Source organism: Streptomyces racemochromogenes (genome assembly GCF_044129415.1).
Taxonomy (GTDB): Bacteria; Actinomycetota; Actinomycetes; order Streptomycetales; family Streptomycetaceae; genus Streptomyces; species Streptomyces racemochromogenes_A.
The window spans coordinates 1-46,843 of sequence record NZ_JBBDHD010000054.1 but is presented as its reverse complement, the minus strand read 5'-3'; the positions used below and the strand labels follow the sequence as shown (position 1 = coordinate 46,843).

General features: G+C 72.5%; 47 protein-coding genes. 34 read left to right on the top strand and 13 right to left on the bottom strand.

Annotation, left to right across the window (positions count from 1 at the left end; genetic code table 11):
- Nucleotides 1-2,087: 2,087 nt before the first annotated feature.
- Both WDV06_RS20780 and WDV06_RS20775 read left to right on the top strand, forming a co-directional pair.
- Nucleotides 2,088-2,804, top strand: coding sequence for a hypothetical protein (locus WDV06_RS20780; RefSeq protein WP_042811490.1), 717 nt, complete (start codon nucleotides 2,088-2,090; stop codon nucleotides 2,802-2,804).
- A complete protein-coding gene (locus WDV06_RS20775) occupies nucleotides 2,801-3,274 on the top strand; it encodes a helix-turn-helix domain-containing protein (protein ID WP_042811489.1) in 474 nt (157 codons plus the stop codon). The genes WDV06_RS20780 and WDV06_RS20775 overlap by 4 nt, the downstream gene beginning before the upstream one ends.
- A 133-nt stretch (nucleotides 3,275-3,407) precedes the next feature.
- Here WDV06_RS20775 and WDV06_RS20770 read toward each other — a convergent pair whose 3' ends face one another.
- From WDV06_RS20770 to WDV06_RS20735, 8 genes are all read right to left on the bottom strand, one after another.
- Nucleotides 3,408-3,845, bottom strand: coding sequence for a MarR family transcriptional regulator (locus WDV06_RS20770; protein ID WP_395511255.1), 438 nt, complete (start codon nucleotides 3,843-3,845; stop codon nucleotides 3,408-3,410).
- On the bottom strand, nucleotides 3,842-4,342 hold the full coding sequence (locus tag WDV06_RS20765) for a MarR family winged helix-turn-helix transcriptional regulator (RefSeq protein WP_395511254.1): 501 nt from the start codon (nucleotides 4,340-4,342) through the stop codon (nucleotides 3,842-3,844). Before WDV06_RS20765 ends, WDV06_RS20770 begins: the two co-directional genes overlap by 4 nt.
- 79 nt (nucleotides 4,343-4,421) lie before the next feature.
- Nucleotides 4,422-4,976, bottom strand: coding sequence for a telomere-protecting terminal protein Tpg (tpg, locus tag WDV06_RS20760; RefSeq protein WP_395511253.1), 555 nt, complete (start codon nucleotides 4,974-4,976; stop codon nucleotides 4,422-4,424).
- Nucleotides 4,977-4,979: 3 nt separating this feature from the next.
- Nucleotides 4,980-7,142, bottom strand: a complete 2,163-nt coding sequence (gene tap / locus WDV06_RS20755) for a telomere-associated protein Tap (protein WP_395511252.1) — start codon at nucleotides 7,140-7,142, stop codon at nucleotides 4,980-4,982.
- A 109-nt stretch (nucleotides 7,143-7,251) separates the two neighbouring features.
- Nucleotides 7,252-8,169: a ParB/RepB/Spo0J family partition protein gene (locus WDV06_RS20750; protein WP_395511251.1), complete on the bottom strand. Its 918-nt coding sequence runs from the start codon at nucleotides 8,167-8,169 to the stop codon at nucleotides 7,252-7,254.
- The gene (locus WDV06_RS20745; protein WP_395511250.1) at nucleotides 8,166-9,425 is read right to left on the bottom strand and encodes an AAA family ATPase; all 1,260 of its coding nucleotides are present in this window, start codon (nucleotides 9,423-9,425) and stop codon (nucleotides 8,166-8,168) included. The genes WDV06_RS20750 and WDV06_RS20745 overlap by 4 nt, the downstream gene beginning before the upstream one ends.
- A gap of 135 nt (nucleotides 9,426-9,560) precedes the next feature.
- Nucleotides 9,561-10,229 carry a ScbR family autoregulator-binding transcription factor gene (locus WDV06_RS20740; protein WP_395511249.1) on the bottom strand — a complete coding sequence of 223 codons (669 nt, stop codon included), beginning with the start codon at nucleotides 10,227-10,229 and terminating at the stop codon, nucleotides 9,561-9,563.
- Between the two features lie 244 nt (nucleotides 10,230-10,473).
- Nucleotides 10,474-11,208, bottom strand: a complete 735-nt coding sequence (locus WDV06_RS20735; RefSeq protein WP_395511248.1) for an SDR family oxidoreductase — start codon at nucleotides 11,206-11,208, stop codon at nucleotides 10,474-10,476.
- 199 nt (nucleotides 11,209-11,407) lie between these two features.
- Here WDV06_RS20735 and WDV06_RS20730 point away from each other — a divergent pair, with 199 nt between their 5' ends.
- From WDV06_RS20730 to WDV06_RS20695, 8 genes are all read left to right on the top strand, one after another.
- On the top strand, nucleotides 11,408-12,376 hold the full coding sequence (locus WDV06_RS20730; protein ID WP_395511247.1) for an NAD-dependent epimerase/dehydratase family protein: 969 nt from the start codon (nucleotides 11,408-11,410) through the stop codon (nucleotides 12,374-12,376).
- A gap of 81 nt (nucleotides 12,377-12,457) precedes the next feature.
- A complete protein-coding gene (locus tag WDV06_RS20725) occupies nucleotides 12,458-13,237 on the top strand; it encodes a TetR/AcrR family transcriptional regulator (RefSeq protein ID WP_395511246.1) in 780 nt (259 codons plus the stop codon).
- 776 nt (nucleotides 13,238-14,013) lie between these two features.
- Nucleotides 14,014-14,610: a TetR family transcriptional regulator gene (locus tag WDV06_RS20720; protein WP_395511245.1), complete on the top strand. Its 597-nt coding sequence runs from the start codon at nucleotides 14,014-14,016 to the stop codon at nucleotides 14,608-14,610.
- Between the two features lie 238 nt (nucleotides 14,611-14,848).
- Nucleotides 14,849-15,700: an AfsR/SARP family transcriptional regulator gene (locus WDV06_RS20715; RefSeq protein WP_395511244.1), complete on the top strand. Its 852-nt coding sequence runs from the start codon at nucleotides 14,849-14,851 to the stop codon at nucleotides 15,698-15,700.
- 85 nt (nucleotides 15,701-15,785) lie between these two features.
- Nucleotides 15,786-16,511 (top strand): ScbR family autoregulator-binding transcription factor, encoded by a 726-nt coding sequence (locus tag WDV06_RS20710; protein ID WP_395511243.1) that lies wholly within the window; start codon nucleotides 15,786-15,788, stop codon nucleotides 16,509-16,511.
- A gap of 88 nt (nucleotides 16,512-16,599) precedes the next feature.
- Complete coding sequence (locus tag WDV06_RS20705) at nucleotides 16,600-17,421, top strand: AfsR/SARP family transcriptional regulator (protein WP_395511242.1); 822 nt, start codon at nucleotides 16,600-16,602, stop codon at nucleotides 17,419-17,421.
- Between the two features lie 92 nt (nucleotides 17,422-17,513).
- A complete protein-coding gene (locus WDV06_RS20700; RefSeq protein ID WP_395511241.1) occupies nucleotides 17,514-18,434 on the top strand; it encodes an NAD-dependent epimerase/dehydratase family protein in 921 nt (306 codons plus the stop codon).
- 78 nt (nucleotides 18,435-18,512) lie between these two features.
- Nucleotides 18,513-19,019: a DinB family protein gene (locus tag WDV06_RS20695; protein WP_395511240.1), complete on the top strand. Its 507-nt coding sequence runs from the start codon at nucleotides 18,513-18,515 to the stop codon at nucleotides 19,017-19,019.
- A 67-nt stretch (nucleotides 19,020-19,086) separates the two neighbouring features.
- On the opposite strand, the gene WDV06_RS20690 is transcribed toward WDV06_RS20695, so the two are convergent.
- From WDV06_RS20690 to WDV06_RS20675, 4 genes are all read right to left on the bottom strand, one after another.
- Nucleotides 19,087-19,635: a flavoprotein gene (locus WDV06_RS20690; protein ID WP_395511239.1), complete on the bottom strand. Its 549-nt coding sequence runs from the start codon at nucleotides 19,633-19,635 to the stop codon at nucleotides 19,087-19,089.
- 84 nt (nucleotides 19,636-19,719) lie between these two features.
- Entirely contained in the window at nucleotides 19,720-20,199 is a 480-nt protein-coding gene (locus WDV06_RS20685; RefSeq protein ID WP_395511238.1) for a GNAT family N-acetyltransferase, read from the bottom strand.
- A 301-nt stretch (nucleotides 20,200-20,500) separates the two neighbouring features.
- Entirely contained in the window at nucleotides 20,501-21,166 is a 666-nt protein-coding gene (locus tag WDV06_RS20680) for a ScbR family autoregulator-binding transcription factor (RefSeq protein WP_395511237.1), read from the bottom strand.
- 193 nt (nucleotides 21,167-21,359) lie between these two features.
- Nucleotides 21,360-22,232 (bottom strand): ScbA/BarX family gamma-butyrolactone biosynthesis protein, encoded by an 873-nt coding sequence (locus WDV06_RS20675; RefSeq protein ID WP_395511236.1) that lies wholly within the window; start codon nucleotides 22,230-22,232, stop codon nucleotides 21,360-21,362.
- 1,297 nt (nucleotides 22,233-23,529) lie between these two features.
- Between WDV06_RS20675 and WDV06_RS20670 the strand changes: the two genes are divergently transcribed.
- The 4 genes from WDV06_RS20670 to WDV06_RS20655 all read left to right on the top strand — a co-directional run bounded on the left by WDV06_RS20670 (nucleotide 23,530) and on the right by WDV06_RS20655 (nucleotide 26,951).
- The gene (locus tag WDV06_RS20670) at nucleotides 23,530-24,351 is read left to right on the top strand and encodes an AfsR/SARP family transcriptional regulator (RefSeq protein ID WP_395511235.1); all 822 of its coding nucleotides are present in this window, start codon (nucleotides 23,530-23,532) and stop codon (nucleotides 24,349-24,351) included.
- A 327-nt stretch (nucleotides 24,352-24,678) separates the two neighbouring features.
- A complete protein-coding gene (locus WDV06_RS20665) occupies nucleotides 24,679-25,500 on the top strand; it encodes an AfsR/SARP family transcriptional regulator (RefSeq protein WP_042811903.1) in 822 nt (273 codons plus the stop codon).
- 153 nt (nucleotides 25,501-25,653) lie between these two features.
- Nucleotides 25,654-25,917, top strand: a complete 264-nt coding sequence (locus tag WDV06_RS20660) for a phosphopantetheine-binding protein (RefSeq protein ID WP_395511234.1) — start codon at nucleotides 25,654-25,656, stop codon at nucleotides 25,915-25,917.
- Nucleotides 25,918-25,991: 74 nt separating this feature from the next.
- On the top strand, nucleotides 25,992-26,951 hold the full coding sequence (locus WDV06_RS20655; RefSeq protein WP_395511233.1) for an SRPBCC family protein: 960 nt from the start codon (nucleotides 25,992-25,994) through the stop codon (nucleotides 26,949-26,951).
- An 83-nt stretch (nucleotides 26,952-27,034) separates the two neighbouring features.
- Here the strand turns inward: WDV06_RS20655 and WDV06_RS20650 are convergent, their stop codons facing one another.
- Nucleotides 27,035-27,649, bottom strand: a complete 615-nt coding sequence (locus WDV06_RS20650) for a ScbR family autoregulator-binding transcription factor (RefSeq protein WP_395511232.1) — start codon at nucleotides 27,647-27,649, stop codon at nucleotides 27,035-27,037.
- 231 nt (nucleotides 27,650-27,880) lie between these two features.
- On the opposite strand from WDV06_RS20650, the gene WDV06_RS20645 reads away from it, so the two are divergent.
- The 20 genes from WDV06_RS20645 to WDV06_RS20550 all read left to right on the top strand — a co-directional run bounded on the left by WDV06_RS20645 (nucleotide 27,881) and on the right by WDV06_RS20550 (nucleotide 46,707).
- Nucleotides 27,881-28,651 carry a response regulator transcription factor gene (locus WDV06_RS20645; protein ID WP_395511231.1) on the top strand — a complete coding sequence of 257 codons (771 nt, stop codon included), beginning with the start codon at nucleotides 27,881-27,883 and terminating at the stop codon, nucleotides 28,649-28,651.
- Between the two features lie 38 nt (nucleotides 28,652-28,689).
- Complete coding sequence (locus WDV06_RS20640; RefSeq protein ID WP_395511230.1) at nucleotides 28,690-29,535, top strand: hypothetical protein; 846 nt, start codon at nucleotides 28,690-28,692, stop codon at nucleotides 29,533-29,535.
- Between the two features lie 237 nt (nucleotides 29,536-29,772).
- Entirely contained in the window at nucleotides 29,773-31,236 is a 1,464-nt protein-coding gene (locus WDV06_RS20635) for an FAD-dependent monooxygenase (protein ID WP_395511229.1), read from the top strand.
- Between the two features lie 80 nt (nucleotides 31,237-31,316).
- Nucleotides 31,317-32,006: a TetR/AcrR family transcriptional regulator C-terminal domain-containing protein gene (locus tag WDV06_RS20630; protein WP_395511228.1), complete on the top strand. Its 690-nt coding sequence runs from the start codon at nucleotides 31,317-31,319 to the stop codon at nucleotides 32,004-32,006.
- Between the two features lie 38 nt (nucleotides 32,007-32,044).
- Nucleotides 32,045-32,374, top strand: coding sequence for a TcmI family type II polyketide cyclase (locus WDV06_RS20625; RefSeq protein ID WP_362054654.1), 330 nt, complete (start codon nucleotides 32,045-32,047; stop codon nucleotides 32,372-32,374).
- Nucleotides 32,375-32,411: 37 nt separating this feature from the next.
- Entirely contained in the window at nucleotides 32,412-33,680 is a 1,269-nt protein-coding gene (locus tag WDV06_RS20620; RefSeq protein WP_395511227.1) for a beta-ketoacyl-[acyl-carrier-protein] synthase family protein, read from the top strand.
- The gene (locus tag WDV06_RS20615; protein ID WP_395511226.1) at nucleotides 33,677-34,894 is read left to right on the top strand and encodes a ketosynthase chain-length factor; all 1,218 of its coding nucleotides are present in this window, start codon (nucleotides 33,677-33,679) and stop codon (nucleotides 34,892-34,894) included. Before WDV06_RS20620 ends, WDV06_RS20615 begins: the two co-directional genes overlap by 4 nt.
- Nucleotides 34,895-35,036: 142 nt before the next feature.
- Entirely contained in the window at nucleotides 35,037-35,306 is a 270-nt protein-coding gene (locus WDV06_RS20610) for an acyl carrier protein (protein ID WP_395511225.1), read from the top strand.
- A gap of 139 nt (nucleotides 35,307-35,445) precedes the next feature.
- Nucleotides 35,446-37,809: an SDR family oxidoreductase gene (locus WDV06_RS20605; protein WP_395511224.1), complete on the top strand. Its 2,364-nt coding sequence runs from the start codon at nucleotides 35,446-35,448 to the stop codon at nucleotides 37,807-37,809.
- 174 nt (nucleotides 37,810-37,983) lie between these two features.
- Nucleotides 37,984-39,327: an MFS transporter gene (locus WDV06_RS20600; RefSeq protein WP_395511223.1), complete on the top strand. Its 1,344-nt coding sequence runs from the start codon at nucleotides 37,984-37,986 to the stop codon at nucleotides 39,325-39,327.
- A gap of 69 nt (nucleotides 39,328-39,396) precedes the next feature.
- The gene (locus WDV06_RS20595; protein WP_395511222.1) at nucleotides 39,397-39,759 is read left to right on the top strand and encodes an acyl carrier protein; all 363 of its coding nucleotides are present in this window, start codon (nucleotides 39,397-39,399) and stop codon (nucleotides 39,757-39,759) included.
- Nucleotides 39,756-40,583 (top strand): 4'-phosphopantetheinyl transferase family protein, encoded by an 828-nt coding sequence (locus tag WDV06_RS20590; RefSeq protein ID WP_395511221.1) that lies wholly within the window; start codon nucleotides 39,756-39,758, stop codon nucleotides 40,581-40,583. Before WDV06_RS20595 ends, WDV06_RS20590 begins: the two co-directional genes overlap by 4 nt.
- A 23-nt stretch (nucleotides 40,584-40,606) precedes the next feature.
- Nucleotides 40,607-41,557, top strand: a complete 951-nt coding sequence (locus WDV06_RS20585; RefSeq protein WP_395511220.1) for an ACP S-malonyltransferase — start codon at nucleotides 40,607-40,609, stop codon at nucleotides 41,555-41,557.
- Nucleotides 41,558-41,620: 63 nt separating this feature from the next.
- Complete coding sequence (locus WDV06_RS20580) at nucleotides 41,621-41,860, top strand: acyl-CoA carboxylase subunit epsilon (protein ID WP_395511219.1); 240 nt, start codon at nucleotides 41,621-41,623, stop codon at nucleotides 41,858-41,860.
- 83 nt (nucleotides 41,861-41,943) lie between these two features.
- Nucleotides 41,944-43,248: a lipopolysaccharide biosynthesis protein RfbH gene (gene rfbH / locus WDV06_RS20575; protein ID WP_395511218.1), complete on the top strand. Its 1,305-nt coding sequence runs from the start codon at nucleotides 41,944-41,946 to the stop codon at nucleotides 43,246-43,248.
- Between the two features lie 35 nt (nucleotides 43,249-43,283).
- Nucleotides 43,284-43,781, top strand: coding sequence for a nuclear transport factor 2 family protein (locus WDV06_RS20570; RefSeq protein ID WP_395511217.1), 498 nt, complete (start codon nucleotides 43,284-43,286; stop codon nucleotides 43,779-43,781).
- Nucleotides 43,778-43,906 (top strand): hypothetical protein, encoded by a 129-nt coding sequence (locus tag WDV06_RS20565; protein WP_395511216.1) that lies wholly within the window; start codon nucleotides 43,778-43,780, stop codon nucleotides 43,904-43,906. Before WDV06_RS20570 ends, WDV06_RS20565 begins: the two co-directional genes overlap by 4 nt.
- A gap of 48 nt (nucleotides 43,907-43,954) precedes the next feature.
- Entirely contained in the window at nucleotides 43,955-44,869 is a 915-nt protein-coding gene (locus tag WDV06_RS20560) for an alpha/beta hydrolase (protein WP_395511215.1), read from the top strand.
- A gap of 243 nt (nucleotides 44,870-45,112) precedes the next feature.
- Complete coding sequence (gene upp / locus WDV06_RS20555) at nucleotides 45,113-45,778, top strand: uracil phosphoribosyltransferase (protein ID WP_395511214.1); 666 nt, start codon at nucleotides 45,113-45,115, stop codon at nucleotides 45,776-45,778.
- Nucleotides 45,778-46,707, top strand: a complete 930-nt coding sequence (locus WDV06_RS20550) for an EamA family transporter (RefSeq protein ID WP_395511213.1) — start codon at nucleotides 45,778-45,780, stop codon at nucleotides 46,705-46,707. The genes upp and WDV06_RS20550 overlap by 1 nt, the downstream gene beginning before the upstream one ends.
- Nucleotides 46,708-46,843: the final 136 nt, after the last annotated feature.

Sequence of the window (46,843 nt, the reverse complement as noted above, 5' to 3'; positions counted from 1 at the left end):
AAACCACAAAGCCTTAAACGGTTGTGGGGGGCTGTTTTTTTTTAAAAACACAAACCGTGCGCGGGGCGCGAAATGGAAGGCCGGCCTCGCTGCGCTCGGGGGGGGCTCGGCTTCGCCGAGCCCAGAGCCGGCCCTTCGGGCCGGGGTCCTCCGCTTTGCTTCGGACCCCTGGGTTTCGCTTCGCTTCACCCAGGGGTCCCTGAGCGCTGCGGGCTCAGGAGGGAGCGCCCTCGCTGCGCTCGGCTGGGCCCCTTCGGGGCCTGCCTCTCCGCTTCGCTCCGAGGGACTGAGGGCTGCGTCCTCAGGAGAGGCCGGCCTCGCTGCGCTCGGCCGGGGCGCCTTCGGCGCCTTGGCCCTTCCGCTTCGCTTCAGGGCAGTGAAGCGCCTTGCTCCGCTCCGCGGAGCCTTGACCAAGGCCGGTCCCACAGCGCTGTGCGCTGTACCAGCGAACGCCTCGCTCCGCTCGGAGGGCTCGGCTTCGCCGAGCCAGTGTCGAGCCCTTCGGGCACGGAGGTCCTCTGTTTTGGCTTCGAACTGCCTGCGCTTCGCGCGGGGGTGACCTCGTGCTCTCCGCCGCACTGCGGCGGAGAGCACGGTCCCGCTTCGCGGGAACTAGAGCTGCTTCGCAGCCCACCCTTCGGAGCACTGAATCCCCGGCGCTGCGTGCTGGGGAAAGAGAGCCCTCGCTGCGCTCGGGGGCGAGGCTCGCTTCGCGAGCCAAGTTCGGTCCTTTGGGCCGATAGCCCTCCGCTTCGCTTCGGGCTGAAGTAGAGATCACGCCTCGCTACGGGCTCCTGGGCGCTGCGCGCTCAGGAGGGAACAGCCTCGCTGCGCTCGGCTGAGATACCTTCGGAGGCTGCTCCTCGCTTCGGAGTAGTGAAGTGCTTCGCTTTGCTCAGCGAAGCAGGGCGCTTTGCGCCCTGCCGGACTCCAGGCGCTGCGCGCCTGGGAAGGTGACCGCCTTGCTGCGCTCGGAGGGCTTTCCTTTGTGAAGGCTGAGTAGGCCCTTCCTTCCTTCGCTTCGCTACGGGTGGGAGCGACCGTCCTCCTCTGCTTCGCTCAGGAGGCTTTTCCGGCTTAGCCTTCAGGGCCACGTTGTTCGGCTGGTAGGTATGTCGGCTTTGCCCTTGCTTCGGACAAGGTGCTGCCTCGTTGCAGCCAGTGGTGCCGCGCTATGCGTACCCGGGTCGGGCCTTTGGCGTGGGGGGCCTTGGTTTTCGCTCTGGGGTTTGGCGAGGACGCACAGTCCAGCTTCGGAGGAGCCTCGACTCCGTCAGTGAGCGTGGTAACGGTGCCTGTTTTTGAGTGAGGTGGGTTCCGGTTCGTGCGTCGCTGAGGTGGTTGCCGTCTTACTGCGTGTCTACTCGGACGGAGTGTGAGACGTGGTTTTTGTGGCGGTGGGTGTGGTGAGTGGCCAGGCCGGGGCATGCGGTCGTGTGGTGGTGAGGTGAGGTGCCGACTTGAAGGGTGGGGGCCGGAGTGCTTGGAGTCTGGTGGAGGGTTGCTCGTTATGTGGGGTGAGGTGTTAACGGCGTTAATGGTTGGTTGGGGTGGTGATTCAAAGTGATGTGGGGATAGAGATGGGAATCAGTCAGATTCTGCGTGGTTAAGGACAGGCTGTCCGGTCCGCGACGGTGGGTGGCTGGACTGGTTCGGCGTCAGGAAGGGCGCTCGGGCTTGCGGTTCGCGACGGCATTTCGTGCGCGCAGCGCGGCAGGAGACGGCCTATAGAGGGTACGGATATGCGTTGCCGCAGGTCAGGCGGGGTGCAGGGGGAAAGTTATGTCCCCTCAGAAGGGACATAACTCGGGCGATGTGTCGCTGGTAGGGGGACACAACGGCTGCAAAACGTCAGCGAGACTGACGCTTTTTGGGCTAAAACGTCGGGGGGGCTGACGTTTTTCGGGAGTTACGTCATTGAACTGCGCCAGGGCGGGGTGGCGTTGGGTGAGGGGGGTCCCGGAGGGTCTTGCGGAGCGCTGTGGCCGAGATGTGTCCCCCCAGGGGGGACACAAGACACGCCGAACGTCAACGAGCGTGACATTAGTGTCACCCTTGTTGACATACTCTCTCTGCAGATCAACGAAGTGGAGAGCATCCTCGTGTCATCAGAAGCACAGCGCCGCCGGCAGAGTCCGTCGCGCGCGCCGCGTCCTGATCTGCCCGTTGATGACGCGATCTCGGCGTGGAGTCAGCCGCTGGCTCCGGTCAAGGACCTGGACAGTCTCGCGAAGCGGTACCCCAGCCGGAAGCTCACGCTGGACGGTGAGCGCAAGCCGCTGGAGTTCTACGGGACCCAGAGTCAGCCAAACGCGTTCTCGATGGACAGCCTGGAGTTCTTCCTGGTGATCGCCCAGTACTTCAGGGAAGCCTTGCCCCTGAGGCTGATCCTGCTGCTGATCGCGTGCCAGCGGGCGGGAGGGCGGATTCCACTTACACAGGAAGAGATGGCTACGATCCTGGACGTCAGCCGGACAAAGACGTCGGAGGCGCTGCACACCGTCATGTCTCATGGGATCGTCTTCAAGGTGCGGCGGGGTGTGTACCAGTTCAACCCGCCCTACAGTTACCGGGTGGCCGAGTTCATCCCGGGTACCGAGACGGCGGGTGAGTTCGTGAAGGTGGAGCAGCACAGCACCATCTCGCAGATTCGCAGCGACACGAGTTTGCCCGACCTGGTGCGGTTCCCGTCGCTGGACCACATGCGGCAGGCAATCGAGGAACTGCGGGCCGAACGGTCCAAAGAGCGCGCTGCGCGCCGGCTGAGCCGGGCCCAGCGCAAGGAAGAAGGGACAGCTCAGTGAGCACCTTGCGATTCGCTGCGGTCAACGCCGACGGGCTTCTCTCCGACCTCGACCTCCCGCCTGCCGCGTACCGTGTGCTGCTGAAGCTGCGTTCGCTCAGCGAGCCCGGTGGGCGGATCCTGATCGACCAGGCCACCATCGGGGGGCTGCTGGAGCTGAGCAGGCCGAGCGTCAACGCGGCTCTGCGCAGCCTGGAGCTGGCCAAGCTCGTGCGGAAGGTCAGGAACGGGGTGTACCAGATCAACCCGATGCTGGCCGGGTACAACTCCTTCGAGGACGCCGTCGCGGCCGTGAACGAGATGGCCCCCGACGAGCGGCTGGACGCGCGCGGGTACGTCGCCAGTTACCACCAGGCGGTGGCGGAGTACCAGGACCAGCTCGCCGAGCAGCGGAAGAAGCGTGCGGCGCAGGCCGCCGCGAAGAAGGCTGCGGAGTCGAAGCGGCGGCGGACCTTGCACGCTGTGGGGTAGGCGGGCTGAGGGAGGGGTCTTGGAGGGCCTCTGACGGCCCCTCAAGGACTTTTGAGGGCCTCGGGTTACCCCGGGGCCCTCAAAGGGTTTCAGGGGCCTGTGGGGGCTTGTGGGGGCCTGCGGGGTTTCGGGTTCAGGGGGCGGGCAGTTCGGCGTTCGCGCGGTCCGTGATCAAGGTGAGCACGCGGCCCGCGACGGCGAGGTCCTCGGCAGGGATGCCGGCGTACAGGCGGGTGGCGATCGCGGCCGTCGCGGCGGAGGCGGTCTCGTACCGTTCCCGGCCGGTGTCCGTGAGCGTGAGGACGGAGTCCCGCCGGTGGATGAGCTGGGAGGCCGTCAGTTCGTCTATGACGCCCTCGATGAGCGGTTCGGCTGCCTTGAGGGCGTCGGTGACCTCGGTGAGCAGGTCGCGGTGGGAGATCGAGCCGCCCGCGACGGCTACGGCGCGGAGGGTGACGCTCTGGTGGAACGTGACGTCGTGCCGGGCCAGGGCGCCCTCGGCGAGGGTGCGGGCGGCGTGGTGGGCCAGGGCTATGACGCGGGCGTCGAGGGTGGGGGCGGTGGTGGTCACGGCTGCTCCTTCTCGTTCTCGGTGTACGGGTCGAGGGGTGCGTTGAGCAGGGTCGTCAGGTCGCGGGCGAACTGCCGGGCGCGGGGGCCGTCCTGGCCGCCCAGCGGGCGCAGCAGTTGGTCCAGCAGGTGCTGGACGGAGGTGATCGCGCGGCCCGTGACGTCGTGGCCCTGCTGGGTGAGCGACAGTTGCATCGCGCGGGGATCGTCCGGGTCGCGGACGCGGGAGACCAGGCCGGAGGTCTCCAGGGCGCGGGCGAGCTTGGAGACGTAGAGCGGTTCGAGGCCGGTGTGGTCGGCGAGCCGGCGCTGGCTGGGCCGCTGACCGGCGCGGGACATGCCGTACAGAGAGGCCAGCAGGGCGTACTGGGCGTGGGTCAGGCCCAGGGGGGCGACTGCCCGGTCCACGGCAACGCGCCATTTCGTCGACAGGCGCCAGACCAGGAAGCCGGGCGTGGCGCCTTCGCCGTTCTCGGGTGATGTCGCTGTGTTGCTCATGGGGATTTAATGTACATGGCTAGTATGTACATGGCTAGTGTTTGGGTGGGGGGTGGGTGGGTGGGGTGTGGGTGGGGTTTTAGAAGGCGAAGTCCACGTAGTCGATGTCGGTGAACTCGACCAGGAGGCCGCCCGCGCGGGCGCCGTTGTCCTTGAAGTAGATCTCCTGGAGGGCTTCGGCCGTGATGTGGCGGAGCTGGGCTTCGGTGGCGCCGGTGTCCTGGGCCGCGAAGAGGCGTCCGGCGTACTCCGGGGGGAGGTGCTGGGTGATGCGGCGCATGCGGCCGTCGTCTGTGGTGCCCGGGGCCGCGGTGAAGCCGAAGCGGGCGCGGGTCTCGATGACCAGGCCGGTGGTGCGGGCGGCCTGCTCGCGGGCGCGCTTGCGGACCAGGGGCTGCCAGCGGCGGCGTACTTCGGCCTCCATGCGGGCGGCCAGGGCCGGCTTGGGCTGCTTGATCTCGTTCTTCACGTAGCGCTCGACCGTGCGCTGGGAGATGCCGAGCAGGGCCGCCACGTTCCTGGTCGATTTGAGCTGCTTGAGGAGGTAGCGCATCTGGGCGCCCGCGGACTTGGGGATGGGGCGGGTGAAGTGCTGTGCGTCGGCCCGGGTGAGGCTGTCGGAGATGTCGGACATCGGTTACTCGCCGTCTGCTGCTGCGTCGTGGCCCTTGATGTGGCGGGCCGGGTTGAGGTGTTCGTCGAGGAGTTGGACGGCCCACAGGAGGGGCTGGGTGCCCTCGTGCTTGACCATGCCCGGGCTGACGCCCAGGCGGAAGCCACCGGGGAGCGGCTTGCCGTCGGGCGTGCGGGGGAGGAAGTCCAGGGGGCTGGGGCCGTCGGAGAGGTAGACCGCGCAGTCGGACAGGACCGCGATGGGGTAGAGGCCGGCGGAGGTGGCGAGCTTCTGCATCTTGCGGTGCATGTTGACGCGGGCCGTCGAGATGACGGCCGCGCGGATGTCGGGGCGCCAGGTGGGGCGTTCGAGGGCGGGCCAGGGTTCGCCCGGGCGGTAGCCGGCGCCCTGGGGGCGTTCGCGGAGCTTGCCGATGCCGCCCTTGACGGTGGATTTGATGGCCGAGAGGACGGCGGTGGGGAGGGGGCTGTGGTGCTTGTGGGTTTCCATCGCGGCCAGGAACTCGGGTTCCGTGAGGGTGGTGGTGACGCCCATGTCCGCCATCGTCGCGAGGTAGGCGTCGCGCAGGCGTGAGTACCAGGCGTCGAGGTAGGGGCCGTGTTCCGGGCGGATCCAGGCCTCGGTGGGGTGGACGTCGTGGCCGAGCTCCTGGGCGTAGGCCAGGGTCGGCGTCGCGTACCAGGCCGGGCCGGCCGGGGGCCTGCCGTGCGGGGTGAAGGGGCTCGGCAGGCGCGGGTCCAGGGCGAGGGAGGAGAGGTCCGCGAGCCAGCAGCCGGGGAGCTTCGGGTCGAAGCGGGGGCTGGTGGTGTGGACGGCGGGGCCGGTGCCGACGGTGAGGCGGTTCGCGGCGGCGGCGAAGGCCATGTTCACGTCGATGCCGACGGCGTGGGTGCGGGCGCACTCGGCGTCGGTGAGGAGCTCCGGGTCGCGGATCCAGTCGTACGCCTCCTCGTCGAGGACCTGGTCCGGGGTGCGCTGGTGGGAGCGGGGGTAGAGGGAGGCGACCACCGGGTGCTCGTCGGGGGCCTCCGGCGGGGCGGGGTCGACGGGGCGGGTGAGGGAGCCGGGGACGGGGGCGGACTCCCAGGTGTTCGTCTGCGGGTTGCGGGCCGCTCGGGTGGGCGGGCGGAGGGCCGTCATGAGTTCGAGGCCGGTGACCGCGGTGGAGCCGCGGGGGGTGAGGACGCGGGTGGCGTAGGTGGAGAGCAGCTCGGCGAGTTCGGGGGCGGGGAGGTCGGCGGTGTCCTCGCCCCAGGCGCGGGGGTCCAGGGCGCCCCAGGGGAGGACCGCGAGCTGGACGCACTGGCGGCCGGTGGTGGGGGAGGCCGGGCGGTAGATGCGGGCCCAGGGGCCGAAGCCGCGGCGGGTGAGCTGCCACTTGGCCTTGGTGAGCTGCTTGATGACGGGGTGGTTGTCGGGGAGGCGGAGGGCGCGGCGGTCTTCGAGGGTGAGGGGGAGGCCGAGGCGTTCGGCGGCGGGGGCGGTGAGGACCAGGAGGGGGTCGCCGTCCTTGCCGTTGCGGTGGAGGCGGGGGGCGCGGAGGTCGGCCTCGGGGCTGAGGGCCCAGGTGATGAGGGAGGGGAGGTCGGAGGTGGGGTGGGTGAGGAGGACGCCGCCGGCGGCGTGGGCGTGGCCGGTGCCGTCCAGGACGGCGAGGGGGCCGTTGCCCTGGAGGGGGGAGGGCGAGGGGGCGGGGGGTGGGGTGGAGCGGCTGGCACGTGTGGTGCCGGTGGTGCGGGGGGCGGGCGTTGGCCTGGTGTCGGGGGGCGTCGTGCGCGTGGGGGGGTGGGGCGCTGTCGCGTGGGGGGTGGGGGGTTCGGTGTTAACGGCGTTAAGGGGGGCCTGGGGGGTGGGGGGCTCGGTGTTAACGGCGTTAAGGGGTGCTTCGGGGGTGGGGGGAGCCGGGTGGAGGGCGGCGAGGCCTTCGAGGAGGCGGGCGTAGGCGGCGCGCTTGGGGGGGCGGGGGGCCGTGCGGCCGGTTTCCCAGGAGGTGACGGTCTCGCGGCGGACGGAGAGGGCCTTGGCGATCTGGTCCTGGCTCAGGCCGGCGGCCTCGCGCAGGCGCTTGCGCTCGTCGGGGGCGGGGAGGCCGTCCTTCGCCGCGGCTTCCTCCAGCAGGGCGTCGACCGCTGCGAAGAGGGTGGTCTGTTCGTTCGTCTCGCTCATTGCTACCTCCAGGAGCACCCTATGTGAAGCGCACGGTTGAACGCACGCGGAACGCACGTGGGGGCGTTAACGGCGTTAATGCCGTCAGCGCCCCCCGCGTGTGGTCCGGCTAGATGCGCTGCATCAGGAGTTCCGTGACGGCCTTCAGGTCGTCCGGGGTCAGGTGGGCGGTGAGGGCGTCCGCGATGGTCTCCGGGGACTGGGCGGAGATCGTGATGCGCGGGGTGGGGGAGGGGGGAGGGGTGGGCGTGGTGGGGGCGGGGGCGTTAACGGCGTTAACGGTCGGAGGGGTCGGGCGGGTGCGCTGCCGCGGGGGGTTGACGGCGTTGATGCTCTCCGTGGCGGCCGCCGCCTGTTCCTCTTGGGGAAGGCGGCCGATGCGCCGGGCCGGCTCGACCTTCAGCTCGCCCGTCTCCACCTTGTCCTGGAGCTCGGGCGTCAGGTTGAGGAGGGTCAGGCGCTGGGAGACCCAGGCCGGGGTCTTGCCGATCCGCTTGGCGACCTGGGCCTGGGAGCCGTGGACGTCGACCAGTTCCTGGAGGGCGCGGGCCTGGTCCATGGGGGCCACGTCGACCCGGTGGACGTTGGCGATGAGCGCCGATTCGAGGATGTCGGCTGCTGAGGCGGACAGGGCGTCGTTGACGTGGATGTGCATCGTCTTGAGCCCGGCCAGCTGGGCGGCCGCGAGGCGGCGGTTGCCGTCGATGACCACGTACGGGGCGCGGCCGAGGCCGTCGGTGGCGCCCGGGTGGGCCTCCATGAAGGCCATACGGGTCGCGACCGCGAGGGGCTGGAGCTGGCCCCGTACGGTGAGGGACTGGGCCAGCTCGTCGAGGTCGGTGAGGTCCTCGCGGAGGTTGAACGGGTTGTGGGCCAGGGCCTCGATGGGAACCTCGGACGGCGGGACCACCCCGGAGGTGGGGGCGCCCGTGGCTTCGGCGATGGCGGCTCGGCGGGAGCTGACGCCGACGGGCTGGGCCCGTGCGAAGGACGCCGAGACGCCGAGCTTGTCGGCCTTGCTGCTCATGAGATCTCCCGGGCGAGTGCGCGCAGGGCGACGGCCTGGTCGCCGTTGGGGGCGTAGACGAAGAGGGGCTGCTTCAGGCGGACGGACTCGCGCTGTTCCTTGAGGTCGGGGACGATCGCCACGACCCGCGGATCCTTTATGTCCATCCACGCCTGGAGCGAGCTGGTCGCGATGTAGCCGCGGCGGCCGTCGTAGAGGTTGACGACCAGGCCCAGGTAGTCGATGTCCAGGCTGAGGTCGTCGCGGAGGTCGTTGATCTGGGAGGTGAGGAGGTCGTACGCGTCGGCCGAGGAGTCCTCCGCCTGGACGACGATCAGCGCGCCGGAGGCGCCCGGCTGTTCGGTGTCGCGGCGGCGGCCGTAGTAGATCGCCGCGTCCATGCTCAGACCGAGGCTGGGCGGGCAGTCGATGAGGATGACGTCGTAGTCGGACTCGACGGGGGCGAGGGCCCGTTCGAGGGCGGCCTCGCGGGCGCGGACCGTGGAGAGGCGGACGTCGAGGAGGAAAGCGTCCGTACAGGCGGGCAGGAGGTGCAGGCGGTCGCCGAAGCGGTCGTGCTCGATCGGGACGATCAGGTCCCGGAGCGGGCCCTTGGCCTCGCCGGCCATGTGGCAGGTGAGGCTGTCGCCGCCGATCGGGAGGGGCTGCTGGCCGAGCTGCTTGGTGAGGTGGCCCTGGGGGTCGAAGTCGACCAGCAGGACGCGCATGCCCAGGCCCGGGAGGTCTTCGAGGTCCAGGGGGGTGGTGGAGGGGAGGGCGCCGTCCGTCTCCTCGGGGGTGGCGAGGCGGGCCAGTTGGCGCGCGATGCGGACCGGGTGCAGGGTCGAGGGGTCCTCGGCGAGGGCCTCGGCGGTGCCGGCGGTGACGGCGGTCTTGCCGACGCCGCCCTTCTGGTTGCACACGACGATGCGGCGGACCACGGAGGGACGCTGGACCGTGGGGGCCGGGTTCATCTCCAGCCAGAGGTGGACCGCCTGGGCGAGACCCTGGATGAGGGAGACGCCGCGGTCCTTGGAGTCCGTACGGAAGGACTCCCACTGGCCGGCGGGCAGCCAGGTCGAGAACGACTCGGCGCCGGAGGTGTCGACAGGGGAGGGGGCGGAGGCGAGGGCGCTCCAGTGCGCGATGCCCTGGTGGACGGCGTCCTGGATGTCGACCCGCAGCTGGGCGGTGCGGACCTTCAACTCCTGGCGGAGCCACGGGGGGAGCTTGGAGACGACCTTCTCTCGGTCGTTCGGGGACGAGGGCGAAGTCATGAGAGGGACTTTACTAACGTTCTTGGGTCTGTGTGGGCGCCACGCTTGGGTTTTGCTAACGAAATGGGTGGGGAGGGGGTCCGGGCATGCGAAAGGGCGGCCCCGCGGGTGCGCGGGACCGCCCTGGAGGGTGCGTCAGGGGCGGGGGAGGGGCGGGGCGATGGGCGGTTCGAGCTTCCTGCGGCACTCGGGGGAGCCCGCCGGGTCGAAGAGGCCGAGGCGGTCGGCGGGCACGATCCCCGGGAGGAGGTGGGTCCAGAGGTCGACGACCCGGGCGTGCAGGTCCTCGCGGCCGGTGCGGACGTGCGAGGTCACCTGGATGCCGGTGAACGAGCCGACGAGGAAGGTCGCGAGGTCGTGCACGTCGACCGACGGCAGGACGTCGCCGCGCTCCTGGGCCGGCGTCAGACAGCTGCGGCAGGTCTCGATCCAGGCGTTGTAGGGGGACGGGTCGGGGTCCGTGAACGAGCCGAACTCGATGACCAGGCGGATGCCGGCGCGGATGCGGACGTTGGTGCGCAGCCCGGACGCCATGCGGTGGGTGAGGTCGATGACGGTCTGGAGACCCGGGTCCTCGATGGCCGGGACGTCCGCGGAGACCTGGAACTGCTCGTCGACCAGGGTCCGGGCGAGGGCCTGCTTGGAGGGGAAGTGGAAGTAGAGCGCGCCCTTGGTGACTCCGGCGTGCTTGACCACGTCGCTGAGGCTGGTGCCGCCGAAGCCGGCGTGGTCGAAGGCGATGGCCGCGCCGTCGAGGATCGCCTGCCGGGTGATCTCGGCCCGTTCCTGTCTGACCCTGGCCACGTGTGTCTCCTGATGCCGGTTTCGTCCGTTGGTGTTGAAGATCAATCTAGTGGGAGGGGGCGAAAAGAAACCAGTCAACCAGTACTTTTAAGGCGCTTAGTAGGTGGTGATGCGGGGGAGTTGGGGCGGTTTTGAGGTGTTGCTTTTTGTTCGGTGGGGGAGGAGGGGAGGGCGCCCGGGGCGGGCGTGGGTGTTAACGCCGTTAATGGTGCGGGGCATTAACGGCGTTAACGGTGTCCGGCTGCTACAGGTGCATGCCGCCCGAGGCGTCGAGGAGCTGGCCGGTGACCCAGCGGGCGTCGGGTGAGGCGAGGAAGGCCACCGCGGCGGCGATGTCGGAGGGCTGGCCGATGCGGTCGAAGACGGACAGGCCGGCCAGCCGGGCCGCTCCCTCGGGCGTGGTGCGGAGCTTCGCGTTCATGTCGGTCTCGGTGAACCCGGGGGAGACCGTGTTGACGGTGATGCCCCGGGAGCCGAGTTCCTTGGCGAGGGCGAGGGTGAGGGTGTTGAGCGCGCCCTTGCTCATGGAGTACACGACGGACTCCGGGTAGGACATGCGGGTGATGGCGGAGGAGATGTTGATGACCCGGCCGCCTTCCGGCATGCGGGTCAGCCCCTCCTGGGTGAGGAGGAGGAGCGCCTTGACGTTCACCGAGAAGATCCGGTCGATCAGCTCGGGTGTGACCTCGTGGATCCGGGCCGAGCCGCTCACCGCCGCGTTGTTGACGAGGACGTCGAGGCGGGGCTCGATGCCGCGCCGGACGAGTTCGGCGTCGAAGGCGGTGTAGAGGGAGTCGGTGTCGCCGGCGACGCCGAGTTCGGTGCGCAGGGGGAAGGCCTCCCCGCCGGCGGCGCGGATCGAGTCCACGACCGCGTCGGCGGCTTCGACGCTGCGTGCGTAGTGGACGGCCACCAGGGCGCCGTCGGCCGCCAGGCGCGTGGCTATCCCGCGGCCGATACCGCGGCTGGCGCCGGTCACCAGGGCCGTCTTTCCGGACAGCGGGCCGCGCGGGTCGCGGGGGCGGGAAGGGGAGGGGGAGTCGGGTCTCGGAGGGTGTGCGGGGGTGGGACGGGGGACGGGGTGCGTGGTCAAGGTGAGCACCGTTCTGTGGGACGCGTCGGGATGATCAGACATAACATTGCGGCTGATCGGTTTTTCGGGGAGGGACTGTCAGCTGATGGCTGAGCCGCGGCGGCTGGTGATCACCGGCGCATCCGGATTCATAGGCTCGGCGGTCCTCGCCGTACTCGCCCGGATCCGGGACGAGACGGGTCCGGGGGGCGGCCCGCGCCCCGTCGTGCGGGCCGTGGGGCGCAGAGCGCCGGAGCCGGCGGGCCGGTTCGACGAGTGGCACCGGGGGGACCTGGCCGACCCCGGATCGCTGCGGGGGAGCTGCGAGGGGGCGGACGTCCTGCTGCACCTGGCCTCGCGGATCGGGTCCGACGAGCGGGAGTGCGCCGCCGTCAACGTCGCCGGTACCGCGGCGCTGATGGAGGAGGCGAAGGCCGCCGGGGTCCGGCGCGTCGTGCACCTCTCCACCTCGGCCGTGTACGGCCGGGGGCCCCACCGGGGGATCGCGGTGGACGCCGTCGTGCCCGCGCCGCAGTCCCCGGCGAGCCGGACCCGGCTGGCGGGGGAGGCCCCGGCGCTCGCCGCCGGGGCGGTGGTGCTCCGGCCCGGCCTGGTGATCGGCGCCGGGGACCGATGGCTCGTCCCCGCCCTGGACCAGCTCCTCGCGGCCACCGGGGCACTGTGGGAAGAAGGGCGGGCCCTGTTGTCGATGGTGGCCGTCGGCGATCTCGCGCGGCTCGTCGCCCGGCTCGCGCTCGGACACGGGCCGGCCGGAGGGACCGTCTGGCACGCCAGCCATCCGGTGCCGGTGCGGGCCGCCGAGCTGGTGGGGGCGCTCACCGAGCGGGGGGTGCTCGCGCCCGTGGACGGGGACCTCTCCGAGGCCGAGTGCCTGGAGCGGATGGCCGCCTCGGGATGCCGCGTGGGCCCGAGCCAGTTCAAGCTGGTCGCACAGGACCACTGGTACGACAGCGCCGCGATCTGGGACGCCGCCGACTGCCCGCCCGGACCCGGTCCGCTGGCCTGCCTGGACGAGGCCGCCCCCTGGTACCGGGAGCACCTGGCCCGCGTGTGAGAGGCGGTGCCCGGCCAGGGGGACCGGCCGCCCGTCGGCTGCCTGCCGTCCGCCCGGGCGCACCGGAACGCGTTGTGTACGGTGGACGCGGTTTTGGCGGCGGCGAAGGACGGACGAGTGGTGGCGGACGGGCAGTGGGGCGCGGCGGTGCGGTTGCTGTGGGGGCCGCCGGTGACGCCGGCGCGGGGGCCGCGGCGGGGGCTGACGCTGGAGCAGATCGCCGAGGCCGGGGTGGGGATCGCCGATGCGGACGGGCTCGGCGGGGTGTCGATGCAGGGCGTGGCCGGCGAGCTGGGGGTCACCAAGATGGCCCTCTACCGGTACGTCCCGGGCAAGGCGGAGCTCGTCGCGCTGATGGTGGAAGCCGCCCTGCCCGATCCGGCCGAGGGACTGGACGCCGCGCTGGCGCGGGCCCGGGGTGGCTGGCGGGAGGCGCTCGGGGTGTGGGCGCGGGAGCTGCTCTCCGGGTACCGGGCCCATCCGTGGCTGCTGGACGCCACCGTGGGGGCGCGGGCGTTGGGGCCGACGGAGGTGGGCTGGCTGGAGCGGGCGCTGGCCGCGCTCGCGGGGTGCGGGCTGACCGGGGCCGAGGCGATGGACGTGGTGGTGCTGGTGACCGGGCACGTGCGGGGGATCGCCGGGCAGGAGCGGGCCTCGGGCGGCGGGGCCGGAGGGGTGGACGCCGAGCTGGGGGCCGTGCTCGCGCAGGTGGTGCGGGAGCGGGGGGAGGCGTATCCGGCGCTCACGGTGGCCCTGGGCTCCCTCGCGGAGCACGGGGGGCAGGACCAGGGGTTGGAGTTCGGGCTGGAGCGGATCCTTGACGGGGTCGGGATGTTGGTGGAGCGGAGGGGCGGAGGCTGACCGGCGCTGAGGGCCCCGGGGCGGGAGCCCGGGGCGGGCTGGGTGTGGGCGGTGGCGGTGGGGGCCACCGCCTTTTGCGCGTCTGTGGGTGGGTGGGGCTGGGGGCAGGGCCCGGGTGGTCGGGTGGGGGGGCGTTAACGCCGTTAATGGTGAGGGGCCGGGAGGGTCTGGGGTGGTCGGGGCGTGGGTGGGTGTTGGGGTGTTAACGCCGTTAATGGTGAGGGGCTGGGGTGGGGGGCGTGGGGGGTGTTAACGCCGTTAGGGCCTGTCGTCACACTCCCGTCGTCGCCCGGAGGGCGGCCCCGCGGCGTCATGGGGGTCCCCCCTGGTCGAGCGAAGTCGAGAGCTTGGGGGAGCGTGCTCTCGGTGCGCCGGGCGGAAGCCCGCGTAATAGACGTACTCGGCTTGCGCCCGGTGCGGCGAGTGGGGGCACCCCCTGCTCGAAGAGCTCGGGGGAGCGTGCCAGGCGTCGCGGGGCAGACGGGAGTTTGACGACAGGCCCTGATGGCGGGGGCGAGGGTGGGGGCTGACTGTGTGGGCGGTGGGGGTGCGGGGCGGTCGGTGTTAACGGCGTTAATGCTGGGGGGCGGGGAGGGGCATCGGTGACGCCGTCGACGAGGCTGATGACCCGGCGGGTCGGGCGGACGTGTTGCTCCCGACTGCTCCGGTGGGAGTCCGCTGGGGCTCCGGTGGGGGAGCCGACTGTGGCGCAGGATGTCGCCCCCTGTCTGCGGGGCGGACCGCTGATGCGGCGGATGCCGTGTGGAGAGCCCCCCATGGTCAAGCAGGAACGTGCCGCGCGCACGCGGGAATCGCTGGTGCGCGCAGCCGCTGAGGTGTTCGCGGAGGAGGGGTTCGCAGCGGCCTCGCTCGCCGCGATCAGCCGGCGGGCCGGGGTGAGCGCGGGCGCCCTGCACTTCCACTTCGAGGGGAAGACCTCCCTCGCCCTGGTCGTGGAGGAGAGGGCCGCGCACACGCTGCGGGAGGCCGCGACGGTGGAAAGGGGGCCGCTGCGGGCGCTGGTCGGATCCACGTACACGCTGGTCGAGGACACCGTCGTACGGGCGGCGCTCGCGCTGTGCGCGGACTCCGGGCACAGCAGCCGGGTGGACCTGCGCCGTCAGTGGTGGTCGTCGGCCGCCGAGTTGCTGGCCGCCGCCGAGCGGGCCGGTCTGCTGGCCGAAGGGGTCTCCCCGCAGGACGTGACGCGCCTGGTGGTGGCATTCACGGTCGGGCTGGACGGGGTCGAGCCCGGACGCAGCGCCCGGCAGCTCCTGAGCCGGATCTGGACCGTGGTTCTGCCGGGCATCGCGAGCGGCGAGGCCGCGGCTGCGGTCCTCGTCGAGGCAGTCGCGGACAATGAAACAGACTGAATGGTTTGATTTTTAGCCCTCCAGAGGTGTTATATGGCTGCTGCCGCGAGGTGAACCAAGGGCTTCATGCGGGCCGGAATGACGGCGTGAAGTATGAAATCCCAGTTCAGGTGGGGTTGCTGAGTGGCATCGAGATATCGCCAGGGTCCAGGCTGGCTGTCCGGTTTCGTCTTGACAAACCGTCCGGCCTGTTTTCTACTGACTCTTGCGACTCATCCAAAGGACAGGGGAGTACGACGTGGACATCGATGTACTGGGCGCACTCGCCGTGCGGGAGAACGGGATCTCCATCACGCCCACCGCCCCCAAGCCCCGGCAGGTCCTGGCACTCCTGGCCCTCCACGCCGACCAGGTCGTACCGGTGTCGGCGCTGATCGAGGAGCTGTGGGGGACGATGCCCCCGCGCAGCGCACGCACCACGCTCCAGACGTACGTCCTCCAGCTGCGCGCCCTGATCGCGACCGCGCTGGAAGGCACCGACGGTGAGCGCACCGCGAAGGACGTGCTCGTGACGCTGCCCGGCGGGTACCTGCTCAACAGCGACGGCGGGACCAGCGACGTGCGGGAGTTCGACCGGCTGGCCGGCATGGGCTACCGGGCCATCGACGCCGGCGACTTCCCGGTCGCCGCCCAGCGGCTGCGCGAGGCGCTCGCCCTCTGGTCCGGCCCCGCCTTCGCCGACGTACAGGGCGGCGTACAGCTGGACATGGAGACGCGCCGGCTGGAGGAGACCCGGCTGTGCGCGCTCGACCAGCGCATCGAAGCCGACCTCAAGCTGGGCCGCCACCGGGAGCTGCTGGCGGAACTGACGGTGCTGGTGAGCCGGTACCGCACCCACGAGAACCTGCACGGCCAGTTCATGCTCGCCCTGCACCGCTCGGGCCGCCGCGGCGAGGCGCTGGACGTGTACCAGCGGCTGCGCGCCACGCTCGTCCGGGACCTGGGGCTGGAGCCGTCGACGGCGCTGCGCCGGCTGCAGCGGTCGATCCTGATGGCGGGCCCGGAGGCCGGCGTCGGGAAGCAGGCGCCCGTGGCCGCCGCCGCGGTCGCCGGAGCCGGAATGAGGGCCGACCGGCTCGTACGGGCCTGACCCGCGCGGCTGGTGCCGGCCGGCGGCGGACGGTGCCGGCCGGGGAACGGCCAGGGACGCAGCGGGGGCGGAAGGAGACGGAGCGGTGCAGGAGAGGTCGGAGCGGACGCGCAGGCGGTTGGTCTTCGCCGGCGCCGAGTTGTTCCACCGCAACGGATACGCCAACGCGACGCTCGGTGAGATCGCGGGCGCGGCGGGGGTGACGAAGGGGGCGCTGTACTTTCACTTCGCCTCGAAGGACGAGCTCGCGGACGCCGTCCAGCAGCGGGGGTGCGGTCTGCTGCACGAGGCGGTCCGGGGCCTGCGGGAGAGCGGGGCGTCGCCCCTGCAGGCGCTGATCGACACCACGCACTGGCTGGCACGGACGCTGCACGAGGATCCCGCGATCCCGGCGAGCTTCCGCATCACCAAGGAATGCGCCGGCCAGCAGCCGCCCGCGGTCGACTTCCACGGGGCGTGGCTGGAGGCGGTGTGCGAACTGCTGCGGATGGCGCGGGACGCGGGCGAGCTGCCGCTGGACCCGTCGGCCGACGGGCCGGAGGGCGCCGCCGGTGACGGCGGGGACGCGGCCGCCGACCGGTGGGAGAGCGCCGAGGCGCTCGTGGCCGCCGCCGTCTGCGGGATCGAGGTGCTGGCCGGGACCGGGCTGTCCTACGCGGAGCTCCAGCGGAAGGTGGCCGCCCTGTGGGGGCTGCTGCTGCCGAGCCTCGTGGGCGCCGAGCGGGCGCGGGAGTACCGGACGCGGGCCCGTGACACCCGGGTCCCGGCGGACGGGGAGCGGAGCTACCAGTTCCTCGGGAGCGGGGTCTAGTGCGGTCACGGCACCAGGAGAACGGAACGTACCGCCCGTTGGGGCGGGGGCGGTGGGGCGAAGAGCGACGAACCGAGGAGGGAAGACCGTGAAGATTCAGGTTCTGGGTCCGCTGAGTGCCGACGTGGACGGGGACTCGATCGTGCCGACGGCGTCCAAGCCGCGGCAGATCCTGGCCCTCCTCGCGCTGCACCCCGGGCGGGTGGTGCCGGTGCCCACCCTCATGGAGGAGATCTGGGGGCACGAACTGCCCAACAGCGCACCGACCACGCTCCAGACGTACATCCTCCAGCTGCGGCGGCGGCTCGGCACGGCCATGGGACCCGGCCGGCCGGGGGCCGCCAAGGAGGTCCTGACGACGCGGCACGGCGGGTACCTGCTCCAGGTGCCGGCCGGGGACGTCGACGTCAACGTGTACGAGGGGCTCGTCGCCCGGGGGCAGGCCGCCTTCGACGGAGGTGACGACGTCGGCGCCGCCGCGCTGCTGCGGGAGGCACTCGCGCTGTGGCAGGGGCCCGCACTGGTCGACGTACGGGTGGGGCCGGTCCTGGAGATCGAGGTGATGCGGCTGGAGGAGAGCCGGCTCGTCACCGTCGAGCGGCGGATCGACGCCGACCTCAGACTCGGACGGCACACCGAACTCCTCGCCGAACTCACCGAACTGGCCGCCCGGTACCCGCAGCACGAAGGGCTGCACTCGCAGCTGATGGTGGCGCTGTACCGGTCCGGACGGCAGGCGGGCGCGCTCGACGTGTACCGGCGCCTGCACGGGCGGCTGATCGGGGAGCTGGGCGTCGAGCCGTCACCGCAGCTCCAGCGGCTGCACCAGGCGATCCTGAAGGTGGACCCGGCGCTCGACGTGGTGGCGGGGCCCAAGCGGGGATCGACCTTCGACCTCTACGCGGCGTAGCGGAAAACTTTTCCGGATCTCTTCCCGGAATGTGTCACGTCCGGCCGGGCCCGTCTGTCCCCTGAGTGAGACCACGACGGAGGAGGACGGCCATGAGGGTGCTGCTGGCGGGCGCGAGCGGGGTACTGGGACGGCGGACGGCGGCGGCCCTGCGCGCCGCGGGCCACGAGGTCGCCGGACTGGGCCGGGGCGCGGCGATGGACGTACGGGCCGACCTGCTCGACCGGGACGGGCTGCTGCGGGCCGTCGACGGGCGGGCGTTCGACGCGGTCGTGCACGCGGCCACTGCGCTGTCGGGCAAGGCCATGGCCCGCCACCAGGACATGGCGGGGACCAACCGGCTGCGCACCGAGGGCACGGTGAACCTGCTGGCCGCCGCCCGGGAGACGGGGGCGCGGCGGTTCGTCGTCGAGTCGATGATGTTCGGCTACGGCTACGGGGACCACGGCGGGGCGCTGATCGGCGAGGACGACGGTTTCGGGCCGCTCGGCGCGAACGTCTGGCTGGAGCGGCACGTCGGCGCGATGCGGACCAAGGAGGAGCTGGCGTTCACCGCCGACGGCATCGAGGGCGTGAGCCTGCGCTTCGGCTTGTTCTACGGCGAGGGCGTCACCGACAGCCACCTGGTGCCGCTGCTGCGGGGCCGCAAGCTTCCGGTGGTTCCCGACAAGGGGCGGGCGCTGAGCTGGGTCGACGTGGCGGACGCGGCGCGGGCGCTGGCCCTGGCGGTGGACGCCGGGCGTGCGGGCGAGGCGTACAACATCGCCGATGACGCCCCGGCCGGCTGGGGCGAGCACATGGGGGCGGTGGCGGAGGCCTTCGGGGCGCCCGCGCCGATGACCGTGCCGCTGTGGGTGCTGCGGCCGGCGCCGCTCGCGCACGCCATCATGGGGACCGACCTGCGGATGTCGAACGCCAAGGCCCGGCGGGAGCTGGGGTGGCGGCCGGGGTACGGGAGCAGCCTGGAGGGGGTGCGGGCGCTGGCGGGCGCGGGGCGGCGCGTCGCGGCCTGAGGGCCCGCCGGGCCCCCGGCGGCGTCCGGCATGTGGAATGGCCCGGTGGGGTGCGGTGACCGGTGTGATCATCGGCCGATGAGCGATGAGCAGCGGACCCCGCCCGAGCTGGTGGGCGACGAACGGGCCACCCTGACCAGCGTCCTGCAGTGGCAGCGGGACACCCTGCGGATGAAGTGCGCGGGCCTGACGGACGAGCAGCTGCGGCGCAGGGCCGTCCCGCCGTCCGGGCTGAGCCTGCTCGGCCTCGTACGCCACCTCGCGGAGGTCGAGCGCGGCTGGTTCCGCAACGTGCTCGGCGGTGAGGACGTACGCGGGTACTTCCCCCGGAACGAGGCCGGGGAGTGGACGGAGTTCCACGTCGACGACGCGGACCCGGCCGAGGCGTTCCGGATCTGGGAGGAGACCTGTGAGCGCTCGCGGAAGATCGTGGCGGCCGCCGAGTCCCTCGACGTACGGGGGCACTTCGGTGACCAGCCGTACTCGCTGCACTACATCCTGGCCCACATGATTGAGGAGTACGCCCGGCACAACGGGCACGCGGACCTGCTGCGCGAGGCGATCGACGGGGTCACGGGGGAGTAGCCGGCCTGGGGGGTGTCGTCGAAGTCCCGTCGTCGCCCGCGGGACGCACGGGACTTCGACGACACCCCTAGGAGGCGCGGTCGGCGGCGGTGCGGTCCACGGCGTCCAGGGCGGTCTGCCACGGGAAGTGGGGCGGGGCGTCGGTGCCCGCCGGGCCGGGGACGAAGCCGCCTTCGCCGTAGAGCAGCTCGGCGCCCGCGCCGCGCAGCACGGCGAGGGACTGCTCGAACTGGGGGTGCGCGGCGAGCGCCGTGTTGGTGCAGGGCATGGCGACCACCGGGACGCCCTTGCCGAGGGCCTCGGTGGCGACCCCGACGGTGAACCGGTCGGTGAGGCCCAGCGCCCAGGCGTTGACCGTGTTGAAGGTGGCGGGGGCGAACAGGACGGCGTCCGCGGCCGGCCACACGTCGGGCTCCCCGGGGAGCTTGTACTGCCAGCGCACCGGGTTGCCGGTCAGGGCGGCGAGCCCGTCGAGGCTCTCGGACACCCACCGTGCCGCCGTCGGGGTCAGGCCCACGCACACGTTCCAGCCGCGCGACTGGGCGTCCTCGATCACGTGGGCCACGTCGAAGACGGGCGGGGCGGCGGAGCAGAACAGGTAGAGAGTCCTCGTCATGTGGATCATGGGATCACATCCCCGGGTGTGGAGCGTCCTGAGGGTCCGGCGGATCCACGGGTGCCGGTCCGGGCGGGGCCTGGGCTACGCGGGGCCGAGGTCGAGGACGGCGACGGGTTCGTCGTCGCTGAGTTCCCCGGTGCGGCGGAAGCCGAGGCCCAGGTAGAAGGGCTCCGGGCTGTCCTGCGCCGGCTTCCAGGTGACGTACACCCGTTCCGCTCCGCGGCGGCGTATCTCCTCGGTGACCGCCTCGACGGCGAAGCGGCCGTAGCCCCTGCCCTGCCGGTCGGCCGCGATGTTCAGGCGCCACAGGCCCGAGCGGATGTCCTCCGGGTCCTTCGCCGGGTTCCACCGGTAGTCCATGAAGGCCATCACGAAGCCGACCACCTCGTCCCCGTCGACCACGGCGCGCGGCCAGGCGGTCTCGCCGTGGACGTAGGCCTCGGCCAGGGACTTCATGACGGGCGAGACGAGGTGCTCCTGGCGGGGGTGGACCCGTACGGCGCAGACCGCGTCGAAGTTGTCCGGGGTGACGGGCACCAGGCGCAGGGGAGAGTCGGTCATGCGGCGCAGCTTAGTCCGTGTCAGTCCGCGCAGCCCTGTTGAAAAGAACGGGACGTGCGGTATATTTCTTGCGGAAGACAGCAGGGGGGCATGTGTTGCAGGCACAAAGAGCGACGGTCGGCGGGGTGGAGCACCCGGAGCCGCGCGGAGCACCGCTCCCGGCGCCTTCCGGCGCCGGACCCGGTCGCCGTCGAGGGGTGCGCAGGCAGCCCGGAGCGCACCGCGCGGGCCCGCCGGCGGTGCGTGGGGGAAAGCGGAGCCGTCCCGCGGGGTGGGCGGAGCAGCCGGGTGCGGGGGCCGCTCAGTCCCTCTCGTCCGCTTGTTCCTGGGCCAGTTGCCGGGCTTCGTTGTAGACCTCTTCCGCACGGCTTTCGCCGAGGTGCAGGGAGGCGAGGACCGACGGCTGGGCGACGCTCGGCATGAGGTGCCGCAGCAGTGCGTTGACCCGCTGCGCGAGGTCCTGGTGGTCGGTGAGGGCCTGGGACATGGACTGGATGCCGCCGTAGGCGCCCGTGATGACGTCGGCCGTCTCCGCGGGCACCACGTGGGGGAGCAGCTCGCCCTGGGCCTGGGCCTTCTCCAGCAGGTCGGTGAAGGTGACCACCCAGTTGCGGAACGGGCCGCTGCGGTCGAGGCCGACCGCGTTCTGGTCGAGGCTCAACCGGACCCCCGCCCGGACCATCGGGTTGGTCTTCAGGCGGTGCGTGTGCAGCATGACGACGTCCACCACCTCCTGGAGCTTGGCGGCGCGCTCGGGCAGCAGGAGGTCCTCGTTCTGTGCGGTGAGGACCCCCTGGGCCAGGTCTTCCTTCGACTGGAAGTGGAAGTACAACGCCCCCTTCGTCACCCCGGCGACGGTGAGGATCTCCGAAATGGTGGCTGCCTGGTAGCCCCGTTCGTCGAAGACCTTCGCCGCCGCGCTCAGGATCGCCTGGCGCGTGCGGATCGCTCGGACCTGTTCAGCCACGTTCTTGGCTCCTTCCCTCGCAGATGCTCGGAGCGTCGGAAGCCCTGATGCAAACCGTCCGTCCCGTTCGTATCTTACAGCGGGTGACGCCGACGCCAACGTGGCACCACCCCGCCGGGCCGAAAATGACCGGGCGGGGGTCGCGTGAACGCGTGGTGGCCGGTGGCGCCGGGACGGGCGGGAGCCTCGTGGATCAGCAGGTGTAGGCGGGCGCCGTGACGGTGCCGCTGAAGACGACCTCCCCGTTCTGGTGGCCGGTGACGCGGACGAGTTCCTCCGCGCCCGGGACGTCCTGGTACAGGCGCTCGGTCTCGATGACGCAGGGCAGGTCCAGCTCGGCGTACCGCTTGAACTCCCCGGCTATGCCGAGCGGCAGGAAGGAGGGGCGCCCCAGGGTGGCCGCGGCGGCCTGCCGGGCGGCCTCCATGAGGACCATGCCCGGTACGTGGTCGACCCAGTGGTCGAAGAGGACGGGGTGGCTGGTGTCGACGCGCAGCTGCCACCGGTTCTCCTCGCCCAGGGGGGAGAGGACCACGTCGGTCGGGGACAGCCGGGCGACGCTCTGCGGCGCGGCGGGGGCCGTCAGCGGCAGCGCCCGGTGGTCGGGCAGCAGCGCGTGGGCCGGGCGCAGTCGCTCGTACACCGCGGGACTGGTGCAGGTGACCGAGGCCCGACCGGTCGCGACGACGTGTCCGTCCCGGCGGACGACCGCCTCATAGCCGAGTCCGGACAGCCGGCCCCCGCGCCGCTTGATGTCCACGCACGTGACGTCGAGGTCGAGGACGGCCGACGTCTCACGCACCATCAGGAGCTCGGGGCGGAGGAGTTCGACGCCGAGGTCCCACAGGACGAACTGGTGGCCGAAGGGGACGGCGAACTCGGCGTGCCCCAGGAGGTAGGCGATCTGACGAATCGTTTCGGCGCACAGGAGCGGGTCGTAATGGCCGTCGGCCACCGGACCGAAGAAGGAGTGCGAGCTGGGCCATTGGGCGGTCACCGAGAAGCGCGCCTCGTCGAGCCGCTGCCAGTCGGCGAGCAGGACCTGGGCCGCGGAGGCGCGGTGCACCAGTTCCTTCGGAACGGTGGTGAGTGACGGGAGGCGGGAATCGGCCCGCTCGTCTCTGGCCGCAGTCGGCTCCGCCCGGTCGTACACCGCTGTGCGTCCTACGTGAAACGTGCTCGCGCTCATTGTTCCCCCTAGACAGCGCTGACCAGTAACAGGTGTGACTGCTCAGAAAAATATATACCAACCGGTTTTTTCTCCAGAGGTAGCCGGAACCCGGTCCGCGAATTATCCGGAACGGCGAATTCCGGCCAACTGGTCGGCCCGTGTTTGCCCTGTTCTCCACCGGTTGACCGGCGGCGAATCCTCGCCACACGCAGAGAAGGATCTCAAGCGCGTCAAGAGCAATCCTTTAGCCAGGGGGTGGGCGGAAGACATCGGATCGGGGTGGGCGGGGGATCGTTGCCCGCTGCACATTTCCGTTTGCGGGCCGGGGGGTGCGGCGGGCGGGGTGCCGGGCCCCGGGCGGGCGGGGACGGGCCGGCGGCGAGCCCGCGGGGCGCCCGACGCAGGCGAGACGCGGCGTTCCGCCTGGTTTGGCTCGGCCGAAGCCCCGGCAGGTCGGCGCAGGGACGGCGGGAGGCGGCGCCGGTGGTGATCGCGCAGGATGCCGGGCCGGGGGCCGGCCTGGAGACCGGGCAGGATTTGCCAATGGGAAGTTCTCGGCCCTGGCCGGCCGTTTCCGCTGGAGCGGTCCGCCATGTGGACTGCCGGGAACCGGCCACCGGACGGCTGGGGGCCGGCCCCGCGGTGGCGGCCCGGGTGGACGCGGGGAGGGGTTCGCGGTCGGCCTTCCGGGGGCCGGAGCGGATGGACCGGACGCCCCGCGCAGGCGGGCCGCCGCGACCGGCTTCGAGGGGTGCTCCAGTGGTGCTCCGGCCCCGCTCCGGCGTTTGCCCATGGAGGTTGCAGTTCACAAAACCGCGACAGCGGTTTGTAGATCCCCGCCAAATCCGTACCCCGCTGGTCGAGCAGGCGTCCGACGTGTCGATCCGGTGGAGGGCGGCGGGAGTGAGGAGCGTGAATCAGCCAACTAATCGGTCTGTTACCGGCCGTTTCGCGCCACTCTGAGGGCGTCGCGGGAGAAGATCGTGCAGGTCCGGCGGGTGGTGGCGGCCGCCCCGGAAGGGTGCCTGACCATTGAATGCGCAGCTCAGAGGGGGTGTTGAGGGAGGGCTGGGTGGCGTCGCCGCAGAAAAACGGTACAGCCGGTTTGGTATTGACAAACCGGCTCAGCTGTTTTTTCCTCGTTCCAGCGAACTTCAAGGGTTCATCCAAGGACGAAGCAGGGGAGTACGGCGTGGACATCGATGTACTGGGCGCACTGACCGTGCGGGAGAACGGGGTCTCGATCACTCCCACCGCCGCCAAGCCCCGCCAGGTCCTGGCGCTGCTCGCGCTCCACGCGGACCAGGTCGTGCCCGTGGCCGCGCTCATAGAGGAGCTGTGGGGGACCGAGCCGCCGCGCAGCGCCCGGACCACGCTCCAGACGTACGTGCTCCAGCTGCGCGGCCTCATCGCCACCGCGCTCGAAGGCACCGACGGGTCACGCACCGCCAAGGACGTCCTCGTCACGCTGCCCGGCGGGTACATGCTCAACAGCGCCGGCGGCACCAGCGACGTCCGCGAGTTCGACCGGCTGGCCGGCATGGGCTACCGGGCCATGGACGCCGGGGACTTCCCCAACGCCGCCCGGCTGCTGCGCGAGGCGCTCGCCCTGTGGTCGGGGCCGGCCTTCGCCGACGTCGACGGCGGGGTACAGCTGGACATGGAGACGCGCCGGCTGGAGGAGACCCGGCTGTGCGCGCTCGACCAGCGCATCGAGGCCGACCTGCGGCTGGGCCGCCACCGCGAGCTGCTGGCGGAACTGACGGTGCTGGCCAGCCGCTACCGCATCCACGAGAACCTGCACGGGCAGTTCATGCTCGCCCTGCACCGCTCGGGCCGCCGCGGCGAAGCGCTCAGCGTTTACCAGCGCCTGCGCTCCACCCTGGTGCGCGAGCTCGGCATCGAGCCGTCCGCCGCCCTGCGCAGCCTCCAGCGCTCCATCCTGATGAGCAGCCCCGAACCCGCGACGGAATCCCCGGAGACCGCGCGCAAGCGGCTCGCCAGGGTCGGCTGACCCCTCCGCGGAGGGGAGGGAAAGGCGGCCGATATGAGAGATCTTTGTCAGGTCTTTTACAGAGGCTGCCAAGAAACCTGAGAATTAATTTGCACAGCCGGGAATCGGAACAGATACGACGCGCCCGATCCAGGGGCTGAGCACGGGGTTTGACGTTCTGTCGGAATCTTGTGCCGGGAATCCGCCGCCTGTTCGCCCGTTTCGGAGGTCCGCTCGACGTCGGCTTGAGCGCCCGGTGATGTTGCCCTGGGCTGCCTTACCGTCATCGGGTCGAATACTGAAAACCGAGAGTATCTCGACGAAATGTGGAGGGGAGACGGGGAGACCGTGGAGATTCAGGTTCTGGGTCCGTTGAGTGCCGAGGTCAACGGGGCATCGATCGTTCCTACGGCGGGCAAGCCGCGTCAGATCCTGGCGCTTCTCGCGCTCTACCCGGGCCGGGTGATGCCCGTACCGACCCTCATGGAGGAGATCTGGGGCACCAAGCTGCCCGAGAGCGCGCTCACCACCCTGCAGACGTACATCCTCCAGCTGCGCCGCAGGCTCGGCACGGCCATGGGGCCGGGCGCCCCGGGCACGGCCAAGGACGTGCTCGCGACGCGGCACGGGGGCTACCTGCTCCAGATCCCGCAGGAGTCCGTGGACGTCCACACCTACGAGGCCCTCGCGGCCGCCGGCCAGAACGCCTTCGACGAGGGCGACGACGAACGCGCCGCGGACCTGCTGCGCAAGGCGCTCGACCTGTGGCAGGGCCCGGCCCTGGTCGACGTGCGCGTCGGCCCGATCCTGGAGATCGAGGTGCTCCGGCTCGCCGAGAGCCGGCTCGTGACCACCGAGCGGCGCATCGACGTCGACCTCCGGCTGGGCCGGCACACCGAACTCCTCGCGGAGCTCACCGAGCTGATGGCCCGCAACCCGCAGCACGAGGGCCTGCACTCGCAGGCCATGGTGGCCCTCTACCGCTCGGGCCGGCAGGCGACCGCCCTGGACGTCTACCGCCGGCTGCGCGCCCGGCTGATCGGCGAACTGGGGGTGGAGCCCTCGCAGCAGCTCCAGCGCCTGCACCAGGCGATGCTGCGGGTGGACCCCGCGCTGGACGTGGTCGCGGGACCGCGGCGCAGCTCCACCTTCGATCTGTACGCCGCCTAGGTATATCAGGGCGCGGTGCGGCGGCCCGGCGGTGTGGTGGCGGGGCTCCAGCGCGGCTGGGGCCCGGCGTGAGCGGGTCTCCAGGACCGTCGGCGAGGCTCCTGGCGACCCGGTATGCGTCGCCACGCCGGCGGACCACGAGAGAGGGACACCATGCACCGGCTGGAACTCACCGACCTGACCCGCATCCTGCGGATCTGGGGCGGCGAGGAGGAGTGCGTCGAGCTGACCGAGGCCGTCCAGGACCTGTACTGGGACGAGCTCGGCTACGACTCGCTCTCCGTCCTGCAGACCACCGGCACCATCGAGCAGAAGTTCGACGTCCTGCTCGACGGGGAGCTGCTCGAACTGGGCGACACCCCCCGGCGCTTCCTCGAACTGGTCAACCGCGTCCTGGGCAGCCGGGCCGCGGTCTGAAGCTCCAGCGGCGGTCCACTCGGACTCCGGCGGATCGCGACAGGATCTGTGCCAAGCGCTGAGAGAGGTGTCCGATGTCAGTCGAGCGAGCGCACCGGATGTCGTACGCGGTCGACGCGGCCGCGCCGCCCGGTGCCCTGTACACCCTGGTGGCCGACACGACGCCGTGGCCGCTGTTCCTGTCCGGCACGGTCCACACGGAGCGGCTGGACTTCGACGGCACCGTGGAGCGGTACGTCCACTGGGCGGGGACGGACGGCGAGCCGCGGCGGTCGCTGTGGCGGCGCACCCTGGACGCCGGGCGGCGGCGGGTCGACTTCGCCGAGGAGCGCCTCGACGGCCCCGTGACGGCGTCGGCGGGCAGCTGGCGCGTGGAGGAACTGGCCCCGGGCTGGTCCCGGCTGGTCCTGGAGCAGGACCTGACCGTCGCCGAAGGACCCGGAGCCGAGCGGGCCCTCGCGGCCGCCGGGGCGCGGGGGCGGGCGGCGGCCGACGGGCTGCGGGCCGTCGCCGAGCGCTGGCGGGAGCTCGACGGGCTGCTGCTGTCCTTCGAGGAGTGCGTACGGATCCAGGGGCCGGCCGAGCCCGTCCACGCGTTCCTGTACGACATCGGCTCCTGGCCCGGCCGGGTCGCGCACGTCGCCGGTGCCGAGGTGGTGGAGGAGCTGCCCGGGGTGCAGCGCGTCCGGCTGGCCCACCGGGCCGAGGACGGCTCCCCGTACCCGACGGAGGAGGTGCGGGTGTGCTTCCCGGCGGCCGGGCGCATCGTCTTCAAGCGGGTCCGGCCGCACCCCCTGCTCGCGGCGCACGCCGGGGAGTGGTCCGTGGAGCCCGACCCGGCCGGGGTGAGCGTGGTGTGCCGGCACGACGTGCTGCTGGACGAGCGGCGGGCCGAGCGGGTGCTGGGGACCGGTGCGGACCCCGCGCGGGTACGCCGGTACGTGCGCGAGCTGCTCGGGCGGGAGAGCCGCGGCGTGCTGGAGCCGGCGCAGGAGTACGCGGGGGAGCCGGTCAGGGCCCTGCGGTCGGTGTGAACGTGCAAGGCCCCCTGCCCGGGGCCGTCGTACGGGTCCGTGGCCCGTCGCCGCCGCGGGGGCGGCGGCGGGCCACGGGCGTGTCAGCTCCCCCGTCCCGCCGTGTCCAGCCGGCGCAGGGTGGCGGGCGCGGCCAGACAGGGCATGACCACCCGCCAGAAACCGGCCAGCGTGCGCGGGGCGAGCCACTGGGGGTCGTCACGGCCGAGGGCCTCGAAGCCGAGGGTGGCCGCCACCACCGTGGTCGCCACGTTGCGGTGGTTCAGCCCGGGCAGCAGGGCGCCCTCCTCCGCCGCTTCGAGGAGCAGCCGGTGCACGTACCCGTGCCATTCGCCGGGCAGGGCGAAGGACGAGGGGTAGGCCTGCTCCCGGTTGAGCTGGAAGGCGGCCCGTGCCACGACGTCCGACAGGAGCAGCCCGGCGAGTGCCTGGGAGCTGTCGGCCAGGGCCTGGAGGGCCGACGTGCGCCGCGTGTACACCTCCCGGGCGGTGGCGCGCAGGGTCCGGGCCCCGGCGGTCTCCACGGCCTCGGCGACGGCCGCCTTGTTCTCGAAGTGGAAGTGGAGCGCGCCCGGGCTCACTCCGGCACCCACGCTGATCATGTTCAGCGTCGCCTCTGCGTACCCGCGCCGCCCGAACACCGTGGCTGCCGATTCGAGCAGTGCTTGACGGGTTCGGACGGCGCGTTCTTGTTTCATCACGCATAGCTCCTGTATCAGTTTCCTTCTATTATTAAACCGCCCCGTTGGTATGGGAATAGTGTGCCGAGTGCACCTGATGGCCTGATCGACGGCGATTCGTGCCCTGCTGTGGCCTGATTTGATCCACTTATCGCGAACCTTGCCGGGTTTTGCGGGCTTTGACAAACCGACGAAGCGGTTTGTATCTTCGTTGACGTTGGCTCAACCGAGCTTGAGGGAGGGGGGCAGATGAACCAGCGGACCTTCGCTGTACTGGAACCTCAGAGCACCGCCGCGGGGGCGAACGGTGCGTTCCTGCCGGCCGAGGGGCTGAGGGTGCCACCGCACGCGCCGGCCCAGTCGGCTCTGTGGCGGATCCTCATCGTCGAGAGCAGCACGGCCGAGGCCGAGACCCTGGCGCGCGGCCTGCGCCGGCACGGCCACGAGGTCGACATCGTCGGCACCGGCAGCGAGGCACTGCGCGGCTACGCCGACGCCGACCTCGTCCTCCTCGACCTCGAACTCCCCGACCTGGACGGGCTGGAGGTCTGCCGGGGCATCCGCGCGGCCCACGAGATCCCCGTCATCGCGGTCACCGCCCGCGGCAGCGAGCTCGACCGGGTCCTGGGCCTGCAGGCGGGCGCGGACGACTACCTGGTCAAGCCGTACGGGTTCCGCGAGCTGATGGCGCGGATGGAGGCCGTGATGCGACGGGCGAGACCGACCCGGCCGGCCGCGGCCACCATCACCTGCGGACCCCTGCGCATCGACGCCGGCACCCGGGAGGTCACCCTGAACGGGGAGCCCGTCGAGACCACCCGCAAGGAGTTCGACATGCTCTACCTCCTCGCCTCGCACCCCGACACGGTCATCCCGCGCAAGATGCTGATGCAGCAGGTCTGGGGCGACTCCTGGTCCCGCCGGACCGTCGACACGCACGTGAGCACGCTGCGCAACAAGATCGGCGCGAACTGGATCATAACGATCCGCGGCGTCGGCTTCCGGTTCGGCCAGGGCTGAACCCGTCCACACCGCTTCGAGCCGAGGGGGGCAAGACCATGGCAGTGACGGCGCCGTGCCAGGGGGAGGGCTGCCGTCGGCGCACCGCCGACGGACACTCCCGCCGGCGTACCGCCGAGGGCGGCCGGCTGTGCCGGCCCTGCCGTGAGCACCTCGACGCCGGACTGGCCGAGCTCGTGCACCTCTACGAGGAATGCGGCAGGATGCTCGCCGGCGCCGCCCCCGGCAGTCTGCGCGAGCGGACGACCGGCGGGGAGCTGCCCGGACTGCCCTTCAACGGGGCCGCGGCCGACGTACGGGCCCGGATGGTCTCCGTACTGGGCTCCTGGAGCGGACTGGTCGCACAGGAACGCGGCTTCGCCCCGCCGCCGCGCACCGTCGCCGCGCTGTCCGCCTTCCTGCGGCGCAACGGCGACTGGCTCGTCGCCCACCCCGCCGCCGCCGAGGCCACCGAGGAGATCGCCCGCCTGGTGCGGGCCGGCCGCCGCGCCGCCTTCCCCGACCCCACCCGCAGCATCCGCCTCGGCACCTGCCCCGAACCCGGCTGCTCCGGCTCCCTCACCGTCGCCGTGCGCGGCGCCGACCGGGACACGGGCCGCGACGCCGGCCGGGCCGTCGTGTGCGACGCCGACCCGGCCCACCGCTGGACCAGCGACCAGTGGAGCGGGCTCAGCCGCTCCATGGAGGCCGACGAGCGGACCGCCGCCACCGAACGCTGGCTCACCGCCGCCGACATCGCCCGCCTGTGGCACACCCCGACCGGCACCGTCTACCGGCTGGCCAGCGAACAGAAGTGGCGCCGGCGCAACCGCGCGGGCCGCACGTACTACAACGAGACCGACGTACGGACCTGCTTCGATCGCCGGGCGGCCGCGCGCACCTGAAACGGCCTCCTCCCGCACGATCTTCCGCAGCGGTCCGCACTCGATCCGGTAGGAGCCGGATCGAGGCGTCTGACCGCTCTTTGACATTCCCTTGGCCGGTTCGCGAGGCAGCGGACCGGCCCTTGTGGAACCTGACCGAGTCCTGAATCCAGCGCCATTGAACGGCCGCTCGCGTCCGAAGAACCTTGTAGTCAAGATCCGGTGCACTGTCTCCGGAGGCGAATTCAAGGAGACGTGATGGACGCCCCTGTGATCGTCGTCGGTGCGGGCCCCGCGGGCTTGATGCTCGCCGGCGAACTGAGGCTGGCGGGAGTCCCCGTCGTCGTCCTGGAACGCCTGGAACGGCGTACGGGCGAATCCCGCGGACTCGGCTTCACCACGCGCACGCTGGAGACCTTCGACCAGCGTGGCATCCTCGCCCGCTTCGGCGACATCGAGCGCAGCACGCTGGGCCACTTCGGCGGGCTGCCCCTCGACTTCGGGGTGCTCGACGGCGCCTGCCAGGCGGCGAAGACCGTCCCGCAGTCGGTCACCGAAACACACCTGGAGGAGTGGGCCACCGGCCTGGGCGCCGACATCCGGCGCGGGCACGAGGTCTTCTCCGTCCACGACGACGGCGACGGCGTCGACGTCGAGGTACGCGGCCCGGGCGGCACCCACACCCTGCGCACCTCCTGGCTGGTGGGCTGCGACGGCGGGCGCAGCACGGTGCGCAAGGCCGCCGGATTCGACTTCCCCGGCACCGCGGCCACCATGGAGATGTTCCTCGCCGACATCAGGGGCATCGAGCTCAAGCCCCGCATGATCGGCGAGACCCTCCCCGGCGGCATGGTCATGGTGGGCCCGCTGCCCGGCGGCACCACCCGCATCGTGGTGTGCGAACGCGGCACGCCCCCCAAACGGCGCACGGGCGCGCCCTCCTTCGACGAGGTCGCCGCCGCCTGGCAGCGGCTCACCGGCGAGGACATCTCGGCCGCCGAACCGGTGTGGGTCAGCGCCTTCGGCGACGCCGCCCGGCAGGTCACCGAGTACCGGCGCGGCCGCGTCCTGCTCGCCGGCGACGCCGCCCACATCCACCTGCCCGCCGGCGGACAGGGCATGAACACCGGCATCCAGGACGCCTTCAACCTCGGCTGGAAGCTCGCCTCCGTGGTGCGGGAACGGGCCCCGCTGGCCCTGCTCGACACCTACCACACCGAACGGCACGCGGTCGGCCGGCGGCTGCTGATGAACACCCGCGCCCAGGGGCTGCTGTTCCTGAGCGGCGCCGAGGTGCAGCCGCTGCGCGACTCGTTGCGCGAGCTCATGGTGTACGAGGACGTGGCCCGCCACCTCGCCGCCATGGTCACCGGCCTGGAGATCTCCTACGAGGTCGGCAGGGGCTCCCACCCGCTGCTCGGCCGCCGCATGCCCCACCTGGAGCTGACCGGCGCCGACGGACCCACCTCCAGCACCGCACTGCTGCGCCCCGCCCGCGGGGTGCTCCTCGACCTGGCGGACAACCCCCGGCTGCGACGGCGCGCCGCCGCCTGGGCGGAACGGGTCGACACCGTCACCGCCAGGCCGCTCGGGGCGGCCGACGACACGCTGCACGACACCACCGCCCTGCTGATCCGGCCCGACGGATACGTGGCATGGGCCGCGCCCGGCAGCCACCACGACCTGCCGATGGCGCTGGAGCGCTGGTTCGGCGCCCCCTGACGACCGGGCCCCGCGCGACCGGCACCCCCAGGCCGACGCACCCGACGGCCGGACGAGTACGCCAACCGGAGGAACCACACATGGCAACGCCGCAAGCAACGATCGAGCGCGTCCCCGTGGGGGCCGGACCGGCCGCCCCGGCCCGCCCGGCCGGCCCCGACGGGGAGCGCCGCGACATCGTCCGGGCGGCCCGAACCGTCCTCGCCCGCGAGGGCTGGAGGCACTGCACCGCCGAAGCCACCGCCGCCGAGGCCGGGGTCGAACCGGCGGCGGTCGGCCGGCACTTCCCCGACCACGAACAGCTGCTGCTGGACGTCCTGCTGGACAGCTCCGCCTCCGTCGCCGCCTCCCTCGCGGCCGTCGCCGAGAGCTACCTCGGGGAGATCCACGACCTCCGCGAGGACCTGATCGCGCTGGGCCGGGCCTGGCTGGCGCCGCTGGAGGCCTTCCGCGAGCACTTCGCGATCGTCCGGCACATCAGCGCCGAGGTCACGCACCTGCCCGCCGACGCGGTCGACAAGTGGCAGGCCACCGGCCCCCGCCAGGCCCGCCGCGAACTGGCCCACCGCCTCCGGCAGGTCGCCGGCCGGGGCCTGCTCGACATCGCCGACGCCGACCAGGCGGCGGAGCGCTTCATCCTGCTCGTCCCCTCGTCCGTCGTCCAGCGCTCCTTCCACGGGGCGCTGCCGCTCGGACGCGTGGAGGAGGACGCGCTCATCGCGGACGGGGTCGACGACTTCATCCGCCTGTACGGCCCGGCCTCCCGCTGACCCGCTGACCCCGCCGATCCCCGGAGAGAGTAGAGACAATGCACAGCAACCTGATCGTGGCGCGGATGGACGTCCGTTCGAGCGCCGAGGTGGCCAAGATCTTCGCCGAGTTCGACCGTACGGACATGCCGCAGCGCATGGGCACGCTGCGCCGGCGGCTGTTCTCGTACAACGGGCTCTACTTCCACCTCCAGGACTTCGCCGAGGACGACGGCGGCGAGCGCATCGAGCAGTCCCGCAACGACCCGCGGTTCATGCGCATCAGCTACGACCTCCAGCCCTTCATCCAGCCGTACGACCCCGAGACCTGGCGCTCCCCGGCCGACGCGATGGCCACCCGCTTCTACGACTGGGCGGCGACGGAGTGATGTCCGCGACGGCACGCATGACGGGAGGGCACCGGTCGTGGCCCGCCGGGTAGTCATCACGGGCATCGGGGTGCTGGCGCCGGGCGGCATCGGCGTCCGGGAGTTCTGGGAGCTGCTGAGCTCGGGCCGCACGGCCACGCGGGAGATCACCCACTTCGACGCCTCCCCCTTCCGCTCCCGGGTGGCGGCCGAGGCCGACTTCCTGCCGGAGCTCCACGGGCTCACCGACGACGAGATCCGCCGCATGGACCGCGCCACCCAGTTCGGGGTGGTCGCGGCGCGCGAGGCGGTCGCCGACAGCGGCCTCGACTTCGCCGGCCTCGACCCGTACCGCACGGGCGTCAGCATCGGCACCGGCGTGGGAGCCGTGTCCAGCCTCGACAAGGCCTACCGCGCCGCGGCCGACCACGGCCCGCTCGCGGCGCTCGACCGGGTACGCGCCCCCGACGCCCTGTACGACCACGTCGTCCCCGGCTCCTTCGCCACCGAGGTGGCCTGGGCCGTCGGCGCCGAGGGCCCCGCCACGGTGGTGTCCACCGGCTGTACCTCGGGGATCGACTCGGTCGCCCACGCCGTCGACCTGATCCGCGAGGGCAGCGCCGACGTCATGGTCACCGGCGCCGCCGACGCGCCGATCACGCCCCTCATCCTGGCGTGCTTCGACGCGGTCAAGGCGACGACCAGCCTCAACGACGACCCGGCGCGGGCCTCCAGGCCCTTCGACGCCACCCGCCGCGGCTTCGTCCTCGGCGAGGGCGCCGCCGTGTTCGTCCTGGAGGAGCTCGAAAGCGCCCGCCGCCGCGGCGCGACCCTCTACGCGGAAGTCGCCGGGTACGCCTCCCGTTCCAGCGCCTTCCACATGACGGGGCTGCGCCCCGACGGCCGCGAACTGGCCGAGGCCATCACGGTGGCCCTCGACGAGGCGCACCTGAACCCCTCCGACCTCGACTACGTCAACGCGCACGGATCCGGCACCCGGCAGAACGACGCCCACGAGACGGCCGCCTACAAGCTGGCGCTCGGACCGTACGCCCACCGCACCCCGGTGAGCTCGGTCAAGTCGATGATCGGGCACTCGCTGGGCTCCGTCGGGTCCATCGAGATCGCCGCGTCCGTCCTCGCGATGCGCCACCACCTGGTGCCGCCCACCGCGAACCTGCGCACCAGGGATCCCCAGTGCGACCTCGACTACGTCCCGCTCGTCGCGCGGGAGCACCGCACCGATGCCGTCCTCACCGTCGGCAGCGGGTTCGGCGGGTTCCAGAGCGCGATGGTGCTGGCCCGGCCCGACAGGAGGACCGCATGAGCGGCAGGACCCTGGTCACGGGCATCGGCGTGGCCGCCCCCACGGGGCTCGGGGTGGAGGACTTCTGGGCCGCGACCCGCATCGGCAAGAACGCCATCGGGCCCGTCACCCGCTTCGACGCCTCCGCCCACCCCTCGCGCCTCGCCGGCGAGATCCACGGCTTCGAGCCCGGGGAGCACCTGCCGGGCCGCCTCGTACCGCAGACCGACCGGGTCACGCAGCTCGCCCTCGTCGCCACCGACTGCGCCTTCGAGGACGCGGGACTGACCCCCGGGGACCTCCACCCCTGCGACATGGGAGTGGTCACCGCGGCCGGGTCCGGCGGCCTGGAGTTCGGCGAGAACGAGCTGCGCAAGCTCTGGAGCCAGGGGCCCAAGCACGTCAGCGCCTACCTGACCTTCGCCTGGTTCTACGCCGTCAACACCGGCCAGATCGCGGTGCGCAACGACCTCCGCGGCCCCACCGGGGTCCTCGTCGGCGACCAGGCGGGCGGCCTCGACGCCCTCGCCCAGGCGCGGCGCCGGCTCCGCAAGGGCAGCAGACTGATCGCCACCGGCGGCTTCGACGCCTCCATCTGCCCGCTCGGCTGGGCCGCGCACCTCGCCGGCGGCTCCCTGTCCACCAGCGACGAGCCCGAACGCGCCTACCTGCCCTTCGACGGGGCCGCCTCCGGCTACGTACCGGGCGAGGGCGGCGCGCTGATCATCCTGGAGGACGAGGAGAGCGCGGCCGCCCGCGGGGCGCGGGAGGCCTACGCCGAGTTCGCCGGCTACGGCGCCACCCTCGACCCCCGCCCCGGCAGCGGCCGCGAACCCGGCCTGCGCCGGGCCGCCCTGGCCGCGCTCGCGGACGCCGGGTGCCACCCGGCCGAGGTGGACGTGGTCTTCGCCGACGGGGCGGGCGTGCCGCGGCTCGACCGGGAGGAGGCCGAGGCCATCACCGCGGTCTTCGGCCCGTTCGGCGTGCCGGTGACCGCGCCCAAGACGACCACCGGGCGGATCGGGGCGGGCGGGGCCCCCGTCGACGTGGTGTCGGCGGTCCTCGCCATGAGGGAGGGACTGATCCCGCCTACCACCAACGTGGAGCCCTCCCCCGCGTACGACATCGACCTCGTGGCCGTCCGGCCGCGGACGGCGTCGGTGCGCACCGCCCTCGTCCTCGCGCGGGGCCGCGGCGGCTTCAACTCCGCGGTGGTGCTGCGCGCGCTCGACTGACGGCCCGGCCGCACACGGCCCGGCCCCCGGACCGCGCCCGTCACCGCCCCCTCACCCGGGCGGGGGCGGGTGCTCCCCGTACCCCGCGCCGAACTCCCGCAGCCGGAAACACCGGTGCGGAACTCCGATGAAGGGACCCCACGTGTCCAAGCAGGAATTCACCTTCGCCGACCTCAAGCGCATCCTCCTGGAGGGCGCCGGCGCCGACGAGGAGATCGACCTCGACGGCGACATCCTGGACGTCGACTTCGAGTCGCTCGGCTACGAGTCGCTGGCGCTGCTGGAGACCGGCAGCCGTATCGAGCGCGAGTTCGACATCACGCTGGACGACGACATCTTCGCCGACAACAGCACCCCGCGCTCCCTCGTCGAGGCCGTCAACGCGAGCCTCAGGGTCACCGTCGACGCCTGAGCCGCGCGGACCGGGCGGGCCGGCCGGGCAGGCCGCCCGTCCTCCGCACCGCCGGAGCCGCGGCCCCCGTGCCGGACCGCGGCCCCGGCCGCCACCACCCCTCCGCCCCCACCCCCGCCCACAGAAAGGGAGTACGCCCATGGCCATCGATCAGGACCTCACCGAGACCCAGGTGATCGTGGTCGGCGCGGGCCCCGTCGGACTGCTGCTCGCCGGAGAACTCCGGCTGGCGGGTACGGACGTGGTGGTGATCGACACGCTCACCGCCCCCACCTCCGCATCGCGGGCGTCCACCCTGCACGCCCGCACCATGGAGATCCTCGACAGCCGCGGTCTGCTGGAGCCGATCGGCGACGTACCGCACGAGACCGCAGGACACTTCGGGGGCATCCCCCTCGACCTCGGCCTGCCCGGCCCCTACCCGGGGCAGTGGAAGGTGGCCCAGACCCGCCTGGAGGAAGTCCTCGGGGAATGGGCCGCCGACCTGGGCGCGGACATCCGGCGCGGCCACGAGCTGACCGGGCTGACCGTGACCGGCGACGGGGTGCTGGCCACCGTGCGCACCGAGGCCGGGGAGCTGTCCCTGCGGGCCGCCTACGCCGTCGGCTGCGACGGCGAGAACAGCGCCGTGCGCCGGCTCGGCGGCTTCGGATTCCCCGGCACCGACGCCGAACGCGAGCTGCTGCGCGCGGACGTCGCCGGCATCGACGTCCCCGACCGGCGCTTCGAGCGCAAGGACGGCGGACTCGTCGTCGCCTCCCGGCGGCCCGACGGGGTCACCCGGGTGATGGTGCACGAGTTCGGCGCGCGGCCCCGGCCCGGCCAGCCCTCCTTCGAGGACGTGGCCGACGCCTGGAAGCGCATCACCGGCGAGGACATCGGCGGCGGCACCCCGCTGTGGGTGAACTCGTTCGGCGACGCCTCCCGGCAGGCCGCCGAGTACCGGCGGGGCCCGCTGCTGCTCGCCGGCGACGCGGCCCACCAGCAGATGCCGATCGGCGGCCAGGCCCTCAACCTCGGGCTCCAGGACGCCTTCAACCTCGGCTGGAAGCTGGGTGCCCGGGTCGCCGGGCACGGCACCGACGCACTGCTGGACACGTACCACGAGGAACGGCACGCCGTCGGGCAGGCCGTCCAGAGCAACGTCAGGACCCAGGCGCTGCTGCTGCTCGGCGGGCCCGAGGTGGACGCGGTGCGGGAGGTGTTCGCGGAGCTGGGCGCCGGCGAGAACGTACGGACGCACCTGGCCGGGCTGGTCTCGGGCCTGTCGGTGCGCCACGACGTCGGCGAGGACGGCCGTGGACTGCCCGGGCTGCGGGTGCCGGCCTGGGAGGTCACCACCTCCGAGGGTTCCGCCACCACGCTGGGCCTGCTGCGGTCCGGGCGGGGGCTGCTGCTCCTGCCGCCGGGCGAGGAGGCGCGGCGGGCCGGGCTCGCGGAGGCGGCGGCGGCCTGGGGCGACCGGGTCCGGACCGTGTCCGCGGTGTCGGTGGGCGCGGGGGCGAGCGGGACGGACGCCCCCGAGGGCGCCGTTCTCGTACGGCCCGACGGGTACGTGGTCTGGGCCGACGGGCCGGGGGCGGGGGCGCTCGACGAGGCGCTCACGCGCTGGTTCGGGCCCGAACGGCCGGTCGCCGCACCGCGCGCGCGGGACTCCGCCGGTGCGCGGACCGCCCCCGCGGAGGCGACGCCCGCCCGCACCGCCGCGGCGGTGCTCGACGGGGTCCGGCGCGGTGTCGGCGCGGAGCGGCTCACCGGCCGGACCGCGCTGGTCACCGGGTCGAGCCGGGGCATGGGCCGGGCGGCCGCGATCCGGCTCGCACAGGAGGGCGCGCTCGTCGCCGTCCACTACCACCAGGACGAGGCGGCCGCGCGCGAGGTCGTCACCACGGTCGAGAAGGACGGCGGACGGGCGTTCGCCGTACGGGCCGAACTGGGGGTCGACGGTGACGTGGACCAGCTGTTCGCCGTGCTGGAGGAGGACCTGCGGGAGCGCACCGGCTCCACCGACCTGCACGTCCTGGTGAACAACGCCGGGGTGATGGGCGGGGTCGCGGCGGACGAGGTCACGCCGGAGCAGTTCGACCGGATCTTCGCGGTGAACGCGAAGGCGCCGTTCTTCCTGATCCAGCGGGCGCTGCGGAACATGCCGGACGGGGGGCGGATCATCAACATCTCCTCCGGGCTGACGCGGTTCGCCAATCCGGACGAGATCGCCTACGCCATGAGCAAGGGCGCGCTGGAACAGCTCGCGCTGCACTTCGCGAAGGCGCTCGGGCCGCGCGGGATCACCATCAACTCGGTCGCGCCGGGGATCACGCGGAACGGGAACCCGGTGTTCGACATTCCCGAGGCGGTCGAGCAGATGGCCGGGCTGTCGGCGTTCGGGCGGGTCGGCGAGCCGGAGGACGTCGCGGACGTGGTGGCCTTCCTCGCCACCGACGAGGCGCGGTGGATCACCGGGTCGTTCGTGGACGCCACGGGCGGCACACTGCTCGGCTGACCCGTCCGGTCCCGCCGCGCGGCGCCTGCGGCCCGTGCGGCCTCGGAACGCACGGAGCCGGCCCCCTTCGACTCCGTCGGCGTTGTATCCCACGCGCCACGCCGGCGGTGGGCGGGGCGCCCGGGGATCCCTCCCCGGGCGGTCCGCCCCTTCTTCGAATCGCGAGCGTTGTCGATGAGCATTTCCTCCGGCGCCCGGGTCGGGGCCCGTTGGGCTCTGGTGTCCGTGCTCGCCGCGAACATGTTGGTGGACGCCCTGGAGGTGTCCGCGACCCTGGTGGCGCTGCCGGCCGTCGGCAGCGGGCTGGGGGCCCCGGTGACCGGGGTCCAGTGGATCGTCACCGGCTTCGCCGCCGGGTTCGGCGGGGCGCTGCTGCTCGGCGGGCGGCTGGTGGAGTGGCTCGGGCGGCGGCGGGTGTTCCTCGCCGCGCTGCTCGTCTTCGCCGCCGCGTCCCTGGGCGGTGCGCTGACCGACCGCCTGGACCTGCTGGTCGCCACGCGGGTGGTGAAAGGTTTCTGTGTCGCGCTGACCGCACCCACCGGCCTCGCGATCATCCTCGCGGCCGTCCCCGACGGGGAGCCCCGGCGGCGGGCCGTGTCCCTGTACTCGCTGTTCGGGGCCGCCGGGTTCTGCTCGGGGCTGCTGCTGTCCGGGTCCCTCACCGGGGCCGGATGGCGCTGGACGCTGGCGTTCCCGGCGCCCGTCGCGCTGGCGCTGTTCGCCCTCGGGCTGCGGGTGGTGCCGCGGGAGTCCGCCCGGCCCGGCGGCGGCCCGAGGTGGCACGCGGTGGTCACCGGGGGCGCGCTGACCGGGGCGGTGCTGCTGCTGGTGGACGCGCTGGCCCGTGGACGGTGGGGCGGCGCCGTCGCCGCTGCGGCCGCGGCGCTCGTGGGCGTACGGGCCGAACGGGCCTCCCCGCGGCCGCTCGTGGACACCGCGCTGCTGCGGCACGCCCCGCTCGTGCGCTCCGCCCTGGGGGCGGCCGCGCTCAACGGCTCCTACGTGAGCTTCCTGCTCGTGGCCGTGCTCGACCTGCGGCGCGGCGGGTGGAGCTCCTGGGAGACGGCCCTCGCCTTCCTGCCCGCCGGCGCGCCGCTCGCCCTGACCGCCCTGCACTCGGGGCGGATCGCCGCCCGGCTGGGACCGGCGCGGGCCGTCGCCGCCGGCGCCGTCGCCGCCCCCGCCGGGTACGCGCTCTACCCGGACTCCGGCGCGGGCGGGGTGCGGTATGCCGAACTGTTGCCCTCCATGTCCCTCGTCGGACTCGCCTTCGTGCTCGCCTTCACGGCGCTGCACCTCCAGGCGACCTCCGGCCTCGCCCCCGGCCTCCGGACGGCGGCCGGCGGTCTCTACCAGACCTGCGTACAGCTCGGCGCGGCGCTCACCCCGGCGCTGACGTCCGCGCTGTACGCGACCTCCGGCCGGAGCGCGGCGCTCTGGCTGGTCACCGCGGTCGGCCTGGCCGGCGCGGGCGTGGCCCTCGCCGGCCTCGCACACCCTTCGACCGATCCCTCCTGAGAACCGCCGGGTCCCTCTCCCGCCGGCGGTGCCCACCTCGACCAGGAAAGCATCATGACGACACTTCACATGTCACAGACATACGAGACAGACACAGGCCTGGTCCACATGACCCGGCCCGACATGGCCGTACTGGCCACCGCCGGGCTGCGCGAGCGCACCCGCATCCTGGAGCAGTACGTGCGCGAGGAACTCGGCCGGATCCTCGGCATCGAGCCGCACCTCGTCGACACCACGGGACGCCCCATGGGCTGCCTCGGCATCGGCTCGATCTCCGGCATCGAACTCCAGTACCGGATGGAGGCCACGCTCGGCGTCGACGTGAACCTCCAGCGGCTGCTGCTCGCCAACAGCGCACAGGAGCTCATCGACTGCCTCGCCGGCCAGCTCGGTCCCGAGGCCCACCTGCACGGGGCAGCGGTGCCGGCATGACGACTACCACGCTGCTGCCGGCCACCCGCCCGGTGGTGAACCACCAGGGCCTCGACCGGCCCGACTTCACCCTCTCCGCCGACCGGGTCGACCTCTGGCTGATCCGCCGCCCCACCGGCGCGGACGCCGACGCCCTCGCGGTCGGTGAACTCGACGCGGAGGAGCGCAGGCGCGCCGACGCCTTCATCCGCCCCTCGGACGGCATGCTCTACGCCGCCGCGCACGTCGCGGTGCGCCGACTGCTCGGACGTTACACCGCGACCCTGCCCCAGGACGTGCGCTTCATGCGCGAACCCTGCCCCGGCTGCGGCGAGGCACACGGCCGCCCGGCGCTGGCGCCCCCGCCGCCGCCCCTGCACTACTCCCTCTCGCATAGCGGGGGCGTGGCCATGGTCGGCGTCGGAACCGTCCCGCTCGGCGTTGACGTGGAGAAACTCCCCGGAGCCGAGACGGTGGACATCTGCTCCCGGGCACTCCACCCCGACGAGCAGCTCGAAATCGCCCAGGCCGGGACCGGCGAGGCGCGCAGGCAGCTCTTCGGACAGATCTGGACCCGCAAGGAAGCGTTTCTCAAGGGGCTTGGGACAGGGTTGAGCCGCTCGCCCGCCGAGGACTACCTGGGCACCTCGCTCGACCGGCACCCGGACGGCTGGACCATGGTCGGCGTTCCCGCCGACACCACCCACGCCGCCGCCGTGGCCGTCAAGGGACAGGCCCCCAAGGTCGTCAACGTCAGGTGGGTGCCCGACACCTGGCTGGCCGCAGGCACCACCGTGTGCGGCCCCGCCGCCCCCGGACCGGACGACACGGTCCTCGCCAGTTGAACCGCAAGTAAGGACGTGACCGGATGACCCGCACCGCCTTCGTCTTCCCGGGCCAGGGCTCCGAATGCGCCGGTATGGGCAAGGAACTGCTCGCCCTGCGGCCGGACCTCGCCGACACCTACTACCGCGCGGCCGACGACCTCCTCGGGTTCCCGCTGTCCCGGCTGTGCCTCGAAGGGTCCCCCCGGGACCTGGAGGACCCGACGGTGGCCCAGCCGGCCGCCTTCCTGACCAGCATGGCCGTACTGGAGGTGCTGCGCGGCCGGGGCCTGGAGCCGGACGCGGTGGCCGGCCACAGCCTGGGCGAGTACGCGGCACTGGTGGCCGCGGGTGCCCTGGAGTGGACCGAGGCGCTGTGGCTGGTCCGGCTGCGCAGCGAACTGGTGGCCACCGTCGGGGACCGGGTCGGCAGCGCCACGGCCGCGGTCATCGGCCTCAGCCGCCCGCACCTGACGCGCCTGTGCGCCGAGACCCGTGCGGCCACGGGCCAGGTCGTGGAGGTGGCCGGAGACAACGAACCCCGCCAGACCGTGGTCTCCGGGCAGGCCGAGGCGGTGGCCCGGGTGGCCGAGGTGGCCCGGGAGGCCGGGGCGCGGGTGGAGTGGCTGCGCACCGGCGGCCCGTTCCACTCCAGCCTGCTCGGCGAGGCCGAGGCGGAGTTCACCGAGACGCTGATCGCGACCGAGTTCCGCGACCCGGCCGTACCGCTGGTCTCCGGTGTCACCGGCGGGTGGGTGACGACGGCCGCCGACGCCGTCGTCGCCCTGCGCGGCCAGCTCACCAGCCCGGTCCGCTGGACCGCGGCGGTGGAGACGCTCGCCGCCTCCGGCACGGACCGGTTCGTGGAGGTGGGACCCGGCCGGGTGCTCGGCGGGCTGGTCCGCCGCATCCTGCCGGGGGCCCGCGTCCACAGCACGCACACGCCCGAGCGGCTGGCCGAGGCCGTGGACGGGCTGAGCACCACCGCGGTCTGACCGCGGGCACCCACACCCGCCGCCGTGCGCTCCGGCGGGACGTCACGAGACGAGGAGCAGTCCATGGACAGGCAACCGGAGAGCGGCCGGCTCATCCACGTGGTCAGGGGGCGTCCCGACGCCGAGGAACTCGCAGCGCTCACCGCCGTCGTCCTGGCCCGGGCGGCGGCGTACGAGGGCCAGCACGGCGGCACCGCCGGCGGCGGCCCCACCCTGGCCGGCTGGAGCTGTCCCCGCCGGCCCCGGGCCTTCCACGGCGCACGCACCTGGCGTGACAACCCGGCGGGGCCCCGCTCCGCCTGACCGGCGCGGGGCACCACCGCCCCGCGCCGCCCCCGTACCACCGCTCCATCGGCCGTCAGGGCCGGGAAGGGACCCACCCCGTCATGAACGTCCACAAAGGACTCATCCTCGACGAGACCGCCAAGTTCCATCAGGACGCGCAGGACGATCGGCCTTTCGTCCCCGGCACCACCGAGATCTGGCCGGCCGGCGCGGTCCTCGACGAGCGCGACCGCACCGCGCTGGTCGAGGCCGCGCTGGAGATGCGGATCGCCGCGGGGCCCAGCTCGCGCCGCTTCGAGTCCCGCTTCGCCCGCACCCTGAAGCGGCGCAAGGCCCACCTGGTCAACTCGGGCTCCTCGGCGAACCTGCTGGCCCTGACGGCCTTCACCTCGCACCTGCTGGAGGACCGGCGGCTGCGGCCCGGCGACGAGGTCGTCACGGTGGCCGCCGGATTCCCGACCACCGTCAACCCGATCATCCAGAACGGTCTGGTGCCCGTCTTCGTCGACGTCGAGCTGGGCACCTACAACACCACCGCCGACCGGGTGGCGCAGGCCATCGGCCCCCGGACCCGGGCGATCATGATCGCGCACGCTCTGGGCAACCCCTTCGAGGTCGCCGAGATCGCCCAACTGGCCGAGGAACACGGCCTGTTCCTGATCGAGGACAACTGCGACGCGGTCGGCTCGACCTACGACGGACAGCTGACCGGGACCTTTGGCGACATCACGACGGTCAGCTTCTACCCCGCCCACCACCTGACCATGGGCGAGGGCGGCTGCGTCCTGACCTCGAACCTGGCGCTCGCCCGGATCGTGGAGTCGCTGCGCGACTGGGGCCGGGACTGCTGGTGCGAGCCGGGCGAGACCAACAAGTGCCTCAAGCGCTTCGACTACCAGATGGGCACCCTCCCCGAGGGCTACGACCACAAGTACATCTTCTCCCACGTGGGTTACAACCTGAAGGCCACCGACATCCAGGCGGCCCTCGGCCTGACCCAGCTGGACAAGCTCGACGCGTTCTGCGCGGCCCGCCGCCGCAACTGGCGCCGGCTGCGCGAGGGGCTCGACGGCGTGCCGCACCTGATCCTTCCCGAGGCCACCCCGCGCAGCGACCCGAGCTGGTTCGGGTTCGCGATCACCGTGGACCCCGGGGCCCCGTACAGCCGGGCCGCCCTGGTGGACTTCCTGGAGGGCCGCAGGATCGGCACGCGCCGGCTGTTCGCGGGCAACCTCACCCGCCACCCGGCCTACATCGGGCAGCCCCAGCGGATCGTCGGCGACCTCGCCAACAGCGACATCGTCACCGACCAGACCTTCTGGATCGGCGTCTACCCGGCGCTGACCGACGAGATGCTCGACTACGTCATCGCCTCGGTCAAGGAGTTCGTGGGCGGACACTCCTGACCGCCCGTCCCGTGAGTCCGCCCACAGGAGAGGCCATGCCATCGACCCATGACGCCATCGCGGACCTGCGCGACCAGATACGGGAGCTGCACGACCGCGCCGAGCTGCGCGAGCTGTTCGACCGCTACGTCGCCGCGCTGGACACCTCCGACGGGGGCGGCCCGGACGAGGCCCGGTTCGCCGCGCTGTTCACCGAGGACGCCACCTTCGCCTTCCCGATCGGCGTGTGCACGGGGGTCGAGGCCTTCGCCGCCTTCCAGCGCGAGGCCCGGGAGCGGTGGGCCCGCACGCACCACATGAGCGCCAACCACTCCATCACCCTCGACGGGGACCGGGCCGTCGTCCGGGCCCAGCAACTGACCACCCACGTCCACCACGCCGGGGCGGGCCCCGTCGCCCATTTCGCGGTCGGCGGGCACACCGAGGCGCGCGCCGTGCGCACCCCGGACGGCTGGCGGCTGAGCCACGTCGACTTCCGCGTCGTGTGGGACTCCGGCGTCCGCCTGCCCGAGTTCGCCGGGGTCCCGCTGTGAACCACCCGGTGCCGCCCCTGACCACGCTCCTGCGCCGCAGGGCCGTCTGGGGGCTCGCCCTCACCCGCGGCCGGGCCGTACGCCCCGCCCCGGACCGGCCGGCCCCGCCGGCCCGTACCGCCTGACCCCGCCGGGGGATCCCGGCGGGTGCCGACCCAGCCCCGGAGACCCCCATGCCCACCACCCCGTCCCTCGCCGCGCCGCCGGTGCGGTCCGTCGTCCTCGACGCGGACGGGATCCCGCTGTCGGGGCTGCTCGCCCTGCCCGCGGACCCGGTGCCCCGGGCCGTGGTGGTGGCCCTGCACGGGGCGGGGATGAGCGCGGGCTACTTCGACAGCCGGGTGCGGCCCGGGTTCTCCCTCATGGAGCTCGGCGCCTCGCTGGGCTTCGCCGTCCTCTCCCTGGACCGGCCCGGATACGGGGCCTCGGCGGCCGCCGTGCCCCGCGGGCTGGACCTCGCCGGGCAGACGGCCGCCCTGCTCACCGCCCTCGACGGGTACGCGCGCGGCCACGAGCTGGGCGCGGGTTACTTCCTCGTGGCCCACTCCAACGGCGGCCGCCTCGCGCTGTCCGCGGCGGCGGCCGCCCGGGGCGGGGCCGCACCGCTCGGCCTGGACCTGTGCGGCGTCGGCCGGCATTTCGCGGTGGAGCCCGGGCAGCTGCCGGGGGCGGACTTCCCCGGGCAGTGGCGCCGGCACTGGGGCGCGCTGCGCTTCTATCCGCCGGAGGCCTTCCGGGCCTGTACCGGCCTGGTGCGCCCGGTCCCCGCCGAGGAGGCCCGGGAGACCCCGCTGTGGCCGGAGGCGTACCCCGCCGTGGCCGCCGGAGTGAGGGCCCCCGTTCGCTTCACGTTCGCGGAACAGGAGCTGTGGTGGAGGCGGGACCGCGCGGCGATGGAGGAACTGCTGACTCCGCTGACGGGGGCCTCCACAGAGGTGGTCGTCCAGCCCCATGCTGGGCACAACGTCAGTCTGGGCTGGGCCTCCCGCGCCTACCACCTGCGGGTCATGGCCTTCCTGGAGGAGTGTCTGCTGCCCCGCGACGCGGGATCCAAGCGGGTGCGGGTCCCGACTGACGCAGAACTGTAGAAGGTTGACGTGAATCTGACATGTACCCCGTTGACCAACAGATCGGTGCCAACGAGTCTTTTCGTGAGCATCCCGGGACGTGCAACTCCGTCATAAGGAAGCCCTATGAGTGATGTGAAGGACCCCGCCGGGATCGCGAACGCCTGATCCGGCACCCCACCACACCGTTGCGGTCACCGGGGTCCCGCGGGCTCCCGCCCCGGCCGCAGCACGTCTCCACGACCGACGAGAAGCAGGTTTCTCATGGCGACCGGCCACCACAATGTCCACCCGCTGCCGCAGACCAACCAGCTCCGCGCCATGCACACGATCATCCGCGACCGCAGAGCCTCCCGCGCGGACTTCGTGTTCTACTCCCGGCGCATCATCCGCCTCCTGCTCGAATCGGCGCTCGACCAGCTGCCGTTCGACCGGCACGAGGCCATCACACCGGTCGGAGAGACGTACGAGGGGCTGAGACTCGGTCCCCAGCTGTGTGCCGTGCCCGTGGTCCGGGCCGGCGATTCCATGCTCGACGAGCTGCGCCAGGTGATCCCCGACATCACCGTCGGCAAACTGCTCATCCAGCGGGACAAGACCACCAAGCTCCCGCACCTCTACTACAAGAACTTCCCCGAGGACATCGCCGACCGGCACATCCTGCTCCTGGAGCCTATGCTCGCCACCGGCGGCAGCGCCAAGGCGGCCATCGCGGTGCTCCTCGAAGCCGGCGTCCGGGAGGAGAACATCGTCTTCGTCAACTTCCTGGCCTCGCCCGAGGGCATCGCCGCCGTCCACGCCGCGCACCCGCAGGTCAAGATCGTCACCTCCTCGATCGAACAGCGCCTCAACGAGAACGCGTTCATGGTCCCGGGCATCGGGGACTTCGGGGACCGGTACTTCGGTACGACCGATTCGGCCGCGGCCTGATGAGGAGCAGCCGTACCCTCGCCGACTCCGCGCTGACGGCGCTCGCGCCGGCGGTCTGGGGGTCCACGTACCTGGTCACCACGGAGCTGCTTCCGGAGGGCCGGCCGCTGCTGGCCTCCCTGCTCCGCGCCCTGCCCGCCGGCCTGATCCTGGTGATCATCGGCCGGACCCTGCCGAAGGGCATCTGGTGGTGGCGCGCCCTGGTGCTCGGCGTGCTGAACATCGGCGCCTTCTTCTACCTGCTCTTCGTGGCTGCCTACCACCTGCCGGGCGGCGTCGCGGCGCTGGTGATGTCCATCCAGCCGATGATCGTGCTCCTGCTGGGAACCGTCCTGCTGAAGGAGAAGATCAAGCCGGTCCACCTGGTCTCCTGCGCCCTCGGCGCGGCCGGCGTGGCCCTGCTGGTCCTCCAGCCGAACGCCGGGCTCAACACCACCGGTGTCGTCGCCGGCCTGCTGGGCGCGCTCAGCATGGCCTCCGGCATCGTGCTGACCAAGCGCTGGGGACGGCCCGAGGGCGTGGGCCTGCTGCCCTTCACGGGGTGGCAGCTCACCGTCGGCGGCCTGGTACTGCTGCCGGTCGCGCTGATCGGCGAGGGCCTGCCGGGCGAGATCACCGGCAAGAACCTGCTGGGCTTCGCCTACCTCGGCATCATCGGGGCCCTGGTCGCCTACGCGATCTGGTTCCGCGGTGTGGCCCGGCTGCCCGCGCTGGCCGTCTCGTTCCTGAGCTTCGCCTCGCCCCTGGCGGCCACCCTGCTGGGCTACTTCGTCCTCGACCAGTCGCTCTCGCCGATCCAGATCGTCGGAGCCCTGACCGTGGTGGCGTCCGTGGTCCTGGCCCAGCCGCGCAAGGGCACGTCCCGGCCCGAGCCGGAGCCCGAGCGGGACTCCGCCGGGAAGACCACGCGGGAATCCGTCCAGGCGTAGGCCACGGAGACCCGCCCCAGACTCCCCGCCCGGTCCCGCCCCCCGAGGCGGGCGGGGAGCGGTGGGGGGGGGGGGGGGGGGGGGGGGGGGGGGGGGGGGGGGGGGGGGGGGGGGGGGGGGGGGGGGGGGGGGGGGG

What these genes read in the sequence shown, in the direction of transcription:
- WDV06_RS20765 (WP_395511254.1), bottom strand. Translation starts at nt 4,342, where the DNA reads ATGAGCAACACAGCGACATCACCCGAGAACGGCGAAGGCGCCACGCCC.
- tpg (WP_395511253.1), bottom strand. Translation starts at nt 4,976, where the DNA reads ATGTCCGACATCTCCGACAGCCTCACCCGGGCCGACGCACAGCACTTC.
- tap (WP_395511252.1), bottom strand. Translation starts at nt 7,142, where the DNA reads ATGAGCGAGACGAACGAACAGACCACCCTCTTCGCAGCGGTCGACGCC.
- WDV06_RS20750 (WP_395511251.1), bottom strand. Translation starts at nt 8,169, where the DNA reads ATGAGCAGCAAGGCCGACAAGCTCGGCGTCTCGGCGTCCTTCGCACGG.
- WDV06_RS20745 (WP_395511250.1), bottom strand. Translation starts at nt 9,425, where the DNA reads ATGACTTCGCCCTCGTCCCCGAACGACCGAGAGAAGGTCGTCTCCAAG.
- WDV06_RS20730 (WP_395511247.1), top strand. Translation starts at nt 11,408, where the DNA reads ATGGCTGAGCCGCGGCGGCTGGTGATCACCGGCGCATCCGGATTCATA.
- WDV06_RS20720 (WP_395511245.1), top strand. Translation starts at nt 14,014, where the DNA reads ATGGTCAAGCAGGAACGTGCCGCGCGCACGCGGGAATCGCTGGTGCGC.
- WDV06_RS20700 (WP_395511241.1), top strand. Translation starts at nt 17,514, where the DNA reads ATGAGGGTGCTGCTGGCGGGCGCGAGCGGGGTACTGGGACGGCGGACG.
- WDV06_RS20695 (WP_395511240.1), top strand. Translation starts at nt 18,513, where the DNA reads ATGAGCGATGAGCAGCGGACCCCGCCCGAGCTGGTGGGCGACGAACGG.
- WDV06_RS20690 (WP_395511239.1), bottom strand. Translation starts at nt 19,635, where the DNA reads ATGACGAGGACTCTCTACCTGTTCTGCTCCGCCGCCCCGCCCGTCTTC.
- WDV06_RS20685 (WP_395511238.1), bottom strand. Translation starts at nt 20,199, where the DNA reads ATGACCGACTCTCCCCTGCGCCTGGTGCCCGTCACCCCGGACAACTTC.
- WDV06_RS20660 (WP_395511234.1), top strand. Translation starts at nt 25,654, where the DNA reads ATGCACCGGCTGGAACTCACCGACCTGACCCGCATCCTGCGGATCTGG.
- WDV06_RS20655 (WP_395511233.1), top strand. Translation starts at nt 25,992, where the DNA reads ATGTCAGTCGAGCGAGCGCACCGGATGTCGTACGCGGTCGACGCGGCC.
- WDV06_RS20650 (WP_395511232.1), bottom strand. Translation starts at nt 27,649, where the DNA reads ATGAAACAAGAACGCGCCGTCCGAACCCGTCAAGCACTGCTCGAATCG.
- WDV06_RS20645 (WP_395511231.1), top strand. Translation starts at nt 27,881, where the DNA reads ATGAACCAGCGGACCTTCGCTGTACTGGAACCTCAGAGCACCGCCGCG.
- WDV06_RS20640 (WP_395511230.1), top strand. Translation starts at nt 28,690, where the DNA reads ATGGCAGTGACGGCGCCGTGCCAGGGGGAGGGCTGCCGTCGGCGCACC.
- WDV06_RS20635 (WP_395511229.1), top strand. Translation starts at nt 29,773, where the DNA reads ATGGACGCCCCTGTGATCGTCGTCGGTGCGGGCCCCGCGGGCTTGATG.
- WDV06_RS20630 (WP_395511228.1), top strand. Translation starts at nt 31,317, where the DNA reads ATGGCAACGCCGCAAGCAACGATCGAGCGCGTCCCCGTGGGGGCCGGA.
- WDV06_RS20625 (WP_362054654.1), top strand. Translation starts at nt 32,045, where the DNA reads ATGCACAGCAACCTGATCGTGGCGCGGATGGACGTCCGTTCGAGCGCC.
- WDV06_RS20615 (WP_395511226.1), top strand. Translation starts at nt 33,677, where the DNA reads ATGAGCGGCAGGACCCTGGTCACGGGCATCGGCGTGGCCGCCCCCACG.
- WDV06_RS20605 (WP_395511224.1), top strand. Translation starts at nt 35,446, where the DNA reads ATGGCCATCGATCAGGACCTCACCGAGACCCAGGTGATCGTGGTCGGC.
- WDV06_RS20600 (WP_395511223.1), top strand. Translation starts at nt 37,984, where the DNA reads ATGAGCATTTCCTCCGGCGCCCGGGTCGGGGCCCGTTGGGCTCTGGTG.
- WDV06_RS20595 (WP_395511222.1), top strand. Translation starts at nt 39,397, where the DNA reads ATGTCACAGACATACGAGACAGACACAGGCCTGGTCCACATGACCCGG.
- WDV06_RS20590 (WP_395511221.1), top strand. Translation starts at nt 39,756, where the DNA reads ATGACGACTACCACGCTGCTGCCGGCCACCCGCCCGGTGGTGAACCAC.
- WDV06_RS20585 (WP_395511220.1), top strand. Translation starts at nt 40,607, where the DNA reads ATGACCCGCACCGCCTTCGTCTTCCCGGGCCAGGGCTCCGAATGCGCC.
- WDV06_RS20580 (WP_395511219.1), top strand. Translation starts at nt 41,621, where the DNA reads ATGGACAGGCAACCGGAGAGCGGCCGGCTCATCCACGTGGTCAGGGGG.
- rfbH (WP_395511218.1), top strand. Translation starts at nt 41,944, where the DNA reads ATGAACGTCCACAAAGGACTCATCCTCGACGAGACCGCCAAGTTCCAT.
- WDV06_RS20570 (WP_395511217.1), top strand. Translation starts at nt 43,284, where the DNA reads ATGCCATCGACCCATGACGCCATCGCGGACCTGCGCGACCAGATACGG.
- WDV06_RS20560 (WP_395511215.1), top strand. Translation starts at nt 43,955, where the DNA reads ATGCCCACCACCCCGTCCCTCGCCGCGCCGCCGGTGCGGTCCGTCGTC.
- upp (WP_395511214.1), top strand. Translation starts at nt 45,113, where the DNA reads ATGGCGACCGGCCACCACAATGTCCACCCGCTGCCGCAGACCAACCAG.
- WDV06_RS20550 (WP_395511213.1), top strand. Translation starts at nt 45,778, where the DNA reads ATGAGGAGCAGCCGTACCCTCGCCGACTCCGCGCTGACGGCGCTCGCG.